At 41.8% G+C, this 57,671-nt stretch carries 56 protein-coding genes and 1 tRNA gene (2 of these 57 cut by a window edge); 44 read left to right on the top strand and 13 right to left on the bottom strand.

Annotated elements, in window-relative coordinates; translation table 11 throughout:
* The 7 genes from DWX96_RS11690 to DWX96_RS11660 form a co-directional block, all read left to right on the top strand.
* Positions 1-1,287 carry the 3' portion of a methyl-accepting chemotaxis protein gene (locus DWX96_RS11690; protein WP_117842272.1) on the top strand. It extends 774 nt beyond the left edge of the window, so 1,287 of the gene's 2,061 nt are visible here — the last part of the coding sequence; the start codon falls outside the window, past its left edge; its stop codon occupies positions 1,285-1,287.
* Between the two features lie 123 nt (positions 1,288-1,410).
* Positions 1,411-2,751: an ABC transporter substrate-binding protein gene (locus DWX96_RS11685; RefSeq protein WP_117697937.1), complete on the top strand. Its 1,341-nt coding sequence runs from the start codon at positions 1,411-1,413 to the stop codon at positions 2,749-2,751.
* 220 nt (positions 2,752-2,971) lie between these two features.
* Positions 2,972-3,868 (top strand): carbohydrate ABC transporter permease, encoded by an 897-nt coding sequence (locus DWX96_RS11680; RefSeq protein WP_117697936.1) that lies wholly within the window; start codon positions 2,972-2,974, stop codon positions 3,866-3,868.
* Between the two features lie 2 nt (positions 3,869-3,870).
* Positions 3,871-4,722: a carbohydrate ABC transporter permease gene (locus DWX96_RS11675; RefSeq protein WP_197420848.1), complete on the top strand. Its 852-nt coding sequence runs from the start codon at positions 3,871-3,873 to the stop codon at positions 4,720-4,722.
* 17 nt (positions 4,723-4,739) lie between these two features.
* Positions 4,740-6,545, top strand: a complete 1,806-nt coding sequence (locus tag DWX96_RS11670; protein ID WP_117697935.1) for a sensor histidine kinase — start codon at positions 4,740-4,742, stop codon at positions 6,543-6,545.
* A complete protein-coding gene (locus DWX96_RS11665; RefSeq protein WP_117697934.1) occupies positions 6,545-7,294 on the top strand; it encodes a response regulator transcription factor in 750 nt (249 codons plus the stop codon). The genes DWX96_RS11670 and DWX96_RS11665 overlap by 1 nt, the downstream gene beginning before the upstream one ends.
* 12 nt (positions 7,295-7,306) lie before the next feature.
* Complete coding sequence (locus DWX96_RS11660; protein WP_117697933.1) at positions 7,307-8,644, top strand: glycoside hydrolase family 30 protein; 1,338 nt, start codon at positions 7,307-7,309, stop codon at positions 8,642-8,644.
* A 1-nt stretch (position 8,645) separates the two neighbouring features.
* Here DWX96_RS11660 and DWX96_RS11655 read toward each other — a convergent pair whose 3' ends face one another.
* Positions 8,646-10,406, bottom strand: coding sequence for a DUF885 domain-containing protein (locus DWX96_RS11655; RefSeq protein WP_117697932.1), 1,761 nt, complete (start codon positions 10,404-10,406; stop codon positions 8,646-8,648).
* A gap of 169 nt (positions 10,407-10,575) precedes the next feature.
* On the opposite strand from DWX96_RS11655, the gene DWX96_RS11650 reads away from it, so the two are divergent.
* The 22 genes from DWX96_RS11650 (at position 10,576) to DWX96_RS11545 (ending at position 28,150) form a co-directional block, all read left to right on the top strand.
* Positions 10,576-11,190 (top strand): nucleoside recognition domain-containing protein, encoded by a 615-nt coding sequence (locus DWX96_RS11650; RefSeq protein ID WP_117842268.1) that lies wholly within the window; start codon positions 10,576-10,578, stop codon positions 11,188-11,190.
* On the top strand, positions 11,190-11,891 hold the full coding sequence (locus DWX96_RS11645) for a response regulator transcription factor (protein WP_118057522.1): 702 nt from the start codon (positions 11,190-11,192) through the stop codon (positions 11,889-11,891). Before DWX96_RS11650 ends, DWX96_RS11645 begins: the two co-directional genes overlap by 1 nt.
* A gap of 65 nt (positions 11,892-11,956) precedes the next feature.
* Positions 11,957-12,481: a spore maturation protein gene (locus tag DWX96_RS11640; RefSeq protein ID WP_022244272.1), complete on the top strand. Its 525-nt coding sequence runs from the start codon at positions 11,957-11,959 to the stop codon at positions 12,479-12,481.
* Positions 12,482-12,670: 189 nt separating this feature from the next.
* A tRNA-Met gene (locus DWX96_RS11635) sits at positions 12,671-12,744 on the top strand.
* Positions 12,745-13,007: 263 nt separating this feature from the next.
* Positions 13,008-13,847, top strand: a complete 840-nt coding sequence (srtB, locus tag DWX96_RS11630; RefSeq protein ID WP_117697929.1) for a class B sortase — start codon at positions 13,008-13,010, stop codon at positions 13,845-13,847.
* Positions 13,848-13,886: 39 nt separating this feature from the next.
* Positions 13,887-14,603 carry an NAD-dependent protein deacylase gene (locus DWX96_RS11625; protein WP_022244270.1) on the top strand — a complete coding sequence of 239 codons (717 nt, stop codon included), beginning with the start codon at positions 13,887-13,889 and terminating at the stop codon, positions 14,601-14,603.
* A gap of 58 nt (positions 14,604-14,661) precedes the next feature.
* Positions 14,662-14,877: a DUF951 domain-containing protein gene (locus tag DWX96_RS11620; protein ID WP_117842265.1), complete on the top strand. Its 216-nt coding sequence runs from the start codon at positions 14,662-14,664 to the stop codon at positions 14,875-14,877.
* Positions 14,878-15,001: 124 nt separating this feature from the next.
* Positions 15,002-15,292 carry a 30S ribosomal protein S6 gene (gene rpsF, locus DWX96_RS11615; protein ID WP_022244268.1) on the top strand — a complete coding sequence of 97 codons (291 nt, stop codon included), beginning with the start codon at positions 15,002-15,004 and terminating at the stop codon, positions 15,290-15,292.
* Positions 15,293-15,315: 23 nt separating this feature from the next.
* Positions 15,316-15,756 carry a single-stranded DNA-binding protein gene (locus tag DWX96_RS11610; protein ID WP_022244267.1) on the top strand — a complete coding sequence of 147 codons (441 nt, stop codon included), beginning with the start codon at positions 15,316-15,318 and terminating at the stop codon, positions 15,754-15,756.
* 20 nt (positions 15,757-15,776) lie between these two features.
* Entirely contained in the window at positions 15,777-16,040 is a 264-nt protein-coding gene (rpsR, locus tag DWX96_RS11605) for a 30S ribosomal protein S18 (RefSeq protein ID WP_022244266.1), read from the top strand.
* Positions 16,041-16,321: 281 nt separating this feature from the next.
* Complete coding sequence (locus DWX96_RS11600; RefSeq protein ID WP_117842264.1) at positions 16,322-16,966, top strand: hypothetical protein; 645 nt, start codon at positions 16,322-16,324, stop codon at positions 16,964-16,966.
* 319 nt (positions 16,967-17,285) lie between these two features.
* Entirely contained in the window at positions 17,286-18,113 is an 828-nt protein-coding gene (locus DWX96_RS11595; RefSeq protein ID WP_118057523.1) for a PD-(D/E)XK nuclease family transposase, read from the top strand.
* Positions 18,114-18,282: 169 nt separating this feature from the next.
* The gene (locus DWX96_RS11590; RefSeq protein WP_118057524.1) at positions 18,283-19,230 is read left to right on the top strand and encodes a substrate-binding domain-containing protein; all 948 of its coding nucleotides are present in this window, start codon (positions 18,283-18,285) and stop codon (positions 19,228-19,230) included.
* A 29-nt stretch (positions 19,231-19,259) separates the two neighbouring features.
* Entirely contained in the window at positions 19,260-20,114 is an 855-nt protein-coding gene (pstC, locus tag DWX96_RS11585) for a phosphate ABC transporter permease subunit PstC (RefSeq protein WP_117947479.1), read from the top strand.
* Positions 20,114-20,980 (top strand): phosphate ABC transporter permease PstA, encoded by an 867-nt coding sequence (gene pstA, locus DWX96_RS11580; RefSeq protein ID WP_117842260.1) that lies wholly within the window; start codon positions 20,114-20,116, stop codon positions 20,978-20,980. The genes pstC and pstA overlap by 1 nt, the downstream gene beginning before the upstream one ends.
* A complete protein-coding gene (gene pstB / locus DWX96_RS11575) occupies positions 20,977-21,735 on the top strand; it encodes a phosphate ABC transporter ATP-binding protein PstB (RefSeq protein WP_117697924.1) in 759 nt (252 codons plus the stop codon). The genes pstA and pstB overlap by 4 nt, the downstream gene beginning before the upstream one ends.
* The gene (gene phoU / locus DWX96_RS11570; protein ID WP_118057525.1) at positions 21,736-22,380 is read left to right on the top strand and encodes a phosphate signaling complex protein PhoU; all 645 of its coding nucleotides are present in this window, start codon (positions 21,736-21,738) and stop codon (positions 22,378-22,380) included. It begins immediately after the preceding gene.
* 180 nt (positions 22,381-22,560) lie between these two features.
* Positions 22,561-24,333, top strand: coding sequence for a Na/Pi cotransporter family protein (locus tag DWX96_RS11565; protein ID WP_118057526.1), 1,773 nt, complete (start codon positions 22,561-22,563; stop codon positions 24,331-24,333).
* A 21-nt stretch (positions 24,334-24,354) separates the two neighbouring features.
* On the top strand, positions 24,355-25,029 hold the full coding sequence (locus DWX96_RS11560) for a response regulator transcription factor (protein ID WP_022244252.1): 675 nt from the start codon (positions 24,355-24,357) through the stop codon (positions 25,027-25,029).
* A gap of 8 nt (positions 25,030-25,037) precedes the next feature.
* The gene (locus DWX96_RS11555; protein ID WP_118057527.1) at positions 25,038-26,360 is read left to right on the top strand and encodes a sensor histidine kinase; all 1,323 of its coding nucleotides are present in this window, start codon (positions 25,038-25,040) and stop codon (positions 26,358-26,360) included.
* Between the two features lie 218 nt (positions 26,361-26,578).
* Positions 26,579-27,163: a manganese efflux pump MntP gene (locus DWX96_RS11550; protein WP_118057528.1), complete on the top strand. Its 585-nt coding sequence runs from the start codon at positions 26,579-26,581 to the stop codon at positions 27,161-27,163.
* Positions 27,164-27,181: 18 nt separating this feature from the next.
* Entirely contained in the window at positions 27,182-28,150 is a 969-nt protein-coding gene (locus DWX96_RS11545; protein ID WP_117697919.1) for a calcium/sodium antiporter, read from the top strand.
* A gap of 110 nt (positions 28,151-28,260) precedes the next feature.
* On the opposite strand, the gene DWX96_RS11540 is transcribed toward DWX96_RS11545, so the two are convergent.
* Entirely contained in the window at positions 28,261-29,502 is a 1,242-nt protein-coding gene (locus DWX96_RS11540) for a hypothetical protein (RefSeq protein WP_118057529.1), read from the bottom strand.
* Between the two features lie 529 nt (positions 29,503-30,031).
* Here DWX96_RS11540 and DWX96_RS11530 point away from each other — a divergent pair.
* From DWX96_RS11530 to metG, 5 genes are all read left to right on the top strand, one after another.
* The gene (locus DWX96_RS11530) at positions 30,032-30,397 is read left to right on the top strand and encodes a zinc ribbon domain-containing protein (RefSeq protein ID WP_118057531.1); all 366 of its coding nucleotides are present in this window, start codon (positions 30,032-30,034) and stop codon (positions 30,395-30,397) included.
* A gap of 126 nt (positions 30,398-30,523) precedes the next feature.
* Positions 30,524-31,726 (top strand): BMP family ABC transporter substrate-binding protein, encoded by a 1,203-nt coding sequence (locus DWX96_RS11525; protein WP_118057532.1) that lies wholly within the window; start codon positions 30,524-30,526, stop codon positions 31,724-31,726.
* A 10-nt stretch (positions 31,727-31,736) separates the two neighbouring features.
* Positions 31,737-33,440 carry a methyl-accepting chemotaxis protein gene (locus DWX96_RS11520; protein ID WP_118057533.1) on the top strand — a complete coding sequence of 568 codons (1,704 nt, stop codon included), beginning with the start codon at positions 31,737-31,739 and terminating at the stop codon, positions 33,438-33,440.
* A gap of 105 nt (positions 33,441-33,545) precedes the next feature.
* Positions 33,546-33,728, top strand: coding sequence for a hypothetical protein (locus DWX96_RS11515; RefSeq protein WP_227701260.1), 183 nt, complete (start codon positions 33,546-33,548; stop codon positions 33,726-33,728).
* Between the two features lie 663 nt (positions 33,729-34,391).
* On the top strand, positions 34,392-36,392 hold the full coding sequence (gene metG, locus DWX96_RS11510; RefSeq protein ID WP_118057534.1) for a methionine--tRNA ligase: 2,001 nt from the start codon (positions 34,392-34,394) through the stop codon (positions 36,390-36,392).
* Between the two features lie 128 nt (positions 36,393-36,520).
* Here the strand turns inward: metG and DWX96_RS11505 are convergent, their stop codons facing one another.
* The 5 genes from DWX96_RS11505 to DWX96_RS11485 all read right to left on the bottom strand — a co-directional run bounded on the left by DWX96_RS11505 (position 36,521) and on the right by DWX96_RS11485 (position 42,067).
* Positions 36,521-37,696: an ABC transporter permease gene (locus DWX96_RS11505; RefSeq protein ID WP_118057535.1), complete on the bottom strand. Its 1,176-nt coding sequence runs from the start codon at positions 37,694-37,696 to the stop codon at positions 36,521-36,523.
* Positions 37,683-38,852: an ABC transporter permease gene (locus DWX96_RS11500; protein WP_117842131.1), complete on the bottom strand. Its 1,170-nt coding sequence runs from the start codon at positions 38,850-38,852 to the stop codon at positions 37,683-37,685. The genes DWX96_RS11505 and DWX96_RS11500 overlap by 14 nt, the downstream gene beginning before the upstream one ends.
* A gap of 12 nt (positions 38,853-38,864) precedes the next feature.
* On the bottom strand, positions 38,865-39,806 hold the full coding sequence (locus DWX96_RS11495) for an ABC transporter ATP-binding protein (RefSeq protein ID WP_118057536.1): 942 nt from the start codon (positions 39,804-39,806) through the stop codon (positions 38,865-38,867).
* 455 nt (positions 39,807-40,261) lie between these two features.
* Entirely contained in the window at positions 40,262-41,152 is an 891-nt protein-coding gene (locus tag DWX96_RS11490) for an ABC transporter permease (RefSeq protein WP_118057537.1), read from the bottom strand.
* Positions 41,153-41,155: 3 nt separating this feature from the next.
* Positions 41,156-42,067 carry an ABC transporter ATP-binding protein gene (locus tag DWX96_RS11485; RefSeq protein ID WP_118057538.1) on the bottom strand — a complete coding sequence of 304 codons (912 nt, stop codon included), beginning with the start codon at positions 42,065-42,067 and terminating at the stop codon, positions 41,156-41,158.
* A gap of 170 nt (positions 42,068-42,237) precedes the next feature.
* Here DWX96_RS11485 and DWX96_RS11480 point away from each other — a divergent pair, with 170 nt between their 5' ends.
* From DWX96_RS11480 to DWX96_RS11465, 4 genes are all read left to right on the top strand, one after another.
* On the top strand, positions 42,238-43,359 hold the full coding sequence (locus tag DWX96_RS11480) for a sensor histidine kinase (protein ID WP_117947492.1): 1,122 nt from the start codon (positions 42,238-42,240) through the stop codon (positions 43,357-43,359).
* Complete coding sequence (locus DWX96_RS11475) at positions 43,356-43,973, top strand: response regulator transcription factor (protein ID WP_117947493.1); 618 nt, start codon at positions 43,356-43,358, stop codon at positions 43,971-43,973. Before DWX96_RS11480 ends, DWX96_RS11475 begins: the two co-directional genes overlap by 4 nt.
* An 18-nt stretch (positions 43,974-43,991) precedes the next feature.
* Complete coding sequence (locus DWX96_RS11470) at positions 43,992-44,768, top strand: TatD family hydrolase (protein ID WP_118057539.1); 777 nt, start codon at positions 43,992-43,994, stop codon at positions 44,766-44,768.
* A gap of 282 nt (positions 44,769-45,050) precedes the next feature.
* Positions 45,051-45,890, top strand: coding sequence for an Rpn family recombination-promoting nuclease/putative transposase (locus tag DWX96_RS11465; protein ID WP_117947495.1), 840 nt, complete (start codon positions 45,051-45,053; stop codon positions 45,888-45,890).
* Between the two features lie 192 nt (positions 45,891-46,082).
* Here DWX96_RS11465 and DWX96_RS14975 read toward each other — a convergent pair whose 3' ends face one another.
* The 4 genes from DWX96_RS14975 to DWX96_RS11445 form a co-directional block, all read right to left on the bottom strand.
* Positions 46,083-46,304: a winged helix-turn-helix domain-containing protein gene (locus DWX96_RS14975; RefSeq protein WP_197420847.1), complete on the bottom strand. Its 222-nt coding sequence runs from the start codon at positions 46,302-46,304 to the stop codon at positions 46,083-46,085.
* Entirely contained in the window at positions 46,246-46,941 is a 696-nt protein-coding gene (locus DWX96_RS11455) for an aminotransferase class III-fold pyridoxal phosphate-dependent enzyme (RefSeq protein ID WP_118057540.1), read from the bottom strand. The genes DWX96_RS14975 and DWX96_RS11455 overlap by 59 nt, the downstream gene beginning before the upstream one ends.
* Positions 46,942-47,019: 78 nt before the next feature.
* Positions 47,020-47,811: a TIGR03915 family putative DNA repair protein gene (locus DWX96_RS11450; RefSeq protein WP_118057541.1), complete on the bottom strand. Its 792-nt coding sequence runs from the start codon at positions 47,809-47,811 to the stop codon at positions 47,020-47,022.
* Between the two features lie 47 nt (positions 47,812-47,858).
* Positions 47,859-49,190 (bottom strand): putative DNA modification/repair radical SAM protein, encoded by a 1,332-nt coding sequence (locus DWX96_RS11445; protein WP_199535177.1) that lies wholly within the window; start codon positions 49,188-49,190, stop codon positions 47,859-47,861.
* 557 nt (positions 49,191-49,747) lie between these two features.
* On the opposite strand from DWX96_RS11445, the gene rsmA reads away from it, so the two are divergent.
* From rsmA to DWX96_RS11410, 6 genes are all read left to right on the top strand, one after another.
* Complete coding sequence (gene rsmA / locus DWX96_RS11435) at positions 49,748-50,620, top strand: 16S rRNA (adenine(1518)-N(6)/adenine(1519)-N(6))-dimethyltransferase RsmA (protein WP_118057543.1); 873 nt, start codon at positions 49,748-49,750, stop codon at positions 50,618-50,620.
* A gap of 61 nt (positions 50,621-50,681) precedes the next feature.
* The gene (locus DWX96_RS11430) at positions 50,682-51,572 is read left to right on the top strand and encodes a SpoIID/LytB domain-containing protein (protein WP_118057544.1); all 891 of its coding nucleotides are present in this window, start codon (positions 50,682-50,684) and stop codon (positions 51,570-51,572) included.
* Between the two features lie 70 nt (positions 51,573-51,642).
* Positions 51,643-52,458 carry a M23 family metallopeptidase gene (locus DWX96_RS11425; RefSeq protein WP_242988788.1) on the top strand — a complete coding sequence of 272 codons (816 nt, stop codon included), beginning with the start codon at positions 51,643-51,645 and terminating at the stop codon, positions 52,456-52,458.
* Positions 52,459-52,537: 79 nt separating this feature from the next.
* The gene (locus tag DWX96_RS11420; RefSeq protein WP_118057546.1) at positions 52,538-54,139 is read left to right on the top strand and encodes a GGDEF domain-containing protein; all 1,602 of its coding nucleotides are present in this window, start codon (positions 52,538-52,540) and stop codon (positions 54,137-54,139) included.
* 165 nt (positions 54,140-54,304) lie between these two features.
* On the top strand, positions 54,305-54,574 hold the full coding sequence (locus DWX96_RS11415; protein WP_117697895.1) for a GIY-YIG nuclease family protein: 270 nt from the start codon (positions 54,305-54,307) through the stop codon (positions 54,572-54,574).
* Positions 54,575-54,687: 113 nt separating this feature from the next.
* On the top strand, positions 54,688-56,274 hold the full coding sequence (locus tag DWX96_RS11410; protein ID WP_117697894.1) for a DEAD/DEAH box helicase: 1,587 nt from the start codon (positions 54,688-54,690) through the stop codon (positions 56,272-56,274).
* A gap of 41 nt (positions 56,275-56,315) precedes the next feature.
* Here the strand turns inward: DWX96_RS11410 and DWX96_RS11405 are convergent, their stop codons facing one another.
* Both DWX96_RS11405 and DWX96_RS14630 read right to left on the bottom strand, forming a co-directional pair.
* Positions 56,316-57,275, bottom strand: coding sequence for a DUF3592 domain-containing protein (locus tag DWX96_RS11405; protein WP_118057547.1), 960 nt, complete (start codon positions 57,273-57,275; stop codon positions 56,316-56,318).
* 19 nt (positions 57,276-57,294) lie between these two features.
* Positions 57,295-57,671, bottom strand: partial view of a response regulator transcription factor gene (locus tag DWX96_RS14630; RefSeq protein ID WP_242988787.1) — the 3' portion only. Its footprint extends 103 nt past the window's final position; the window shows 377 of its 480 coding nt (coding positions 104-480); the start codon falls outside the window, past its right edge — the gene reads right to left on this strand; its stop codon occupies positions 57,295-57,297.

The following is a 57,671-nucleotide window of genomic DNA, read 5'->3' as shown; positions in this document are numbered from 1 at the left end:
ACAGAGGATGAGACATTTAGTACAATGACAGAGATAAATGGAAAGAAGTATCTTTTCCTAAGCAGCCGGATTCCGGAAAAAGATGCACTTTTATGTGCCTTGGTGCCGGAAGAGAATATTATGGCAGAAGCAGCACAGATCCGGACATTGACGGTAATTCTTTCCATCTGTTTTGCCGTTGTTGCACTTATACTTGGCGTAATGATTGCGCAGAATATGTCCGGAACGATACATTATATTCTCCGCAAACTGCGTAAAGTAGCAGACGGAGACCTGACGATACATCTGACTACGAGAAAACAGGATGAATTCGGGCTTTTGTGTGAAGGAATCAATCATACCGTAGAACATGTAAAGGAACTGATTGTCCATGTCAATGAAGTGAGTAACCAGTTAAATGAAGCAGCAGGTTATGTCAATGAAGCGTCCGGCACTTTCTTAAAGACCTCTCAGAACATACAGGAGGCAGTGGAATGTATAGAAACAGGAGTAAATAAACTTGACAATGGAGCAGAAAACTGTCTGACACAGATGGATGCATTATCTGGTAAAATAGCAGATGTAAGTCTGCATGCACAGGAAATAAGTAATCTTACATCTTCTGCAGGAACAACGATTGAATCTGGCATACAATCGGTACAGGGACTGACCAGCAGTGCGGAATCTACGGTAGAGATAACCCGCAGCGTAATTGATGCAATTGAGGAATTGGAAGAACGTTCCAGAGCAATTAATGAGATTGTCGCAGCAATTAACCAGATTGCAGAGCAGACCAACCTGTTATCCCTGAATGCATTTATTGAAGCAGCCCGTGCCCAGGAGGCAGGAAAAGGATTTGCAGTAGTTGCAGAAGAAATCCGTAAATTATCGGATCAGTGTCTGGTATCAGCAGGACAGATATCGGATATTGTAGCAGAAATCGTGGAAAAGACCGGAGAAGTGGCAGAAATTGCACGAAAAGCAGAAGAAATAGTTTCTACACAAAGTGGTGCAGTAGAAGAGACGACGCAGTCCTTCCGGCAGATAGATACGCAGGTAGCCTCTTTGTTAATTGCATTGGATACAATCAGCAATAATGTATCGGAAATGGATAGCTCCCGTTCTGAGACATTAGAAGCAATAGAAGGCATTTCCGAAGTGTCCGGGGAAACGGCAGAATGTTCCGTTAAAGTATATGAGAGTGCAGATTCCCAGCTGGGTGCAGTAAAAGAATTAAAAGAAGCATCTGTAAATTTGAGAGAAAGAGCCAGCCGTTTAATCGAGACTTTGGGTAAATTTATCGTATAAAGAACAAAATTATATTAAAAAATTGCACTTTTTTGAAAGTTTGATGACTGTTTTTCAAAAAAAGTGAATGCTAGAATAGAATCATCAAATGAAGAGAGACATTTGAAAAAAGGAGGTATTATGATGAGGAAAAAAATTGTATCAGTGTTATTAACAACAGCAATGGTAACAGCAATGCTTGCAGGATGCGGCGGAAAAGATACTACAGCAAGTAGTGATGGTTCCGAGAAGAGCCCATCCGCAGAAGCAGGAAGTTCAAGCGGGGATGAAATTACATTGAAGGTATTCTCCAACCTGCCAGACCGTAAAAATGGTCAGGGACTGGTAGAACAGAAAATTATTGATGAGTACATGGAAGAGAATCCAAATGTAAAAATCGAAGTAGAAGCTTTGGATGAAGAAGCTTATAAGACAAAATTCAAAGCATACTCCATGGAAGGACTTCCGGATGTTGTAAGTATCTGGGGACAGCCGGCATTCTTAGACGAAGTGTTGGATGCAGGAGTACTTGCAGAATTAAATGAGTCAGATTATGATGATTATGGATTCGTATCCGGTTCCTTAGAAGGATTCAAGAAAGATGGAAAACTTTATGGACTTCCAAGAAATACAGATGTTGCCGGATTCTATTACAATCAGAAAATGTTTGAAGACAATGGCTGGGAAGTTCCAAAGACATATGATGAACTGTTGGAATTAGCAGGAACAATCAAGGATGCAGGCTATATTCCACTGGCAATGGATGGTGGAGATGGATGGCCAATGGCAGTTTATTTATCTGATTTACTTTACAAAGTAGCAGGAAGTGATTATTCCAGTATTGTAAGCAATGCAGTAGCAACTGGTGATTTTACAGATTCAAGCATTGTAAAAGCAACAGAACTACTGAAAGAAACAGCAGATGCAGGATTATTCCAGAATGGATATGATTCACAGGATTATGCAACTGCACAGAATCTTTTTATCAATGGTCAGGCTGCCATGTATTATATGGGAAGCTGGGATGCATCCATGGCATTGAATGAAGATATTGACGAAGATATCAGAACCAACATCCGTGTATTTACCATGCCGGTAGTAGACGGTGGAAAAGGAACTGCAACAGATATCGCAGCATGGAATGGTGGTGGATATGGAGTATCCGCATCTTCTGAACACAAAGATGAAGCAATCAAATTCTTAAATTATATGTATCAGCCGGATAAACTTTCCAAATATGGCTGGGAAAATGGTGTAGGAATGTCTGCACAGGATCAGTCAGCATATATGACAGGTGATGAAACAGAATTACAGATGCAGTTTGTAGATGCAGTAAATAATGCAACAAGTGTATCCGGAACCCCAATCAATGACTGTGGACCATCTGCATTTAAGACAGGCATTGAAAGTGAGATCCAGAGTGTTTCCAATGGAAGCATGAGCGTAGACGATTTCCTTTCTTCTATCGGAAAAGCCTGCCAGTAAACAAAATTAATTTCATAGCATTCTCCAAATTCTTTTAATTACATACCCTATCAGGAGCCGCAGATCAATCTGCGGTTCCTCTTTTTTTATGCATGCAGGAGAAAAAAACATATATAGGTATGTGAAAATATTACACCTTTTCTAAAGACTGGTATCTGTAAACCACATGGCCCGGTTGCTATAATTTTTATAAAGAAAAAACATAGGGAGGGAAAATATAGTGAAGAAACTTTACAGTAACAAGTGGGTTATTCTGAGTCTGGTACTTCCGGGGTTATTCTTATTTGTATTTGCAATATTAGCTCCAATCTGCCTCAGTGTATATTATGGATTTACCAACTACTCAGGAATGGGCTCTTATCAGTTTGTTGGGTGGGAGAATTACAAAAATCTGTTCCATGATGCAGCCTTTGGAACATCACTTCGGAACTCACTGCTTTTAGCAATCGGATTTATTTTTATCCAGCATCCGCTGGCAATGATCGTAGCAGCAGTCCTCGATAAGCTCGGAGGAAAAGGAGAGAACTTCTTCCGCTGCGTATACTTTATTCCAAATGTAATTTCCGTAGCAGTTATCGCATATCTGTGGAAATTCATTTACAATCCGGATTTTGGATTGCTGAATAACATTATCAAAGCCTTTGGCGGAAAAGGTGATATTAACTGGTTCAATTATGACACAGCAATATGGGCAGTCTTAATCGTCTTAATCTGGCATGGATTTGGATGGGGAATGTTAATTTACTACACCGGAATTAAAAATATTGATCCGGTATTGTATGAAGCAGCAGCAATTGACGGAGCGACACAGATACAGACCTTCTTTAAGATTACATTACCACAGATGAAGCCGGTTATTCAGGTAAATGTAACCATGGCTGTTATTTCTGCATTAAAGCAGATGGAGACGGTATATCTGTTAACCAATGGCGGTCCGGGAAATAGTACACAATTTGCAGCAAACTATCTGTATCAGCAGGCATTTAAAGCATACAAATATGGATATGGAAATGCAATCGGTGTGGTATTCATTATTATCTGTCTGTTAGTAACTGTAATTTTAAATAAGATTTTTGAAGAAAGAGAAGCAAAAATTAAAGTAAAGGAGGTCGCATAATTATGGAAATGATCGGAAGTAAGAAGAAGAAAAAGAAGCTGTCGAAACCAATCCTGTATGTTATACTTATTATAGTTGCGGTAATACAGATATTTCCATTAATCTGGCTATTAGATTTTTCACTGGCGAGCAGTTCAGAAATGTTTACCAACGGACTTCTGGTAATGCCGAAGAAAATCCAGTGGGGCAATTACGTAAAAGCTTTTGTAGATGGTAATTTCCTCTGGTATCTGAAGAATAGTATTTTAATCAATGGATTAGCAGTGCTTCTTGTAATTGTAGTATCTATTATGTCGGCATTTGCATGCCGTAGAATGAAATGGAAATTAAGTACATTCGTAAAAACACTTTTATTAATGGGACTGATGATTCCGATTCATGCGACACTGCTTCCGAATTATAAGATTTACAGCCGCCTGGGAATGACAGATACCATCTGGGCATTGTTGATACCATATGTTGCATTTTCACTTCCACAGGGATTGTTCTTAATGACAAGCTTTATGGAATCCATTCCGGTAGAGTTAGAGGAAGCAGCAGTAATGGATGGTTGTGGAATATATCGTATTTTATTCCAGATTATTACACCAATGTTAAAATCCTCCATTGCAACTGTAGCAATCATGACGTTCTTAAATAACTGGAATGAATTTATGATGGCAAGTACCTATTTAAGCTCTGATAAATGGAAGACACTTCCATTCTCGGTTCTTGAATTTACCGGTGAGTATTCGTCAAATTACGCAGTACAGTTTGCAGTTATGGCATTGACAGCAGCTCCGGCAGTTATTGTATATATTATATTGAATAAACATATCACCAAGGGTGTTGCCATGGGTGCAGTAAAAGGATAAGAGAGGGTACATGAGGGATGCAGAAGATTAGAAAATGGATAAACGGTCTGAGTGTAAAAGCAAAATTAATTATTTATGCATATGCAATCTTTACGCCTGTACTGATTCTCATCTGCGGCATCCTGATGGTACATAATTATAAACAGGCATCCAGTGACCGGTTGGAAGGTAACCGTGCCAACGTGGAATCCTTAGCAGAGAATATAAGTCTGCTACAATCGGATGTAAAAGATTATACAACCTATATCTGTATTAACCAGGAGATAAGGGGATTATTATCGGAACGTGATTCTGCTCCTTATAATGCAGATGCAAGATTGTGGCAGAATAATGGACCAATGGAAGTGGTTCAGGATATGATTTCCATGCGTGGAGAGATTAAGACAATAGCTATCTATCCGGAAAATGGAATAAGACCTTATTTAAGGGGTATGGATGGAAGTGTAAATCTCTCCACAATGGAAGATATACGGCAGACACAGATTTATCAGGAAACGGTGGATACAAAGCTTGGAATGATATGGAAAAGCGTGGATGCAGACGATAGTGGACCGTATCTTGCTAATTTCTCAGATAAAGTAGTGCTCTGCAGGGAAATTTATGATCTGTCACATAAGAAAAGACTTGGATTTATTGTAATAGGTGTTGGAAAAAGTAAATTTGAAGAACTGATGACCAATATGGTGAAAGAAGGCGGAGAAGCCGTAATGGTCGTAGATCCACATACGGGGGAACTGGTAACCGTTGGAGATGTGGATGATAAATTAAAAAAATATCTGACGGCAGAAGAATTCCGTCAGCAGGATTACAGAGAGAGGGAAAAGGATTTCATCTGGGGAGATTATGAAGTCATTTGTACCCAGCTGAATAAAGAAGGAGCAATTACCTGCAAGATTATACCAAGACAGCAGGTGCAGGCTCAGATAAGAAGTGTCGTTTATATGCCACTGGCATTACTGTTTGGACTGTTGATTGGCATGTTTCCGTTTTTTATGATTATTTCAAATCTTGTAACCAATCCGTTGCGAAAAGTAAGCGAAGCCATTTTAAAATTCTCTGCCGGTGATTTTGAGCAGCAGGTAAAAGTAGAAACCAATGACGAAGTCGGACAGGTGGCGGAATGCTTTAATGCAATGGTCGGAGAGATTAAGAAGCTGATTGATGAGAATTATGTGATTACCTTATCGGAAAAAGAAAGTGAGCTGGCCGCACTGCAGGCACAGATAAATCCGCATTTCCTGTATAATACGCTGGATTCTTTGTACTGGCAGGCAACAGAGGCAGGTAATGATGAAATTGCAGAGAGTATCTTATCACTGTCGTCATTGTTTCGGCTGACTTTAAACCAGGGACGCAGCATAATTACGGTAGAAAAAGAATTCGAACTGGTCCGGGAGTACTTAAAGATACAGAAAATGCGTTTCCCAAGAAAGCTGAATTACGAATTACATATTGCAGATGAAATTAAAGATGCAAAGATTCCCAAACTGATTATTCAGCCATTTGTGGAAAATGCAATTGTACATGGTTTTGAAAATGTCAGCAAACCGTGTAAACTTACCATAACAGGAACGCGTACCGGAGACCGTATTCATTTTGAAATAAAAGATACAGGAGTAGGAATGAAGCAGGAACAGATAGATGCTTTATGGGAAAATGAACCGGTCAATTATTCCAAACAGAGAATTGGAAGATATGCAATAAAAAATATCAGGGAAAGACTTCAGTTGAAGTATCATGAGCAATATATTCTGAAAATAGAAAGCACAGTTGGAGAAGGGACAACTGTAATACTTGAGATTCCATTTGAGGAGGGAGATTAATGGGGATTAAATTACTGATCGCAGATGATGAAGATGTTATATGTAAAGGTGTTGCGAAATATCTAAGACTTCATACAGACCGTTTCAGTAAAATTTATGAAGCAGAAAATGGAGAAGAAGCCTTAGATGTTATTTATCAAAAACAGCCAGACATGATGATACTGGATGTGCAGATGCCAATTAAGTCGGGATTGGATGTGATGCGGGAAGCAGCTAAAGCCGGGATAAGACCGATTACGGTCATTCTAAGTGGTTATGATGAATTTACTTATGCTCAGAAAGCAATCAAATTCGGAGCCAAAGAGTACCTTTTAAAGCCGGTCCGTGCAGCAGATATTCTTACATTGCTGAATAATCTGGCAGATGAATATATTGGAAAAGAAGAGACTGTGAAAGAACAGTCTGAGGCAGCCGCCGATAAAGAAAAAGAGAATCCACTAGTGAGTGAAGCCAAAGAATATATGAAAGAAAATTACGCAAGCAGTCTTACGTTGGCAGATGTGGCGGAATATCTGCAGATATCCACAGGCTATCTTTCTACGTTGATGAATCAGAATTTGAAATGTGGATTTACCGATTATCTGAATCAGATCCGTGTGGAAAGAGCGTGCTGTTATCTGGAGCAGAATTTCCTTAAAAATTATGAGATTGCTTATAAAGTGGGGTTTAATGACGAAAAATATTTCTCCAAAGTATTTAAGAAAATCAAAGGAATGTCACCGAAGGAATATCGGATAAAAGAGCGGTAAAGGAGGAAGTTTATGGAACTGACTTATTATACAACTACATATAAAGGCAATAAAAAAGAAACAAAAGAAGAGCATCATGTATTTGTAGATGATAGAGGAGAGGAGAATCAACTAATTAATCTGTATCCGCAGATTACCATGCAGAAAATAGAGGGATTTGGTGGAGCAGTTACGGATTCAGCTGGATATGTCTATTCCCTGTTAGATGACAGCCAGAAGAAAAAGCTGGTAGAGACTTATTTTGGAAAAAATGACATGAAATACAATCTAGTGCGGATTCCAATTGACAGCTGTGATTTTTCAATTGAGCATTATGAAGCAGATTCTGATGAAGAAGATAAAGATTTTGCAGAATTTTCTTTTGCACGGGTTGAAAAATATATTCTTCCATTATTAGATGCAGCAGAAGCATCCTATGGTGCAAAACTTGATATTATGTTATCTCCATGGAGCCCGCCAGCATATATGAAGACTAATGGAGAGAGAAATCACGGTGGAAAATTAAAAGAAGCTTATAAAAGACGGTGGGCAGAATATCTGTGTCGTTATATAGAAGAGTACAGAAACCGTGGCTATCATGTGACGAAAATGACGATGCAGAATGAGCCAAAGGCAGTGCAGCCATGGGATTCCTGCATTTATACCGCACAGGAAGAACGGGATTTTATAAAAGATTATCTTCATCCTGCACTGGTAGAACATCATCTTGATGATATAGAACTTTATATCTGGGATCATAATAAAGAGCGTGCGCTGGAATGGGCAGAGACAATCTTTACCGGAGAGACAGCTGATATGGTGGCAGGTCTGGCATTCCACTGGTACAGTGGAGATCATTTCGAAGCATTGCAGATGATAAAGAAACGTTTTCCGGATAAAAAGCTGCTCTTATCCGAGGCATGTATTGAATACAGTAAATTTGCTGCGAACGATTATCTTAAGAATGCACAGAAATATGCACATGATATGATAGGTAATTTAAACAATGGAATGCAGACATTTTTAGACTGGAATCTGCTTCTGGATGAGCAGGGTGGTCCGAATCATGTGGGAAATTTCTGTGATGCACCGTTTCTCTTTGATACAAAGAAAAAAGTGGTGATGGAAAGTAATATTGCAGGATACATCTGGCATTTCAGTCATTTTATCGAGCCGGGAGCAATCCGGATTGGAATGACACGTTATACAGACGAACTGGAAGTAACAGCATTTCAGAAAGAGGATAAAATCAGTTTTGTAGTATTGAACCGTACAGAGAAGAAGATTCCTTTCTTTTTGAGACTGGATAATACCTGTGTCAGTCTTGAATCAGAGCCGGAATCCATTGCAACAGGTGTAATTGTACAATAGCTCACCAATAGTATTCTAAGTATTTTTGGATAATATCAAAAGGTGCAGGACCGATGGACAACACTGCCTGGTGGAACTGTTTATCGGAATAGGAATCCCCGAAGGTTTCTTTGGCGTAGTCCTTTAGCTGAAGGAATTCCAGGCAGCCAATATAATATTTGAGATAATGAGCCGGCTCCGCTACGATATAGTCGTAGATTTCGGAGACGGCTTCCTTATTGTCGATGCCATAATCACTTAAGAAGTCCTTAAGGTCACTGAGTGTCCAACCCTTTGCATGAATGGATAAATCTGCGGTGGCATAGAGGCTCAAAAGAGCGGACTGGTTGTGCATAAGGAGCGAAGCCTTTTCCTCCGTCAGACCGGCATAAGAGTAAGAGAGCATTTCCACATAAGTTGCCCAGCCCTCTACATAGCCGGGATAGTTGAGAATACTCCGGATGGGTGCACAGCCGGAGGCAGACGTAGTGGTAGTCTGATAGAGATGTCCCGGGAATCCTTCGTGCGCCAGTGTGGTGAAAAGCTCGAAGCCTTCGTAGTGGCTGCGGGGATTGATATAGATGACATTATGGGAAATGTCATCGATAGGGGCCGTCAGATAAAAGGCGGGAGCCATGGAATCCTGCATACAAGGATCCACGGAGCGGACAGAAAAATCCGTTGAGACCGGCGGCAGGAAATCCTTTGCAATAGCGGAAGAAAGACAGGTAAGCATCTCTTCCGGGGTGGCATCCTTCAGCGGAAAATCATCGGTAGTAAGAGAAATGCCGGGATGACTGGCAGCAATCCCGTTGATGGCAAGAAGGTCGGATTTCCGTTGCTTTTCCGTCATTTCTAAAAGTTCATCTATGGAATGGGAAGAGCCGGTGGCATCATAAACCAAAGCAGCATAATAGTCTGAGCCATCCGGAAAATAGCAAAGTCCGGCGGAGTTACTGCCACTACCTTTGTGCTCCACCAGAAAATCCCGCAAAGCTTCATAGGCTGGCAGAACATATTCCCTAAAAGCAGCTTCATTTTCGATACAGTAGGAAGCCTGTTCCTCTGCTGTTAAATCAGGAAGTTCCGCTACTTTATTACGAAAAGTAGTAATCAGATAATGCTCAGAACTGTTATCACAGAAGGTATTTAAGTCTGCAATCAGCGTATCCGCCTGGGTATCCGAAAGAAAAAGTCCCTCATTGATTTTATTCGTTTCATAATCTAAGACAGAATCAAAGCAGGATGGGATCAGTGAAAGCAGAGTCAGATAATCCTCCACATCTTTACGGTCATAGAAATGGTATTCTGATAGCAGAACCGGAAGCTGGGCAGGAAATCCCGTGGAAGGACGCAGGATTTCCGGGTAATAGGTATAGTCCGACTGACTGCGGTTAGAAGAGACATAGTCATTTAAAATATCATAGGTCAGCTTCTGCTCGGTGGTCAGTACCTCATAGTCATAGGACTGTAACCCACAGGAGATATTTTCGATATTTAAGGCAGATTGCTTTCTAGCATCGGCAGAATAATCCGGCAGAGCAATTTTATAATCGGTAATGCCATAGACTTCCGGCTGGCTTAAGGTATAGTGAAGGGTCAGGGTATCGGAGGTTACTTCGCATTGAAATAAAAGACTGGTATATTCCTCAAAGGAAATGGAATCCGGCGCAATATAACCGGAATCAGAAGCCGACTGGTCTTTGCTGCACCCGCTTAGAAGAAATAAGGATAAAGCAAAGCAAATGGTTATCAGAAAAGGAGAAATATATTTGTGCAGCATAGACGGCCTCGGATGAAGAGTGTTCAACAAAGAATATGAAAAAAATCGTATCGATATGACAAAAGAACGTGATATGGCAGAAGAGGGTGTGCTATAATCACCAGAGAAAGTAGTTCCTTCCGGGAAAACTGCATATAGTAGAGTAACGGGAAAGCAAAAGAGGTTCGAAATGAATTATCTGTGGGGATTTATGATTCTTGTGGGAGTGCTCTACGGTGCAATCAACGGAACACTGCCGGAAGTGACCGAGGCAGCAGTAAACTCTGCCAAAGAAGCAGTGGCATTAGCCATTACGATGACAGGAGTCATGGCGTTCTGGATGGGAATGATGAAAATTGCGGAATGCAGCGGCATTGTAAAAGCGGCAGTAAAGAAAATGCGGCCGGTGCTGACATTTCTTTTTCCGGATATACCAGATGACCATCCTGCCAATCATTACATAGCAGTCAACATGATAGCCAATATGTTAGGCCTTGGCTGGGCGGCAACGCCGGCAGGCTTAAAGGCAATGCAGCAATTACAGGAGTTACATATTGCCAGACTTAAGGCAGCCGGAAAAAATATACAGAAGTATTCCGGAAATGCCACAAAGGAAATGTGTACCTTTTTGATTATCAACATATCGTCTCTGCAACTGATTCCCATGAACATTGTGGCATACCGCAGCCAGTACGGCTCGGTGCATCCGGCTGCTGTGGTGGGACCGGGACTTGCAGCGACCATTATCAGCACAGCAACGGCAGTCATTTTCTGCCGGATTGTAAGTCGAAGGAGAACGGATTAATGTATACCATAGGAATCATCGAACAGGATAAAGCATTGGGGGATGCCATGGAGCAGGTACTGGACGAAAAAGGCTATTTTACAGTGCGGGCGGATTCCCTCACAGATGCCGGGGAGTTATTTCAGCAGGTTATTGTGGATATGGTGGTATTAGACCTTGAGCAGAAGGAATTTGCCGGAAAAGAGGATGTAGCAGCAATATGGGAGAATACCTTCCTCGCCCTGGTGCAGGCAAAGCCGCTACTATTGATTCGGCCGGAGAAAACCGGCTCTGTTTTTGAACGGTGTAAAAAATGCATAGAACGGGCAGACGATTATATCAGAAAGCCCTTTGATATACAGGAATTCCGCATCCGGGTGGAAGTACGTCTGAGTAAGATTCCGGCAGAAAAAGAGAAAGTAAGATTTTTCTATTACGAAGAGATAAAGCTGGATATCGAGAAGCGGCTGGCGACCATTGGCGGGCAGACTACGAAGCTTACCAGAACAGAAGCTGCTATTTTAAAATGCCTGATACAGCGGAACGGACGGACAGTGACAAAGACCACGCTGTTAGACGAAATTGCAGAAGATACACCGGACTGTGTGGAAAGTTCCATCAAAGTCCATGCCAGCAACTTACGACGGAAACTGCGGGAATTAAGCGGCAGGGATTACATCGAAACCCGCAAGGGCGTGGGGCTGCGCCTGCGGAAGCAGTAAAAAGAGGCATGATAGTTCTCCTGCCTGCATAGAATGAAAAAGAAGCTCTTAGCAGGAGAATGAGGATGCGCTTTCTTATGTTCCTGTCAGATGCCCTGATTCCGATACTGGTCTTTTACATAGTAGGATTCGGCATTCTGATGAAGAAAAATGTATATGACGATTTCTTAAAGGGAGCAAAAGAGGGCATACAGACAGTGGTCGGAATTCTGCCAACGCTGGTGGGACTTATGGTAGCAGTCGGGATCCTAAGAGCCTCCGGGCTGTTGGACTTCATTTCTACTACCTGCATGGGCTGGACGAAACATATCGGAATCCCTTCCGAGCTTATCCCCATTGCCATTGTCAAAATGTTTTCCTCCTCGGCGGCAACCGGACTGCTGGTGGATTTATACAAGGAAGCCGGATGTGATTCCTTTGTAGGAATGGCAGCCTCTGTCATGTTAAGCTGCACCGAGACCATTTTTTATACCATGTCAATTTATTTTATGTCGGTAAAAGTACGAAAGACCGGCTTTACACTTCCGGGGGCATTGTTTGCTACGCTGGCAGGAATTGCGGCAAGTATCTTTTTGGCGGGACGGGTGTAGACTTTCCATAAATAGTGTGCTACACTTTTTCTGGGTTGACGAAGACTGTACAGGACTTCAGATGATGAAGATACAATTCTTCAAAAATCAGGAATAAAAGTGCTTGTAACTGTATATTATGTAAGGCAGGGACATAGAAATTTGACATTTGCAGAAGGAAGGACTATAATAGCTTTTGCAAATAAATAGCGCGGGATGGAGCAGTCTGGAAGCTCGTCGGGCTCATAACCCGAAGGTCACAGGTTCAAATCCTGTTCCCGCAACTCTTTAACCACTGCCTTATGGGCGGTGGTTTTCTTAGTTTACAGGAAATTGCTTTCCTGTAAAGTAAAAAACGCTCCGCGAGGATGCGCACTGCGGCGTATAAGGTAGATGTCGCAATCGACCGCCGCAGGCGCGAGAATGTGCCAAGGCACATTCTTTTTTACGCGAGTTGCTCGCAGTTACCAACGCATCCGTAAGAAGCTGCCAGTGGCAGATTCTGTAGGTCTATTGCAGCAAATAGAGAAAAATAAGGGGTGTGACAATGACAGGAAAGATTAAAAATGAGCGAAAGAAGAAAAAGCAGCAGAATATCCTGTTTCGGATTTTATTTCTGCTGGCACTGGCAGTATTTTTGTATGCGGCAGTAAGATTGATTCTGTATGGAATTACTTACTGGAAAGGAAGCCATGAATATAAGGGACTGCAGAAATATGTCAGGGAGCAGCCAAAGGATGAAAGCAGTACGGAAGAAAACGGAGAATTTACCGTAGATTTTTCCGGATTAAAGGAGCTGAACCCGGACTGCATCGGCTGGATCCGGTTTGAAAATATTGATATCAGCTATCCGATTATGCAGGGAGAGGATAATGAATATTATCTGAAGCATACCTTTGAGGGACAGGCTGTAACAGCGGCAAGTATTTTCATGGATGCCAACAATCATGCTGATTTTTCTGACCAGAATACTTTCATCTATGGTCATAATATGAAGGACAAGACCATGTTTGGTAAATTAAATGACTATAAGGATGAGGAATTTTATAAAGAAAATCCGTATTTTTATATTTATACACCGGATTATACCTACCGTTATGATATTTTTTCCTGTTATCTGGCAAGAGTGGATAATGAAGTGGATTTCTATACCCAGTTTGCATCCGATGAGCAGTTTCAGGAATTCTTAGATGGTGTAAAGGCGCAGTCAGCGTATGATACCGGCGTAGAGGTAACACCAGAGGATAAAGTAATTACATTGATGACCTGCAACAAGGCAGGCTATGATTACCGTTTCTTGGTACATGCGGTACAGACAGAGGCAGTTCCAAACGGTGACGTGGCACCGGCAGAGGAGAATGCAGGCACAGAAAGCGAAGCGGAATAAAAGAGAAAGACTACTTTTAATGGAACAGGAGGCAGCAGAATGGATGGTATCGAGACATTAAAGCAATGGGTCATGGACTCAGATAATATTGTATTCTTTGGAGGTGCAGGTGTATCTACGGAGAGCGGCATTCCGGATTTCAGGAGTGTGGACGGACTTTATAACCAGAAATACGATTATCCGCCGGAAACCATCTTAAGCCACAGCTTTTATATGCGTAAAAAAGAAGAATTTTACCGATTCTACCGGGATAAAATGCTGTGCCTGGATGCAAAGCCTAATGCAGCGCATAAGAAATTGGCAGAGCTTGAGGCAGCCGGTAAGTTAAAGGCGGTTGTGACGCAGAATATTGATGGACTGCATCAGGCGGCCGGCAGCAAAAAGGTATTAGAGCTTCATGGCAGTGTCCACCGGAACTACTGCCAGAGCTGCGGAAAGCTATTTGATGCCGAATATATTTTAAAGAGTAGTGGAATTCCAACCTGTGATGAATGCGGCGGCAGCATCAAGCCGGATGTGGTTTTATATGAGGAAGGCTTAGACCAGCAGACCTTAGAGGATGCGGTGTATTATATCAGCCATGCAGATATGCTCATCATCGGAGGTACTTCACTGGCAGTATACCCCGCAGCAGGACTTATCGATTATTACCGGGGCAATAAGCTGGTGCTGATTAATAAGTCCACCACGCCATTGGACAACCGGGCAGACTTACTGATACAGGGCAGCATCGGAGCCGTATTGTCAGAGGTCTGAAAGAGGCAGAAGAAATTACCTAATAATATAGAAGATAGTCATAGAAGAAAGGGACGACATGAATAATTATCAATACGAAGTAGGCGATATTGTAAAATTAAAAAAACAGCATCCCTGTGGAAGCCAGGAGTGGGAAATTCTTCGGGTAGGAGCGGATTTCCGGTTGAAATGCATGGGTTGTGACCATCAGATTATGATTGCCAGAAAACTGGTGGAGAAGAATACCAAAGGTCTTCGAAAAAAAAGTGAGCAAAAAAATGAAACAGAATCGTAAGAATAATAAGAAAAACACTTGCGAAACGGGTCGGATTATGCTATCATATAGGCTCGTGATATGTAAAAATTCCTTGCTTCCCGCATAGACAGGAGGCCAGAGACCAAAAGGAGGTAAATCTAGCATGAACAAATATGAATTAGCACTTGTTGTGAATGCCAAGATCGAAGACGATGTCAGAACTGCTACAGTTGAGAGAGCAAAAGAGTATATCACTCGTGCAGGTGGAACTGTAACAGAAGTAGAAGAGTGGGGTAAGAAGAAATTAGCTTACGACATTCAGAAAATGAGCGACGGCTTCTACTATTTCATCCAGTTCGAGGCAGAATCATCTGTTCCGGCAGAAGTAGAGCAGAATGTTCGTATTATGGACAACGTACTTCGTTTCTTATGCGTTAGAAAAGACGAGGCATAAATAGAAGAGAAGGAGAAAGTGGTATGAATAAAGTTATACTTATGGGACGTTTAACAAGAGACCCGGAGGTTCGTTACTCCAGCGGAGATAACCAGATGGCAATCGCAAGATATTCACTGGCTGTAGACCGCAGAGGCAGACGTGAAGGGAATGATGGGCAGACCGCTGATTTTATCAACTGCGTGGCATTTGGAAGAGCAGGAGAGTTTGCTGAGAAATATTTCCATAAAGGAATTAAGGTACTTGTAACAGGTCGTATCCAGACCGGAAGTTACACCAACAAAGACGGTCAGAAAGTATATACCACTGATGTCATAATAGAAGAGCAGGAATTTGCTGAGAGTAAATCAGCATCCGACAATGCAGGCGGTTTTGCACCGGCTGACAGACCTTCACCAAGCAGTGCAGGCGATGGATTTATGAATATCCCTGACGGAATTGATGAGGAATTACCATTTAACTAAATCAATAGGAGGTAATAGCCATGGCTTTCAATAAGACAGACAGAGATGGTGCGCCAATGAGAAGAAGAGGCGGAATGCACAGAAGAAAGAAAGTTTGTGTTTTCTGTGGAAAAGACAACACCATCGATTATAAAGATGTAAATAAGTTAAAAAGATATATCTCTGAGAGAGGAAAAATCCTTCCAAGAAGAATCACAGGAAACTGTGCAAAACATCAGAGAGCATTGACAGTTGCTATCAAGAGAGCACGTCATATCGCAATTATGCCTTACGTTCAGGATTAATCCTGAAACCGGCAGGTACACAGCGTATACAAAAGGATGATTCGAAAGAATCGTCCTTTTTGTACTTTACAGGAAATTGCTTTCCTGTAAAGTACAAACCGCTCCGCGAGGATGTACCTTGGCACATTCTTTGTTCCATGTAGCGAGAAAATCGCATGCTTGCATACAGATTTAAAACCAGAGAAGTAAAATCGGTTGCGAAATAGAATAAGGTATGGTATATTATTCCATGTAACTGTGTTAATGCGCTAAAGAACAATGAATGTAAGGGAGAAATTATCATGAAAACATTGAAGAAAGCATTAGTAACTGGTTTAGTTGCCGTAATGATGGTAGTAAACCTGGCTGGCTGTGGAAAATTTGATGCAGCAGCTTATGTAGAGTCATGCCTTGATCTTTTAACAAAAGGAGAGACAGAGCAGTACATGAAAATGACCGGCCGAAGCAAAGAGCAGGCAGAATCTGATTACGAATCTAACATCGATGCTATGATGACAGAGATGGATCAGTTCAACTTATCCGATGAGTTAAGCAACAGCTATCGTCAGCTTTTTAAAGATGTATATGCAAAAGCAAAATACACCGTAAAAGATGCTGAGAAGATGGACGACAAAGACGGATATTATGTAACTGTTGAAATTGAGCAGATGACAGGTCTTTTCAACGGAATCCAGGAAGAACTTATGACAGAGTTCACAGAGTGGGCAAATTCCTTTGATGCAGATGCTTATCCAACAGAGGATGAAATGTATGAACAGATGTATCAGATGATGTATGATCTTATGAGTGCAAGAGTAGACAGCATCACATATAATGATCCACAGGAAGTTGTTGTAGAAGTGATTGGAGAAGACAACGTATACAGCATTTCTGATGGAAGCATGACAGAGCTTGATGAAGCATTATTAGATGTAGCAACAGAGTAATTAAAATCAGAAATCATTATTAATAAGAAGAAGGCAGGTAATTGCAAAAGCAGTTACCTGCCTTCTTCTTATTAATAATTTTATAAATGTTTTACTTGTTTTCTTTAAGGGCATTTGTTACAATCAACACAAAGCATATATTCTAATTTTCGAATGGCAAAAGCCAATCTAAATTTCTGGTATCAATTCAATGAATTCTATGCTTTTAAATTCTAATTACAATTAATGAACGCATAGTGCATTGGATAGGCGGAATTTCAGAATCGAAAATGAGATATGCAGTCCTGCTTTTCCGTGCATTATGGGAAAAGGAGGAAACATGAAAACTTTAGAAGAACTAAATCTGGTGGATGACTTTCTGGTAAACAGCCTGACCAGCCACAAAATTTATGGGGAACAGTCGGCGAGATACATTTTGGAATGTATTCTGCATCGGCAGATAGGAAAGCTTACGGTAGTGCCACAACGTTTCTTCTGCGGAGAGAATACAGAGACTCACGGCATTCGGCTGGATGTATATCTGGATGAAGAAAACGGAGAAATCTTTGATATAGAACCAGACCAGAATGACGGGAAAGAAGAAATCGTATCACTGCCACGAAGAGTCCGGTTTTACCATGCGAAGATTGACGCAGGCAATCTGACGGCAGGGGATACCTATGGGAGTCTTCGGAATGTCATCGTAATCTTTATTACAACTTATGATCCCTTTGGATTGAATCGTATGGTGTATACAATCAAAAATGGATGTATCGAAGTACCGGAATTAGAATATGAGGATGGCGCACAGACGATATTCTTGTATACAAGGGGAAGGGAAGGAAACCCGCCGGAGGAATTAAAACAGCTACTGCATTACATGGAGCATTCATCCATAGAGAATGCTCCATCTGAAAACTTGAAAAAGTTACATCGGATGGTAACGGCAGTTAAGCGGGATGGAGAGGTAGGTCTTGCATATATGAAGAGTTTTGAGAGAGAAGAGCGGATTCGAAAACAAGGCGAAGCAGAAGGAAAAGCAGAGGAAATCATACGTCTTGGTCGCCGATTTGAAAAATCCAAAGATGAGATAGTGGAATTATTAAAGGAAGAATTAGGCGTAAAAGAAGAAAATGCACTGGAAATTTTAGAAATGTATGATAAATAAAGAAGAACTACATTAAAATATTGAAAGCAGGCATATCATAGTTTTGATATACCTGCTTTTTTACATACAATTTACAAAACCATAGCTTTGTATTTTACGTTCCCCCGTTATGATAACAATTGTCACGAAGACGAGAAAAAAAAGAACAAATCATTTTGGAGGAAAGAAAATGAAGAAGAAATTATTATCCGTAATGCTTGTAGGAGCATTAGCAATCAGCGCATTAACAGGATGTGGAAACAAAGAAACCGCATCAGATGACAGCCAGAAGACAGGCACAACAACAGAGGCAGACAGCAGCAGTGATGCAGCAGATACATCAGATTTTGATAACAGTGAAATGATTAACGTACAGTCCAGAGAAGATGGTTCCGGAACAAGAGGAGCATTTATCGAGCTGTTTGGTATCGAAGAGAAAGATGCCGATGGAAATAAAATTGATAACACAACAGAGGAAGCAAACATCACAAACAGTACAGAAGTAATGCTTACATCCGTAGCTGGTGATGAATATGCAATCGGTTATGTATCACTTGGTTCTTTAAATGATACCGTAAAGGCATTAAAGATTGACGGAGCAGAAGCAACAGCAGAAAACATCAAAGCCGGTACATACAAAATCGCAAGACCATTTAACATTGCAACGAAAGGTGATGCAACAGGACTTGCAGCAGATTTCATCAACTACATCATGAGTGATGAAGGACAGAAAGTAATCGAAGACAATGGTTATATTTCACAGGGAAGCAACGGAGCATTTACATCCGATGGTTCTACCGGAAAAATTGTAGTAGCTGGTTCTTCTTCCGTAACACCAGTAATGGAGAAATTAATTGAAGCATACAAAACAATCAACAAAGATGCAGAAATTGAACTTCAGGAATCTGATTCTACAACAGGTATGACAGCAGCAATGGAAGGAACCTGTGATATCGGAATGGCTTCCAGAGAATTAAAAGACAGCGAAACAGAAGGCGGACTTACCGCACAGGTAATCGCAATGGATGGTATCGCAGTAGTAGTAAATAACAGCAACCCAATGGATGAGATGAGTTCAGATAATGTAAAGGATATCTTCACAGGTGCAGTAACAACCTGGGATGAAGTTGCAAAATAAATCTGCAAGTAGGATAAGGTAAGAACAGTATGAATAATTTCAAAGAAAAAGCAATGAAAATAGTATTCTTACTCACAGCCAGTTTCTCCATACTGGCTGTTGCCTTAATCTGTGTTTTCCTTTTTGCAAATGGAATACCGGCAATCAAAGAAATTGGATTGCCGGATTTTCTGCTAGGTACAAAATGGAAACCGGGAAATAACCTCTACGGGATCTTCCCGATGATTTTAGGCAGTATCTATGTAACCGCCGGAGCAATTGTGGTGGGAGTACCAATTGGAATCTTAATGGCAATCTTTATGGCGAGATTTTGCCCGAAGAAGCTTCACAGCTTCTTAAAGCCGATGATAGATCTGTTAGCAGGAATCCCGTCCATCGTATATGGATTCTTTGGCCTGGTAGTCATAGTACCATTTGTAAGAGAACATTTTAAAGGAAACGGAAACAGTATATTTACCGCATCGATTCTTCTTGGAATCATGATACTTCCAACGATTATCAGTGTATCGGAAGCTGCAATCCGTGCAGTGCCGGAGCATTATTATGAAGGTGCACTGGCACTTGGCGCAACCCATGAGCGGAGTGTTTTTAAAACCGTGGTTCCGGCAGCCAAATCAGGAATTATGGCAGCAGTCATCTTGGGAATCGGCCGTGCCATTGGTGAGACCATGGCGGTTATGATGGTAGTAGGTAACCAGGCGCGTATTCCGAACAGTATATTTAAGGGTGTACGTACCCTGACAACAAATATCGTAATTGAAATGGGTTATGCAACGGACCTGCACCGTGAGGCATTGATTGCAACCGGCGTTGTACTGTTTGTATTTATCCTTATTATCAATCTGGTATTTTCAATTGTAAAAGGAAAGGCGGATAAAGAATAATGACAAAATTCAAAGATAAAATGAATTCTTATAAAAAGCATCCGGGTTCCTTCCTTTTATTACTGCTGGTAGTAGCAGCGGCAATTATAACAGTAGCAGTATTACTTTATCTGGTGGCGTACATATTGATTCACGGTGTGCCATATTTAAAACCAGGTCTTTTCGCACTGGAATATAATTCGGATAACGTATCCATGCTTCCGGCAATGATAAATACACTGGAAATGACACTGTTTTCCCTGCTTTTTGCAGTGCCGCTTGGAATCGGAGCCGCAGTTTATCTGGTGGAATATGCACCGAAGGGAAGTAAACTGGTTAAAGTAGTCAGAATTACGGCAGAGACCTTAACGGGTATCCCTTCTATTATATACGGTCTGTTTGGTATGTTATTTTTCGTAACTTATCTGCACTGGGGTTATTCCATGTTAGCCGGTGCGGCAACCCTTGCCATTATGGTATTGCCGGTTATCATGCGAACCACAGAAGAAGCATTACTCTGTGTACCGGATACCTACCGGGAAGGAAGCTTTGGATTGGGAGCCGGAAGACTTCGTACGGTATTCCGTATCGTACTCCCATCTGCGATGCCTGGAATCTTGTCCGGAATCATTCTGGCAGTAGGACGAATTGTAGGAGAGACCGCAGCACTGATTTATACTGCAGGAACGGTAGCAGACCTTGCACCGAATCTGATGGCATCCGGACGAACTTTGGCCGTTCATATGTATTCCCTTTCCAGAGAGGGCTTACATACCAATGAAGCTTATGCAACCGGCGTAGTCCTTCTGGTCATTGTATTACTGATAAATGGTGTATCAACGTTGATAGCCAGGAAATTCACGAAAGGAGATGGAGAAGTAAAATGAGTGAGCAGGCAAAATTTTCTGTCAAAGGACTTGACTTATATTACGGAGATTTCCACGCATTAAAAGATGTGAATCTTGATATCAATGCAAAAGAGATAACTGCATTTATCGGACCATCCGGTTGTGGAAAGTCAACATTTTTAAAAACATTAAACAGAATGAATGATTTGGTAGAGGGCTGTAAGATTACCGGAGACGTAAGATTAGACGGTGAAAATATATACAGCGGCATGGATGTCAGCCAGCTTAGAAAGCGTGTGGGAATGGTATTCCAGAAGCCAAATCCATTTCCGATGAGTATCTATGACAACATTGCATACGGTCCGAGAACCCACGGTATCCACAACAAAGCCAAATTAAATGAAATCGTGGAGACATCCCTGCGTCAGGCAGCTATCTGGGATGAAGTAAAGGATCGTCTGAATAAGAGTGCATTGGGAATGTCCGGTGGACAGCAGCAGAGACTTTGTATTGCAAGAGCACTGGCAGTACAGCCGGAAGTAATCCTGATGGATGAGCCGACTTCTGCACTGGATCCGATTTCCACTTCCAAAATTGAGGATCTGGTAATCGAATTAAAAAAAGATTATACCATTATTATGGTAACCCACAATATGCAGCAGGCAACCCGAGTATCGGATAAAACCGTATTTTTCTTATTGGGAGAGATTATTGAGAGTGGAGATACCGAAAAATTATTCTCCGTTCCAACAGACAAACGGACAGAAGATTATATTACAGGGAGGTTCGGTTAAATGCGTAATCGTTTTGACAGACAGCTAGAACAGTTAAACAATGAATTAATCCAGATGGGAAGCATGATAGAGCATGCCATTGAAATGGCAGTTTCTGCCCTGGTAAACCAGGATACGGAAAAAGCCAAGGAAGCAATGGCATATGATGTGGAAATCGACCATCAGGAGCGTGATATTGAATCCTTATGCATGAAGCTTTTATTGCAGCAACAGCCGGTGGCAAGAGATTTGCGCCTGATTTCTGCAGCATTAAAAATGATTACCGATATGGAGCGAATCGGTGACCATGCCGGTGATATTTCCGAGATGACACTGCTGATGTCTGATGAACCGTATATCATCAGCCCGGAAGAGATTCAGGGTATGGCAAAGGAAACCACAGACATGGTTATCAAGAGCATTGATGCTTTTGTAAAACGCGATATGGAGCTGGCAAAGAAAGTAATCGCACAGGATGATATTGTGGATGACCTTTTCATGAAAGTAAAACAGGATTTAATCCAGATGATCAATAAAAGTGCAGAAAATGGCGAGCAGGCAGCAGATATTCTTATGGTAGCCAAGTATTTTGAGCGAATCGGAGATCATGCGACCAATATTGCGGAGTGGGTCATCTATTCTATTACGGGAAGTCATATTGACTAAAAATTCTTAGACAAAAGAGAAAAAATAAGTACATTTTTTACACTGCTTATACATAATTCTTACAAACTGATAAAATATCCTTGCAAAAAGTCTCTAAAGTGTATATGGTGTATATGTAAGACGAAAAATATGTAAAAAATTGAAAAGTCTATGCATATTACCATGCATAAGGAGGACAAAATGGATATTTTTGGAATACTGACACTGATTGGAGGATTGGCCCTGTTCCTGTATGGAATGGATGTTATGGGAGCTGGGCTGGAGAAAGTATCAGGAGGCAAGTTAGAACGGATACTGGAGAAATTAACTTCCAATCCGCTGAAAGGTGTATTATTAGGAGCCGGAGTAACTGCTGTTATTCAGTCATCTTCAGCAACTACCGTAATGGTAGTTGGTTTTGTAAATTCCGGAATTATGAAACTTTCCCAGGCAATTGGTATTATCATGGGTGCCAATATCGGTACAACGGTAACATCCTGGCTCTTAAGTCTGACCGGAATAGATAGTGGAAATGTATGGATTAATCTCTTAAAACCATCTTCTTTTACACCGGTTCTTGCGATGATAGGTATTGTTTTAATGATGACCGGAAAGAAAAGCAAGAAAGCTGATGTAGGGGAGATTTTATTAGGCTTTGCAGTATTGATGACCGGAATGGAAAGTATGAGCGGAGCAGTAAAACCGTTGGCTGATGTTCCTGAATTTACCAATATACTGACTATGTTCCATAATCCAATTTTAGGAATTCTGGTAGGAGCACTTCTGACAGCGGTGATTCAGAGCTCGTCCGCATCTGTAGGTATACTGCAGGCACTGTCTGTAACAGGAGCATTTACTTATGGCTCAGTTATTCCGATTATTTTAGGACAGAATATCGGAACCTGTGTTACAGCTATGATTTCTTCTGTTGGAGCAAACCGGAATGCAAAGCGAACTGCTTTTGTGCATCTGTATTTTAATATTATTGGTACCGTATTGTTTCTGACATTATATAGTATTTTGAATGCAGTTATTCATTTTCCGTTTGCAAATGATACAGTTGGTGTAGCAGGAATTGCACTGATTCACAGTATCTTTAATATGTTTGCAACTGTAGTTTTATTCCCGTTTACAAAAGGACTGGAGAAGCTGGCATATCTGACACTTCCGATTACAGAAGAGGAAAAGAGCAAGACGGGAGTACAGGAGTTTCCATTATTAGACGACCGTTTTCTTGCAACACCATCCTTTGCCATTGAGCAGTGCCACAGTATGTCCATTGAGATGGCGAACCTGTCCAAGGATTCCTTCTTAGAAGCAATCGGACTTTTGGAGAATTATACACAGGAAGTAGCAGATGACATTATCGCAAAGGAAAATCTCGTAGATAAATACGAAGACAAGCTGCGTGCTTATCTGACCAAGTTAAGCAGTCAGAATCTGACCTATGCAGACAGCCAGAATGTATCTACGCTGTTACATTGTATTACAGATTTTGAACGTATTTCGGATCATGCAGCGAATATCGTAGATTCCATTATCGAGATGAAAAAGAAGGAGCTGGTTTTCTCTAAGAAAGCAGAGGAAGAAATGCATGTATTTGGAAAAGCAGTAGAAGACATTCTCTGCCGTACCATGACTGCATACACTGCCGATGATGAAGAGCTGGCTAAGACCGTAGAACCGTTAGAGCAGGTTATTGATGAATTAAATAAAGCAATTAAGAAACGACATATCAAACGTCTCCGGAAAGGAAAATGTTCTATCGAGTTAGGACTGGTGCTGGCAGATATCGTTACCAACTATGAGCGTGTATCTGACCATTGTTCCAACATTGCAGTCTGCCTGATCCAGGAACAGGATAAAGATGTAGAAGAGCATGACCTGACGGCACATATGGATGAAGAAGACAATAGAAAATTTGCAGAGCAGATAAAAGAATATACAGAAAAATACGCTTTGCCGGAAAAATAAAAAAGCCGGGAGGAAAATGCAATGGCACTTATTTATATCGTAGAAGATGATATAAACATACGGGAAATCGAACGTTATGCACTAAAAAACAGTGGATTTGAAGTAGAGGAATTTGATAACGGAAAAGATTTCTTCCAGAGAGTGTCAGAGCAGGCACCATCCCTGATGCTGTTAGATATTATGCTGCCGGGAGAGGATGGACTGGAAATTTTAGGCCGTGTCCGGAAAAATCCGGCAACAGAAAAGACTCCTGTGATTATGGTAACGGCAAAGACCACAGAGATTGATAAAGTCCGTGGACTGGATATGGGTGCAGATGATTATATCAGTAAGCCTTTTGGCGTTATGGAGCTGATTTCCAGAGTGAAAGCATTACTCCGCCGCACCGAAAAGGAAGATGATGGTGATACATTAGCCTGTGGAAGCATAGAGATTGATAATAAGCGTCACAGCGTAACCGTTCAGGGAGAAACCTGTGAGCTTACTTTTAAAGAATTTGAACTATTAAAATACCTTATGATAAACCAGGGCATTGTATTATCCCGTGACAAGCTGATGAATCAGGTCTGGGGATTTGAATACGAAGGAGAAAGCCGTACTGTAGATATGCACATAAAGACGCTCCGGCACAAGCTTGGCGATGGCGGACAACAGATTAAAACCGTCCGCAATGTGGGCTATGTGATGGAGCCATAGGAGCATTCATGAAGAAAAAAATAAATATACGATTTATTATGATAGCAGCGCTTGCCATTGTGGTCACAGCGCTGTCTGCTATGTTAGTGTATTATAATATTTTAAAAGAGCAGGTATTTGGAGATTTGAAAGCCTATGCCCATGTGATAGAGCTTTTGAATATAGATGACCTTGCAGCAGGAATAGAAAAAGACCCGTATAATCCCATCGATGATGACCTTCGAATCACATTGATTGGAACAGATGGGGAAGTATTATATGAAAGTCTGTTAAATAAAGACGAGATGGACAATCATAATGAACGCCCGGAAATTATTGAAGCAAGGGAAAAAGGTGAAGGCGAAGCCGTCCGTTACTCGGCCACTTCCGGAACCCATACTTTTTACTATGCGGAGCGTTTACAGAATGGAAATGTGCTTCGAATCGGAAGGGATTCCGTCAGTGTAAACCGTATTATGGTAAATACTTTAGTGATTGTACTGGTAATTGCACTTGGCATTCTCTTTGTCTGTATGGGAATTTCCCATTATCTGACGAAGAAGCTGGTAGAGCCTATCGAGAAGCTGGCAACGAATATTATGCTGGTAGATGAAAATAATGTATATGAAGAAATCCGGCCTTTTGTGAATACTATTAAGGAGCAGCACGTCAATATTATCAATAATGCGCAGCTTCGCCAGGAATTTACCGCGAACGTATCCCATGAATTAAAGACACCGCTGACGGCAATTTCCGGTTATGCGGAGTTAATCGGAAACGGAATGACCGGCAAAGAGGATACCATCCGCTTTTCCAAAGAGATACATTCCAATGCCAACCGTCTGTTAAGCCTGATTAATGATATTATAAAGCTTTCAGAACTGGATGAAGCAGACCACCAGATGGAAATGGAAAGAATCGACCTTTATAAACTGGCAGAGAACTGTGTGCAGATGATGCAGGTGACAGCAGAGAAGCAGGGAATCAGGCTGACGTTGCAGGGAGAAAGCACCATGGCCATGGCAAACAAGGGACTGATGGATGAAGTCTTTTATAATCTTTGCAGCAATGCCATCCGCTATAATAAGCCAGGCGGAAGTGTTACAGTAACGGTAGGAACAAAGGATGAGCGTCCGTTCTTAAGTGTAGCGGATACCGGAATCGGAATTCCAAAGGAATGCCAGGAACGTGTATTTGAGCGGTTTTACCGGGTAGATAAGAGCCGTTCGAAATCCACCGGCGGAACAGGACTTGGACTTGCCATTGTAAAGCATATTGTGGCACAGCATAATGCTGCCCTTCACTTGGACAGTGAGCTGGATGAGGGAACCACCATAGAAATTGTATTTTAGGAAGAACAAGAATGGAAAGAATTGACATAAATTATCATTTAGCGTATATTTGAATAACAATCCGTGAGGGAGTAGTTCGCGTGAATACGTGATTTGTCAACAACCTCGGTCTGATGAAGGCCTGGCAAATCTTAATGAATGAGACTCATGTATGCAGCACAGGATAACTGCATACATGCAGTCTCATTTTAAATATACTATCGGAGGAAATTGTGTTTATGGTAATGTTCTTTACACTCTTACTGATGGGAGCAGGTCTTTCGATGGATGCTTTTGCAGTGTCTATTTGTAAGGGACTTTCCATGCGGAAGGTAAACAAAAAGCAATCTCTTGTAATTGGCTTATTCTTCGGAGGATTCCAGGCACTGATGCCATTTATCGGCTGGCTACTGGGAAGCCGGTTTGAACAGTATATTACAAGCATTGACCACTGGATTGCATTTATCCTGTTAGGATTTATCGGTGGAAAAATGGTAGTTGAGGCAATCCGGGAAAAGGATGAAGCAGTAGAAGTCAGGAAAATGGATCCGCCACTGGATTTAAAAGAGATGTTTATTCTGGCAATCGCAACCAGCATCGATGCCCTTGCCGTTGGAATCACATTTGCATTTTTGCAGGTGCCAATCGTTGAGGCAGTTTCCATCATCGGAATTACGACCTTTGTGATTTCTGTCATTGGTGTATATGTAGGAAACTTCTTTGGAAACAGATATAAGAAGAAGGCGGAATTGGCCGGCGGTATTATTCTTATCTTAATCGGAGTTAAGATTTTACTGGAACATCTTGGAATTTTGGCATTTTAAAAGAAGGAGGAATATAATATGACAACAATCTGGACATATGTATTACTGGTAGTTGGTTTTGTACTGTTAATTAAAGGAGCAGATTTCTTTGTAGAAGGAAGTTCGGGAATTGCAAAGAAATTAAAGGTGCCATCGTTGATTATCGGACTTACGATAGTGGCAATGGGAACGTCCCTGCCGGAATGTGCCGTCAGTGTGGCAGCATCTATTTCCGGAAACAATGCCCTGGCAGTCAGTAATGTAGTTGGCTCAAATATCTTTAACCTGATGGTGGTTTGTGGCTTCTGTGCCGTAATTACACCGCTTGCAGTAGGAAAAAAGACCTTAAAGCAGGAATTTCCGTTTTCTGTGCTTATGGCAGCCCTGCTTTTAGTGCTGGGTTACATTGGAATGAGTGTTGGCAGAATAGATGGTGTGATTTTATTGATTTTCTTTGCTCTCTTCATGTTCTGGATGGTGCGTTCTGCATTAAAGGCAAGAACAGCAGGAATTACAACAGATGCTTCCGAGGAAGCAGATGAGATTGAACGCGCAAAGCCAATCCCGGTATGGCTCTGTCTTGTATACATTGTGGGTGGAGCAGCAGCCATTGCATTTGGTGGCGACATGGTAGTAGACAGTGCGTCTGCTATTGCAGCAGCATTTGGTTTGAGCCAGAATTTAATCGGACTTACGATAGTAGCAATGGGAACGTCATTACCGGAACTGGTAACCTCTATTGTGGCAGCCCGTAAAAATGAAGTAGATATGGCTCTGGGAAATGTCATTGGTTCTAATATTTTCAATATCCTTTTTGTTCTTGGTATTGCCGCAGCCATAAGTCCGGTCGCATTTATCATGGAAAATGTGATTGATATTGTAATTTTAATTGCAATGAGCATAATGGTACTGCTGTTTGCCTGGAGCAGGCAGAAAATAAACCGCATTGAAGGAGCAATTATGCTGCTTTCCTATGCGGGATATATGGTCTATATCTGTATGAGATAATATATTTGATAAGAAATAAGAAGCCCGTTTTTGTGGGCTTCTTATTGTGTTATGCGCGCAGCAAAAATATCTGTAAGAAGCTGCCGGTGGCAGATTCTACAGGATGCTGACTAATTTTCCGATTCTTCTAACTGGGAAAGTACATTATTAAGCTGGAAGGTGGAGCTGTCTATCAGGTCCGGAATGGAACCTAAGTATTCCAGATGAAAGCCGGCATAGCGGAAGAAATAGGTTGTTCTTAATCCATCATCCGGGATGGCAAGCTCGATATATTCATCTGTTGTATCAAGGTCAATGAGATAATATTCATTTGTTATATCGGAGGCAGCACTGCGGGACAGTGTAAAGTCGCCATTATAAAGCATTTCAGAATAATCGGTTCCATCTACCGTCAGGGTAGAAGAAAGCATTCCCGTTTCTTCGTTGTAAGTAGTGTCGTAGTAGACGGCATCCATTTCTCCGTTTCCATCCATATCTGCAGAAACAGCAGACCCCATTAAAGCGTTCAACTGAAAATTACCGGTGTAATGATATTCAGCCTTCAGGGCATTCAGCTGCTGATAAGGAACGGAAAATAAAAGTGTATCGGAATAAGACGGTGTAATAGCACCATGATTGGCGATAAAGGTAATACCGCCTTTGGTAAAATACCAGTTGCCATCCCTCAGTACATGTTCCAAAAGGTTCGAAGATACATCGGAGCCGTCATGTTTGGCAAGCTGGCTTACTTTGCCGTAGTTCGGTAACAAAAGCTGCTGGTTAATAAAAGAAAGTGCACTGTTTATCAGGGCATTGGAATCTGTAGCAATATCAGAAAGAGTAAGTGTTTTGCCATTTTCCAGATCATAATTAAACCCACCATAAGCAGCACTGTGGGTCTCCTCACTGGTAAATTCTTTTCTGGTACTCTCAAAAGAGATAATCCGGCTGTCCTGTCTGGTACAGGAAAAATCCTCATCTAAGTGATAGGCGGAAAAGGAATCCGGTGACGCAGCAAAAGAAATTCTTGCGGAAAGCAGACTTTCTAATCGGGCATCCTGGAAAGCATCCAGTTCTTCGTTTAAAGATTGTGTAATGGTTTTGGAAATCTTCGGATGACCGTCTATGGTCACCGTTGGTTTCTGATAGGAGGTATATAATAAAACAGTAGATAAATCATCGGCATGATAAGTCTCTGTTTTGGAATTAAATGTTATTGTTACCGGGTCATTCCGGGACTGTTCTGTTGACTCTTCTGTAGCGTCCGGCTGTTCACTGCCGGAATCCGTCTGTACAGAAGACTGTTTCTTCCCACCACATCCGCAAAAGACCAGGGTGGCAATACAAATCAGGGCAATAAATCTTTGCTTCATAGATATCTCCTTGTGGTTCGCATTCGTACCTAGAGTATAGCACATTTTATCTGGAAAAATCTTTAAAAAAGAATGAAGTTTTCCGGGGAAAGCGTTAGGGGGTGAAAGAAGCGTAATGTCCGTGCTGTTCAGTGAGTCCGAATGCGACATAAGGGCGGCAAGGGGCACTAAGAATTTCGAAGGGATATGAGATTGACTGGCAACCGGCGTAAATTCACATCCATGTTCATCTGCGCCTCACCGGCACGTCCCTGTGCCGGCGTTGCCTGGCACTATCCGAAATTCCAAGTGCCCCTAGCTGCTCTTATCATGCATCCGCACTTTGCTGAACAACACGGACATTTGGCATTCCAAGTGCCCCTTGCCGCCCTTTTATCGCGTCCGGACCCGGTAAACGGTGCAGACATCCGTTTGACCAAAATTTTATTCTTTTTTAAAATTCGCCCAATTGAAAAGCAATATCAAGAGGTATATAATCAGGTAAAGTGCGGACGCACAGGGGAATATAGTAAGAAAAGGAGGATACACAATGGATTTTTTTGACCGCATGGGAGAGAAACTGGTAACTGCAGGAAAGGATGTCACACAGAAGGCAAAGGATTTATCCGGAACTGCAAAGTTAAACTTTGACATCAAGGCAAAAGAGGATTTTATTGAAAAGCAGTATGCACAGATTGGAAAGCTTTATTATGAAGACCACAAGGAAGAAGCAGATGGTGCATATGGACAGCAGATGCAGGTAATTGCAGAGGCATTTGCAGCAATTGACCATATGAAAGAGGAAGTATTAAAGATTAAAGGAGCGCGTCAGTGCCCGCAGTGTGGCGCTACTGTGCCGGAGGACACAGAGTTCTGTGGAAAATGTGGAGCAAAACTGAATATCTTTGAAGATTAGTGGACAACCTACCCATTTGTTTTGAGAAAATCATACCAATGGGTAGGTTGTTTTATGAAAAAACATAAGATATAATAAATGGTATACCAATAGGGAAGAGAAAGGTATAGGGAGGTGCAGCAATTTATGAAGAAACGAATGATAAAGCTGACCGGTGCTTTATTACTGGTAGCCAGCTTGGTTTTTTCCGGGTGCGGGAAAAGCACGCAGTTAGACGATTATGCTACCAATGAAGGCAGTGACAGCGTAGAAGAAGGCACGGAAGCAGTGGCGGATAACACATCGGGTGATACCGGGGGGATACCGAAGGATGAGATTAAGGTAGGTGTCATTCATCTATCCGATCCGGCAGAGGGAAGTGGTTATACATATACCCATGATCTTGGTATTCAGGGAATGCAGCAGAACTTAAATCTTTCCGATGACCAGATTGTGCGTAAAATTAATATTTCGGATACTGATGCAGATGCAACCAGAGCAGCAATACAGGAATGCATTGACGAAGGCTGTAATATTATTTTCGCCACAAGCTGGGGGTATATGGAGACCACCGCAGAGATGGCAGAAGAATATCCGGATATTTATTTTTCACATGGAACCGGATATATGAGCAACGGAAAGAATTTTAATAATTATTTTGGAAGAATTTATCAGGCACGTTACTTGAGTGGAATCGTAGCGGGCATGAATACCAAGTCCGATAAAATCGGTTATGTGGCAGCGATGGATTCTTCAAATTCAGAGGTAACTGGTGGAATAGATGCATTTGCACTGGGAATATATTCTGTCAATCAGAATGCAAAGGTCTATGTAAAAGTTACAAACAGCTGGTTTGATCCGGACGGAGAGAAGGCGGCAGCAGAGACGCTTCTTAACATGGGCTGTGATGTAATTGCACAGCATTGTGATACAGAATATCCGCAGACATTGGCACAGGAAAGAGGTGTTTATAGTATCGGTTATAATTCTGATATGAGTAAAAATGCACCGGAGGCTTGTCTTTGCAGTGTTATCTGGAACTGGAGTGCCTATTATACATCAGCAGTGCAGAGTGTTATCGACGGAACCTGGGATGGCAGCAATTATTATGGTGGAATGAATGAGAACCTGGTAGGACTTACGTCGCTTGCTGATTTCTGTGCAGATGGAACTGAGGAGAAAGTTGAGGAGGCAAAGGCAGCAATTCTTTCCGGGGAAAATGGCGTGTTTGATGGTGTAATTGAGACCAATACCGGAGAAACCGTAGGAAAAGAAGGAAAAACATTAGATGATGCGACAATTACCGGAGGAATAGACTGGTATTTTAAGACGGTTGAAGTGGTAGAGTAGGGGGATGCAAATGAATCTAAAGAAAAAAATTCTGGCAATTACAATTGGACCGGTATTGATATTAGGAATTATCACCATACTATTTACCGTAACCATGGTAAAGAATTCCATGATGGATGAGATAAAGGATGCATTAAAGGGAACCGCTGCCGCAACGTTGGCAGCATATGACCAGAATACCGGAGATTATCTTGAAACCAGCAATGGGGACATCTGGAAGGGAAGTTACAATATTTCCAAATCAGAGAATCTGGTAGACCGGATTAAAGATAATACCGGAATGGATGTAACTTTTTTCTATGAAGATAAACGAATCATGACTTCAGCAACGGATGAGAATGGAAATCGTATCTTAAAATCCAAAGCAGGAGATGTCATTGTAGAAAAAGTATTAAATGGTGGAGAAGAATATTTCAGTCAGGCAGTATCTATAGAAGGAACTTTAAATTATGGTTATTTTATGCCGGTATATCAGAATGGCTCCGATACAGATATTGTGGGAATGGTATTCGTAGGAACCAATAAGCAGGATAAAGATGCTGTTGTAATGCGGCTTTTAGGATCGATTGTGGCAGCGGTGGTGGCAATTATGCTGGTCTGCCTGATTGTCAGCACGAAGCTGGCAAGCACTATCAGCAGGAATATCAGAACCAGTATTAAAACGGTGGAGAAGATTGCAGCAGGCGATTTGAATGTACAGGTGAATAATAAGCTGCTTAAGAGTAAGGATGAAATCGGAGACCTTTCCAGAGTTACGATTACCCTGCGTGATGCGATGCAGCGGACAACACTTGAAATCAATCAGAATGTGCAGAAGTTGTTAGAGGCATCTTCTCTGCTTGGAACAGCGGCCGATAATACCAATGGAACCATGAATAAGGTGCGCACAGCCGTAAACCGTATTGTAGAAAATTCTACGGAGCAGGCAGAGAATTCAAAGAGTACCTCAGAACATATGCGGCTGATGGGAGATAATATAACAGAGACTTCTGCTGAGGTGGAGGCATTAAACAGCAATGCGGCATTTATGCATGAATCCAGTGAAAAAGCAGCGGAGACACTGGCAAATCTTCAGCGCATCAATGGCGAAGTAGAGCAGATTATCGGAGAAGTACAGGAGCAGACCAACCGTACCAACGATTCTGTCCAGCAGATTTACAAAGCAACCGCATTTATCGCATCGATTGCAGAAGAGACAGATTTACTTAGTCTGAATGCATCCATAGAGGCAGCCAGAGCAGGAGAGAACGGAAAAGGATTTGCCGTAGTTGCAGAACAGATTAAGAAATTATCTGAGCAGTCCAATCAGTCCAGCAACGAAATTGAAGAAACAGCCATGATGCTGAGCGAGGATTCCCAGAAAGCTGTTGAGATTATGCAGAAAATGCAGGAAATCATTATGAGCCAGAGTGAGAGCATGCAGGATACCCAGAAGGTGGTGGAAGAGGTTGTGGCACAGATAGCCAATTCCATGCAGAGTATCCAGCAGATTAAAGAGACCACAGAGCATCTTGCGAATGTGAGAAATGAGGTTCTGCAGGCAGTTGAGACTCTTTCTAATATAGCGCAGGACAGTGTATCCGGAACGAAAAAGACTTACGAAGATACGGAAGAGGTTGTAGATACCTTTAAGCAGGTATACATGAGCGCAGAGCAGCTTCGTGAGATTGCTGACCAGCTGGCAGGAAGCGTACAGTATTTCCATGTGGAATAAATATACAACCATAGCAATTCTAAAATTGTGAAAAAGTGCCTTTGAAATCGCAGACTGAAAAGTTTATCATAAAAAGCGAAAATATGCGGTGTCAGAGGTGAGAAAATGTATCCAATTGGAGCATATATTGTAAAATCAACAAATGGAGTATGCAAAATAAAGGACATTGTAAATCCGGATTTTGTAGCAGATTCCAACAAATTGTATTATAAAGCTAATCTATCAGAGGAAAAAGACGCGCCAGGAGCAGGGAAAGAAAACAACTACAGTAGATGGACGTTATTTTAATCTGGCAGAAAATCTTCTCTATTCTGAACTTGAATTAGTATTGCAGAAAAATAAAGATGAGATTTACCAGATGATAAAGGCAATTTGTGAAGCTTAAGGATATCGGATGGTCCGGTTGCAAAGGTTGACTTTTCAAATAAATTGTGTTAGTTTTACACCTAGATGATAAACGCAAGGAAGAAGAGAGTACATTTATCGGAATTGTACAGAGAGTTCCAATAAACCGCAGGGTTTAGCTGAGATGGAATCAAGGGCGATAGATGGAAGATGGCTTTGGAGTGGCGGGGCTGAATCTTAAGAGACAAAGCTTCGACAGGACCGCCTGTTATAGCGGGAAGTATTGCAGGATACTTCATGAGGCACATATTGTAAGGTATGTGTAAAATAGAAGTGGTAACACGGATAACACCCGTCTTCTTTCATTAGAAGACGGGATTTTTTTTCGCGAGTAGCGATGAAAATGCCGTGCTTGCACGAGCATTTGAGGAGCACCGCGAAAACCTGTGAAACGAAGTTTCTCAGGTCGCGAGTAGCGAAGCAGCTCGCAGGAACGCTTGAGAAATACCGCGAAAACCTGTGAAACGAAGTTTCTCAGGTCGCGAGTAGCGAAGCGGCTCGCAGGAACGCTTGAGGAGCACCAAAAGTATAAAAAGGAGAATGAAGATGAGCAGCAAAGGAAAGTTTTACATGACCACCGCGATTGCCTACACATCAGGTAAACCGCACATTGGAAACACTTATGAGATTGTACTGGCAGACGCAATCGCAAGATACAAGAGACTGGAAGGCTATGATGTATATTTCCAGACCGGTACCGATGAACATGGACAGAAGATTGAATTAAAGGCAGAGGAAAAAGGAATTACACCGAAGCAGTTCGTAGACGAAGTTGCCGGAGAAGTAAAGAGAATCTGGGATTTGATGAATACTTCTTATGATAATTTCGTGCGTACTACCGATGAAGACCATGAGACACAGGTTAAGAAGATTTTTAAGAAACTTTATGATAAAGGTGATATTTATAAGGGTTCCTATGAGGGACTTTATTGTACTCCATGTGAGTCTTTCTGGACAGAATCCCAGCTGGTAGATGGAAAATGTCCGGACTGTGGTCGTGAAGTACAGCCGGCAAAAGAAGAAGCATATTTCTTTAAAATGAGCAAATATGCGGACCGGTTAATCGAATATATCAATGAGCATCCGGAGTTTATCCAGCCGGTATCCCGTAAGAATGAGATGATGAATAACTTCCTGCTTCCGGGACTTCAGGATTTATGTGTATCCAGAACCTCATTTTCCTGGGGAATTCCGGTAGACTTTGATCCAAAGCATGTAGTATATGTATGGCTGGATGCACTGACCAACTACATTACCAAGATTGGCTATGATGCAGATGGCAATTCTTCCGATTTATTCAAGAAGAACTGGCCGGCAGATTTACACTTAATAGGAAAAGATATCATCCGTTTCCATACCATTTACTGGCCGATTTTCTTAATGGCATTAGACCTGCCACTGCCAAAGCAGGTATTTGGACATCCATGGCTCTTACAGGGTGGCGAGAAAATGAGCAAATCCAAGGGAAATGTAATCTATGCTGATGATATGGTAGACCTCTTTGGTGTAGATGCAACCCGTTATTTCGTATTGCATGAGATGCCATTTGAAAATGATGGAATCATTACCTGGGAGCTGGTTGTAGAGCGTTTCAATTCCGACCTTGCCAACATCCTTGGAAACCTGGTAAGCCGTACCATTTCCATGAGCAATAAATATTTTGACGGTGTCGTAAAGAGCACCGGAGTCACAGAAGAAGTAGATAATGACTTGAAGGCAGTCGTAACCGGCGCAAGAGATAAGATTGCAGATAAGATGTCCGGACTTCGTGTGGCAGATGCCATTACAGAAGTATTTAATGTATTCCGCCGCTGCAACAAATATATTGATGAAACAGCCCCTTGGGTACTGGCAAAGGATGAAGCAAAGAAAGACCGCTTAAGCGAAGTGCTTTACAATCTGACCGAGTCCATCACTATCGGCGCAAGCCTTTTAGCAAGCTTTCTGCCGGAGACCGCAGAGAAAATCGCAGCGCAGCTTAATACAGGACTGCGTGGATTTGATGAGCTGAATCAGTTTGGACTTTATCCAAATGATAATAAAGTAACGGAGAAACCGGAGATTCTCTTCGCAAGATTAGACCCGAAGGAAGTAATGCCGAAGGTAGAAGCAATCCGCGCTGCCCAGAAAGCAGAATTCGAAGCAGAGCAGAAAGCATTAGGCAAAGAAGTTGAGACAGAAGCAAAAGCAGATGCCGCTGTCATCGACATTGAGCCAAAGGAAGAAATCACTTATGATGATTTTATGAAAATGCAGTTCCAGGTTGGTGAAATCATCGAGTGTAAGGCAGTAGAGAAATCCAAGAAATTACTGTGTTCACAGGTAAGAATCGGAAGCCAGGTAAAACAGATTGTATCCGGTATCCGCAAACAGTACACACCGGAAGAAATGGTCGGCAAGAAAGTTATGGTATTAGTAAACTTAAAACCGGCAAAACTTGCAGGTGTATTATCTGAAGGAATGTTACTTTGCGCGGAGGATGAAAATGGAGAATTAGCACTTCTGACACCGGAAAAGGATATGCCGGCAGGAGCAGAAATCTGCTAATTATAAGATTTTCAGATTAGCTGCATAAAGAAAGAGCATATAAGGGAATAGCTATAGAAAGAAGCCCCGGAAGAACATTGTAAATTAGTTCTTCCGGGGCTTTCTGTTGCCAAAGCTACTGTAGATAATTATGCGTTGCGGCTGCGTTTCTGGTATTTGCTGGAAACCAGATAAATACAGAATATTGCGACGAAGAAGCCAAACTGGATACCGATAAAGCGCCAGTATTTCGCAGTGGTAAGTATTTCATCCGATATACCGCCCAGCATGGAATTGAGGCGGATATACCAGTAGGTTGGAAGAAAATGCGCCACAGCAAGAACACCTTTTCCCAAAAGGTATTGCGGAACGAAGATTCCGGAGAGGAAACTCAATCCCAGGGAGGCAACATTTGCAATCATACTGAGGGACTGCTGTTTGAGTGCAAAAGTACTTACAAGGAGCGTAAGTGCTATGGAAAACAGCAGAACCATGGCACTGTTTAAAAGAGAGTGGAGTCCGTTTATCGAGAACAGAGTGTCTGGTCCGTAGATAAAAAGTGCAGTCAGGATAAAGAGCAGCCATACAAAGAGACTGAATACGATACATCCTAAAGTAATCTGCGCATTTCTGGACTTTAAGGAAAGAGAGGAGCAGGAAATCCTTGCACCTAAATCTTTCTGGTTAAAGGTCATCAGAATAGGAGTCATACCAAGTAACAGCATATTAATGAGTACATAAGGAAGATACTGGAAGAAATAGGTAAGTCCAATCTGTGCACCATCCGTTTCCTTTTCTTCAAGCTTAAGAACCGTAGTATCGTTTCCTTTGGAAAGTGATTCACTGGATTTTGTTACTGCTTCGGAAAGAGAGAAGCCACCAGCCATAAATAAGCGGACACTGGAAAGATACTCAGTTACCTGCTGGTCTACAAAATAGCCATTGGAGTTGTCCTTTCGCATGGAAACCGGAAGGAAATCTCTGGCATCAGAATCAGTAAGCTGTTCTTCAAAACCTTCCGGGATGGTTAAAATATAGTCAACCTTTTGATAATAAAGGGCATCCTGTAAGGTCATAGTATCCGTATCCTTTAAAGTGACCGGATTGTGCATGGAGGAAAGATAATCACTTAAAGCGTGGCTTGCAGTGCTGTTATCCTCGTCAATAATATAAATGTCTGCCTTTGTGGCAGTAAAAGAAGTTTCATGGTCGGATGCTCCGATTTTACTCATGGCAATTACAACAACGGTAAAAATAATATAGTATAAAAGCACCGAAGGAAATTTCTTCTTTGCAATTTTCAGAAAAGTTTTAAATACTTGCATATCTTTTCCTCCTTGTCAGTAAGAATCCACCCAAACAGAAGAGAGCGGAAATGCCAACCAGTGTCAGAATACATTGGTAATACTGGTTTAGGTTATCCTGAATGCCCAGTGTATAGAAGGCACGGGAAATCAGGGCAGCCGGTGAAATCCGGTTGATAACCGGGCAGGTATTCTCGACAATGATCCACATATTTCCAACCATAAGCCCGCTTAAGAAGCAAAGCAGCAGACTGCCGGAGACAAGAATTCCCTGTTTTGTTCCCTCGGAAAAGGCTCCGATGGAACCTACGAAAAAGCCCATGGTAGTTCCGGTCAGACAGCCGACAAATACCGTCAGGATTGCCAGTGGGAGATGGTAGGTTAAATCAATCTTAAGCACCAGTACAATAAATGCAAAGGAAACCAGATTACAGATAAACTGGAATATCACATTGGAAAAAAGCTCTGCTATAATGACCTTCATTTTATGAACCGGAGAGACATTGCGTCTTGCACCAATGGCGGAGAGATTTCCCTGGTTATTGAGGGAAACATACAGTCCGGAAAGGCTGGTAAAGAGGCATGCCATAGCTATCAGATTGTAAAAGTACTGTGTATAAGTATCGGTATTATGTTTGTTTAAAGAAACTTCTTTGGTATAAGTAACCTGCTCAGAGAGACTTTGAAGCAGTGCTTCTAAGTTCTCCGGGTGATTTTTTGCAGTATCCGCAATGGCAGAAACCGAGGAATTGTACTGCTTTACAAATGCCTGCAAAATACTCTGATTCATGCGGACGGTATCAGAGCTAGAAGAAGAAACCGTAAGGGAAAGTGTGACTGTATCCGATGCAGAATTGTCTGTATACAAAATGCCATCCACCGTCTGGTCCTTTAACAGGGAAACGGCTTTTTCTTCTGTGCAGTAGGTTGGAACAAAGAGGGCAACGCCATCTTTTAATTCCGTTTTTTCTAAAAAGGTCTTGATATTTTTTAATGCATCCGAATTATTTTCTTCTACAACAGCAATGGAAACCGGCTTTTGTATTTCGGAACTGCTGATATTGGAAAATGCTACCTTGAACATAATGCCAAGCAGAATCGGAAAAAGCAGTATCCAGAACATCTGCTCCCTATTTCTAAGGAGAATCCGGAAATGATATTTCATGATTTGAAGCATATCTTTCTCCTCCTAGTCTCTTAATTCTTTGCCGGTAATCTCTAAGAATACATCATTTAAGGTCGGAAGCTCGGAATACACTTTTCCGAAGGTAATCTCATGCTGCTGCAGATAATCCAGCACATGAATGAGATTGTGGCTTCCACCGCTGCATAAAACAGTCAGCATGTGATTTTCGTAAGTCACTTCATAAACATGTTTTAAAGCACGGATTTCATCGATTGCTGTATCCGGCAGGTCTAAGATATCAATGGAAATACTTTCACTCTTCTTAATCATCTGCTTTAATTCATCCTTCGTGCCGATGGCAAGATTTTTTCCTTTGTCCATAATGGCAATCCGGGAACAAATCTGCTCCACCTCTTCCATGTAATGGGAAGTGTAAATGATGGTGGCACCGTTCCGGTTCAGCTCCACGATTCCCTCAAGAATCTTATTCCGGCTCTGCGGGTCAACGGCAACGGTCGGCTCATCCATGATAATCAGCTTTGGTTTATGGGCAATGCCGCAGGCAATATTTAACCGCCTTAAAAGTCCGCCGGATAACTTCTTTGGAAAGAATTTACGGAAATCATCTAAGCCTACAAAAGCAATGGCTTCCTCTACATACTGTTTCCGGAGTGCTTTATCTTTTACATAAAGCCCACAGAAATAATCAATGTTTTCATATACCGTCAGTTCATCCACTACGGCAACGTTCTGCATAACAACGCCGATTTGCCGCTTCAGGTCATAACTATCCGGGTTCATCTTTTTCCCAAATACTTCAATGTTTCCTTTGTCATAGGAAAGCAGGGAAAGAAGGCAGTTGATGGTCGTAGTCTTGCCGGAACCGTTTGGACCGAGCAGACCGAAAATCTCACCTTCTTCAATCTCTAAGTTAAAGTGGTCTAATGCTACAAGCTCTTTGTAGCGTTTCACCAGGTTTTCTATTTTTACAACTGGGGTACTCATAGGTTTCCTCCTTTTTTAGGTTGATTGGTTGTGCAGGCGATTGCGAGAGAAGAAAAGAAATTTATAAAAACTGTTTTGCTGTGTTACATCAAAAGCACTGGAGTGTTCGTCGAAACTGGATACTGCATGATGCTTGAAAAGGGGCACTAAGAATTTCGAAACATGAGTAGTTTTTTCGGCAACCGGCGCAAATTCGCATCCATGTTCATATGCGCCTCGCCGGTACATCCCTGTACCGGCGTTGCCGGATATTGGGCGAAATTCCAAGTGCCCCTAACAAGCCTCATAAGGTATCCGTATTCCGATGAACGCTCCAGCGCTTTTGCCAGACATTGGCAAGCCAGCTTCTTTATGAAATTTTCTCTTCTCGCAATCGCCTATAACTTAAGTATAGGGAAAAGAGCTGCAGAAGGTAAGTGCATTCTGTCAGGAAATAAAATGACATTTGTCATATCTTAACGTTCCTGTTGTCTTTTCCTTGAAAGAATAGCCGTTGCAAGACCAAGGAAGATAAGACCTGAGATAAACATATATAGTATTTTCATATGAGGGGAAAGAGTGGCATTTCTAAAAGAAATGGTAAGTCCCATATAATCCGCATATCCGGTCTTTATTTCGGAGGGGCAATGAAACCATTGCAATTCCTGATTCATCCAGATTTCACGAATGGCGGAAGCCCCCTGAAAGGCTGGAAGAAAGCGGATGATATATTTAAGAGTCTGGGGCATATTGCCGTATGGAACATAAATTGCAGCAAAAAATCCAATCAGAGTACCCAAAAGCGTGGTCAGACCATTGAATGCACTATTGGTATGAATAAAAGAAGCGCATAAAAAGACAAAGGAAGCAGAGGAAAAAATAATTGCAAGAAGTGCAAAGAGAATTTCTAAAGTATCATGGGCAGTTATAAAGGAGCCATTAGCAATACCAAGATAGATGATTCCGATTATCAATGTGAGCAGGCACATGATAAAGGAGACAATAATTGCAGCAATGACATAACCTGCAACATAGTATCCACGTTTTACGGGTGCAACAAAAAATGCAGATATCTTACCGGATTCCTCATCTCTTACCATGGTTCCCACCAGAGTCATGGAAATGCTTACGGCATTGACAACCAGGATACCGGCAATGGTCCAGATAATGATGAGCGAAGATGCATGAACAGCTTCGTATTTCAGACCGGTTCCAAGAACCTGAATTGTGGAATCAATATTTCCCTGTCCGAGAAATGCAATCATAAGGGTTAACACAATAAGAGTAGAAAGAAGAGAAAAGAATACACTGATTCGGTCTCGGAAATAAAGTAAGATATTACGTTTTATAAATGAAATTAGTATCATAGGTTAATCCTCCAGTTTTTTTCCTGTTATTTGAATAAAAGCATCATCCATACTGCCTTGAATAATTTCAATGCCATCATAGGGAGTGGTTATCTGGGGCATGATATGCAAAGCATCTTTGGTAGTAGATAGGGGAATTGCAATTCCGTTAGGGAGGCGGTAAGAAGCCAGTGAAAGAGCAGCCAATTCCCGGTTCAATGGTGTAATTTTGTCAGTATAGATTTTTAAAGTATCGGAAGCATATTTATTTTTTAACTGGGATGGAGAGCCGGAAGCAATGATTTTTCCGGCATCCATAATGCAAAGTTGTTGTGCCATAGAGGCTTCTTCCATATAGTGTGTGGTGAGAAAAATTGTCATATGGCGCTTTAACCGGAGACTTTCCAGACAGTCCCACATAAGTTTTCTGGTCTGCGGGTCAAGCCCGGTAGAAGGCTCATCTAGAAATAATATTTCAGGAGTATTCATGAGTGCCCGGGCAATTTCGCAGCGTCGTTTCTGACCACCGGATAATTTACGAAAAGGTCGTGATAATAAATTTTGAATGTTAAGAATTTCGGCAATCTCATAGAGATTTTTTTGAACCGTCTTTAAATCTTTTTCATATAGAAAGCCTCTCATCAAAAGATTTTCTTTTACTGTCAGATAATCATCTAAAGTATTATTCTGAAAAACAACTCCAATTTTATTGCGGATGGCATTGGCTTCTTTAAAAGCATCGTAATCACATATTTTGACAGTTCCTGCAGTTGCTTTAAGTAACGTGCAAAGAATATGAATCGTAGTGGATTTTCCGGCACCATTTACACCGAGCAGTCCAAATAAATCTCCTTTTTTAACAGAAAAAGAAATATCATCTACTGCTTTTATATCGGAATAATATTTTTTCAAGTGTGAAATCTGTATTGCATCCATGTTATGCCTCCTGTAGATAGAGATAAATAATAGCGGTTTTATAAATGTAGTATAGTAGAGTGAGCGGAGGACTGGTAAGTGCATTCTGTCAGGAAATAAAATGACATTTGTCATATCTTAGGAAAAATGATACAGTAAATGCAGTAGAACCCTAAGGAAGGGGAAGAAGAATGTTAAGAATACTGGATAAGTTACTTCTTTTTGCCATGTGCAGCTGCCTTATTTTCCATTTAGAGGGAGACTACCGCAGAGTTGTAATCTTCATCATTGGTCTGATTGTGGCAGCGTTGACTCTTTATATTGAAAACCGGAAAGTCATTGGTGCATTGCTGATAGCAATGGCAGTACTGTGTCTAATCGAGCCGGGCTTTACTTTTTTGCTGCCGCTGGTATTTTTTGACAGCTTCTGGTTCAGTCTGTGGTGGGGCATGGGATTTGCAGTTTTATTCTTTTATGCACTGCCGGTGTACCAACCGTGGATGACAGCCATCTGGCTGTTCTTATCATTAGTGGCGGTGCTGTTGGCTCATTGCACCAGGCAGGCAACGGAGTTGAAGCGGAATCTGATACGACTCCGGGATACCAGCACAGAGTTAAGCCTTGTGATGCGGGAGAAGAACCGCAAGCTTTTAGAGGAACAGGATACGGAAATCTATATGGCAACGCTAAAGGAGCGGAACCGGATTGCAAGGGAAATCCATGATAATGTGGGGCATATGCTCTCCCGGGCAATCCTTCAGATGGGAGCACTGAGCACCGTATATGAGGAAGAGCCGCTGCATGGTCAGCTTTTAAAGGTAAATGATACCTTAAATCTTGCCATGAATAATATCCGGGAAAGTGTGCATGATCTGCATGATGATTCCGTGGATTTAAAGCAGGCATTATTAGAGGCAACCCGGGAAATGAAGCAGCATTATCATCTGGATTTAGAATACGATATGTCACAGAATGTTCCACGAAAAGTCAAATATTGTTTTATCGCAGCCGTAAAAGAAGCAATGTCAAATATTGTCAAATACAGCAACGGTGACCGGATTGAGATTGTTCTCAGGGAACATCCGGCACTGTATCAGATGACCATCGAGGACAATGGTACGGATGAGGAAAAGCAGAAAAAGGCAACGGAGCAGATGCGGGAAGAAAAGGATGACCTTAAGAGTGCAGCCGGAGGCATGGGACTTTCGAATATGCGGGAACGTGTGGAGTCGCTGGGCGGAAGCATTCATGTAAACTGCGAAAAAGGTTTTAAAATATTTATATCAATTCGAAAGAAAGAGGAGGCAGTATGAGAGTCCTGATAATAGATGATGACGAAGATGTGGTATTTTCCCTGCAGACCATTCTCTGCGCCAAGGGAGTGGAGGTAGTTGGAACAGGCACCGATGGAAGTGAAGCGGTAAAATTATATGAAGAGCTTCAGCCGGACATTTTATTAATGGATATCCAGATGAAGCCAATGAATGGTCTGGATGCGGCAGAGCAGATTCTTGCAGAAGACAAGACGGCAAGGGTGCTGTTTCTGACCACATTTTCCGATGATGAATATATTGTGGAGGCGTTACGAATCGGTGCGAAAGGCTATTGCCTGAAGCAGGATTTTGCAGCAATTGTTCCATCGTTAAATGCAGTCATGAGCGGACAGAGCGTTTTTGGTGGGGAAATTGTGAATAAGCTTCCGGTTCTGATGCAGAATAAGGAAAGCTTTGACTATGCCAGCTATGATATCAGTGAAAAAGAGCAGGAAATCATTCACCAGGTGGCACTTGGATGCAGCAACAAGGAAATCGCGGAAGCATTATTCTTAAGTGAAGGAACTGTCCGCAACTATATCAGCAGCATATTAGAAAAGCTGTCCCTAAGAGACCGGACGCAGCTGGCGGTATTTTATTACCAGCATTTGTAAAATAGAAAGAGGATTTTTATGATTTTTGAGACACATGCACATTATGATGATGAGAAATTCAAAGAGGACAGAGAACAGCTTGTTTCTTCTCTTCCGGAGCAGAACATAAAGCGGGTAATTAACGTAGGCGCAGACTTTGCCGGCTGCGTGGATAGCGTAGCACTGGCAGAGAAATACGATTATATTTATGCAGCAATCGGAATTCATCCAAGCAATATCGAAGATGCAACGGAAGAAAATTTAGCATGGATAAAGGGAAAGGCTTCCTGGGAGAAAACCGTTGCCATCGGAGAAATCGGGCTTGATTATTATTGGGATAAGGAGCCAACAGTGCAGCAGGCACAGCGGGAAATATTCTGCCGCCAGCTTGCACTGGCAAAAGAAATGAGTCTTCCGGTTATCATTCATTCCAGAGATGCCGCAGAGGATACCATGAAAATTATGCAGCAGGCCCATAAGGATGACATTCCGGGTGTCATTCATTGTTATTCTTATTCCAGGGAAATGGCGAAAGAATATGTAAAAATGGGATATTATATTGGTGTCGGCGGTGTAGTTACCTTCAAAAATGCAAAGAAGTTAAAGGAGACCGTGGCAGAAATCGGACTGCCTCACATTGTATTGGAAACTGACTGTCCCTATATGGCACCGGAACCGCATCGTGGCACCCGGAACGATTCAAGGAATCTTATTTATGTAGTAAAAACCATTGCCGAACTGACCGGAACAACACCGGAAGAAGTGGAAACAGTTACCTGGGAAAATGCCAGAAAATTATTTGGAAAAGTGAAGTAGCCTTCCTGTCAGAAGGGAATCGGATTTTATAAATATTTTACTGTCAATAAATATTTTACTTGTATTATAAATATGCATTTGTTACAATCAACACAAAGCATATATTCTGATTTTCGAGTGGAAAAAGCCAATCTAAATTTCTAGTATCAATTCAATGAATTCTATGCTTTTAAATTCTAATTACAATTTACGAACGCATAGTGCATTGAATAAGCGGAATTTCAGAATCGGAACAGGATATGTAATCCTGCTTTTCCTTGCATTATGGGAAAAGGAGGAAATATGAAAACTTTAGAAGAGCTGAATCTGGTGGATGACTTTCTGGTAAATAGCCTGACCAGTCACAAAATTTATGGGGAACAGTCGGCGAGGTATATTTTGGAGTGTATTCTACACCGGCAGATAGGAAAGCTTACGGTAGTGCCGCAGCGTTTCTTCTGCGGAGAAAATTTGGAAACCCACGGCATTCGGCTGGATGTATATCTGGATGAGGAGAACGGAGAAATCTTTGATATAGAACCAGACCAGAATGGTGGAAAAGAAGAAATCATATCATTACCACGGAGAGTCCGGTTTTACCATGCGAAGATTGATGCAAGCAATCTGAATGCAGGTGATACATATGGGAGTCTTCGGAATGTCATCGTAATTTTTATTACAACTTATGACCCCTTTGGACTGAATCGTATGGTGTATACAATCAAGAATGGTTGTATCGAAGTGCCGGAATTAGAGTATGAGGATGGCGCACAGACCATATTCCTGTATACAAGAGGAAGGGAAGGAAACCCGCCGGAGGAATTAAAACAGCTACTACATTACATGGAGCATTCATCCATAGAGAATGCTTCCACCGAGAGTCTGAAAAAGTTACACCGGATGGTAACAGCAGTCAAGCGGGATGGAGAGGTAGGTCTTGCATATATGAAGAGTTTTGAGAGAGAAGAGAGGATTCGAAGACAGGGCGAAGAAGAAGGAAGAAAAGCTGGACTGGAAGAAGGCATTATAAAACTCAGCCGTAAACTAGGAAAAGAAGATACGGAAATTCTGTCATTATTGCAGGAAGAACTGCAGATAGATGAAGAGCAGGCGAAACTTATATTGGAAAAATATCAGCAATAAGTAAATAAAAAGGGGCAGCACTCCTACTGGAGTAGCTGCCTGATTAATTCTAAGTGTAAGTGGATAGCCATTTTATAAGCATCCATATCCCGGTTCTTAAGGGATAATAAAATTTGTTCATGCTCTTGCTGTGCAGTAATTCTTCCATAAGAGGTATTCCCTTCACCATAATAAATCGATTTACTGATCAGGTTATTCAGTGTCATATAGAAGACACGAAGCGGAAGTGTTCAGGGCAGATTCAACCATATCTACAAGATCCGTTTCATTTGGAAGCGTAACATAATTGCCTTTGCCGATTACATTCGTAACCAGTTTTTTCTCGGTAAGAATCTTGATGGCTTCCCGGATGACATTACGGCTGACTCCATATTGTGTTGCAAGAACACGCTCGGAAGGCAGACAGTCCCTCATCGATTTCTTCTTTTTTGACATTTAATGGAGTGGCAAACCGCATACCATTTCCATTTACGCCACAGTTTAAGGTGAGCATATGGCGTTCTAAGCAGCCTTTCTTTACTTTTGCCCAGATGTCTGGTGCCGGGGAGCCATCCTTATGGGAAAATTCAATGGCAACCATAAGACCGATACCACGGACATCGGAGATGCAAGGATTTCCGCCAAAAGTGGTTCCATGGGTACCAACCGGCCATTTATCCATAATTTCCGGGGTGGAAATCACGGCACTCATTGGAAGACCGCCGGCAATGGCTTTACCAACTGTCATAATATCAGGCACAACGTCGAAGTTCTGGCTTGCCCACATTTTGCCGGTACGTCCGTAGCCACACTGGATTTCGTCGAAAATCAGGAGAATTCCATGTTTGTCACAAATCTCGCGGACACTTTGTATGAATTTCCTGGAAGGAACGACATAGCCGCCTTCGCCCATAACCGGCTCCATATAAATACAGGCAACATCTTCCGGATAGACAACATATTTCAATAATTTATTCAGCTCAAACAGTGCATAATCGGTGCGCTCTTCTTCTGTCATACCGGCAGGACACAAATCTTTTCCAGGATATGGCACAAAGTAGACATTATCCAGTTTATGGTTTCATCTGCATGTACTCTGCTGCCGGGTAGAGACTGCCAGGTAAAGTCTGCCAGAAAACAATAGAAACATTTATTTACCGGATGCCAGTTCCACCGTGTCTTTCCAGAAACGTTTTGGAATATTCTGACTTTGCAGCTTCGGATTCTTTCTTGCTTCAATGGCAATGCTGTCAAAGAAACCGCACCAGAGCTTCTGGTATTCCTTCTCGGCAGGGGAAAGCCGTGTGATAACGTCCGGATTTAAATTGGATGCATCCGTAAGGAAGTATCCACTGCCGGCTTTGTGAATGGCGGCAATCTGGTGTGTTGCATCATAAATCATAAAATGTTCCTGTGGAAGGCGGTCAGTAAAATGTTCTGCCAGAACGGAAATCACCTGATTCTTAGGGTGGATGGTAGAAAACAGGACTCCGTTTTCCAGTTCCTGAAAACGTAAAAAACCAAGCAGATGGTGGGCTTCATTTCCGGTGGAACGACTTAGTTCAAAGACTCTTGCAATATAAGGATTGCCAAGAGCCTGTAAAATCCGATGACCATCCGCTAAAGAAAATCCATATAAGAGTGTACGGTAAATGCAGTCGGCTTTGTCCGGATGCTCATTCTTTTTCTTATCATCATGGGCAAGAACCGCCTGAAGAATATCCTGATAGACCTCCATGCCAAGACGGGCAATAATGGTGCGTCCAACCTTTTTGCTCTTTTCGGAATCCGGTGTGACAGTAATATATTCAGAAAAGAGTTCGTAAGTTATCGTATCATTGATACAAAGCTTTATATTTTTGTGCCCATATCTGCTGGCCCAGGCATCATAGATGCCGGTAAAGATGCCATCGATGGAATCTTCACAGAGAAATATATGCATAAGAAAAAGTCCTTTCCTGTTTACTGAAAAATCATGGTTATAGCAGTTTATCCGACGCATAAATCGTTGGTGGTCAGTTTAAAATCACTTAAGGCATCTTCATCGAAGAAGGAAATCTGCTTATAACTGGAATCCCGTATTTCCTTCGGAATCTGAGTTTTATCCTGCATCAGACAGCTGCAGATATAATCTTCATTTTGTGGAATGGAATACATCATACGACCGGAGCAGGTAATAAAGTAGGCAGCCCGTTTTAAGACAACTCCGATTTTCTTTAAATCGGAAAAGTCAAGGCGACTGTGCCGGCGGGCTTTTACAATACGGTTGGCAGATTTCACACCAATGCCCGGAACACGTAGTAAGGTGTTGTAATCTGCCCGGTTAATCTCTACCGGGAAGGCTTCTAAGTGGCGGAGTGCCCAATCGCATTTCGGGTCTAAGAAGATATTAAAATCCGGACGGTCTTCGCTTAATAGCTCTCCGGCAGAAAAACCATAGAAGCGAAGCAGCCAGTCTGCCTGATATAGGCGGTGTTCCCGCAGAAGGGGTGGACCACCGGGAAGGGTTGGCAGATTGGAATTGTGATTTACATTGACAAAGGCTGAGTAGAAGACTCGTTTCAACTGGAAATTCTGGTATAAGCCTTCTGCTACCTTTATAATCTGATAATCGTTTTCCGGGGTGGCACCGATAATCATCTGGGTGCTTTGGCCTGCCGGTACAAATTTCGGGGTCTTATGGTAAACCATCAGCTCATTCTGATTTTCCATAATGCCATTTTGAATCAGACGCATGGGTTTTAAGATGGTTTTGCGGGACTTATTTGGTGCAAGAGCCTTCAGTCCGTCTGCGGTCGGAAGCTCCAGATTAACGCTCATGCGGTCGGCAAGAAAGCCTGCTTTTTCAATAAGAACCGGGTCGGCACCGGGAATGGCTTTTACATGAATATATCCGTTAAAATGATGGCAGACACGGAGTTGGTAAAGTGTCTGATAAATCAGTTCCATAGTATAATTCGGGCTGATGAGAATACCGGAGCTTAAGAAAAGACCTTCAATATAATTTCTGCGGTAAAATTCCATGGTAAGGTTGCAGACTTCGTCCGGTGTAAAGGAAGCCCTTGGTACATCATTGTTGCAGTTATTCTGGCAGTAGGCACAGCGGAAAATGCATTCATTGGTAAAAAGAATCTTAAGCAGGGAAATACAGCGGCCATCGGCAGAGAAGGTATGGCAGATTCCCGGAGCAACGGAATTACCCATGCCACGGCCGTTTCCCTTGCGGTCAACACCGCTGGAGGTACAGGCAACATCATATTTGGCGGCATCCGAAAGGATGGTCAGTTTTTCCATTAAAGACATGTTTTCTGTTATGTTCAAAGCAATCACCTTTTCTTTTTCTATCAAATATATAGAAGCACTTGCAAAGGAAGTAGTGGTGGAAGCCTGTCCTGTTTTAATGATTTATCAGATAAGAGCAGCCTTGTTCATCAAACGTCAGATGCCGCATAATGCCTGCAAAGGGCACTAGGAATTTCTTTGTAGTATGTAGTTTTATCCGGCAACCGGCACAAATTCACATCCCTGTTCATATGTGCCTCGCTGGTACATCCTTGTACCAGCGTTGCCTGCTTTCAGATGAAATTCCAAGTGCCCCTAGCAACCCTTATCAGGCATCTGTCCTTCGATGAACAGTGCCGCTTTTCCATAAGAAAAAGACAAGACAGGCTTCCAGCCATCCATCTTCCATTGTAAGTTTTATGAAAATCCCCAATAATAGTTGCGTAGAACTATTTTCCTCTGTTATCATAAAAAGGACTGGACAAATAAGAACATTTGTTCTAAAATGATTGTAACACAGAAAAATGCAGTTGGCAACAAAAAAACGAACATTTATTCGAAAAAGATAGAAAGAGCGGTTGAATAAAGGAGCAGGCATGGCGGAATTAGGAAATCCACAGAATACAATAGAGGTACTGCAGAAGTACCGGTTTAATTTTCAGAAGAAATTCGGACAGAATTTTTTGATAGATACTCATGTGCTGGATAAGATTATCGATGCATCCGGAGTGACGGAGGATGATTTTGTATTGGAGATTGGTCCGGGAATCGGAACTATGACACAGTATCTTTGCGAGAGGGCAAGAGAAGTGGTTGCGGTGGAGATAGATAAGAATCTGATTCCGATTTTGTCGGACACACTGAAGAATTATTCCAATGTAACAGTAATCAATGAAGATATTTTAAAGCTTGATATCTGTAAGCTGGCAGAAGAGAAGAACCAGGGAAAGCCAATCAAGGTAGTGGCGAATCTGCCTTATTATATTACCACACCGATTATTATGGGACTGTTTGAAAGCCATGTGCCAATTGACAGCATTACGATTATGGTGCAGAAGGAAGTGGCAGAGCGTATGCAGGAGAAACCGGGAAGCAAGGAATATGGAGCACTTTCCCTTGCAGTACAGTATTATGCGAAGCCGGAAATCGTGGCAAATGTACCACCGAACTGTTTTATGCCAAGACCGAATGTAGGCAGTGCGGTCATCCGTCTGACCCGGCATGAGAAGCCGCCGGTAGAAGTGGAAGATGAGAAACTGATGTTCCGTATTATCCGGGCATCCTTTAACCAGCGCAGAAAGACACTGGCAAACGGACTGAATAATTCCCCGGAGATACATTTGCCGAAAGAGGTAATACAGGAAAGTATCGTAAGCCTTGGAGTCCCGGAGAACATTCGTGGAGAGGCACTGTCCTTAGAGCAGTTTGCGGAACTTTCCAATGAGATAGGACAGCGTATGAAACAGTAATATTTTACTGGTATACATCCATTTCTGTTACATATATATGTAGAACAGGAGTGGACAGGATATGAAAGAAAAAATAAAAATGATACTGTGTCTGTGCCTGATTATTGCAGGATTACCGATACTTATGACCCTGGTGTTCCAGGGAGATGAGATATTATTGGATACAGACAGCAATGAAATACAACATAAGAGCAGTCATCCCGATGAAGAAGAGAAGATGGCTGCTCTTGTGTCTATTCTGGCACGGGATATTCCGGTTACCTATGAAGAAGAAGCAATTCGTGCGCAGGCAGTTATTGTGCGGACCAATTATGAATATGCCCTGTCGCAGGGAAAAGCACCGGAGACGGGACTGAGTGTTGCAGAGCAGACCAAATTGTTTGGAAATGAAAATTATAATCGATATTATCAGAAATTAGAAAATTGCCTGATAGATACCGAGGGGGAAGTCTTAACATATCAGGGACAGGAAATTGAGGCTCCCTATTTTGCAGTCAGTGCAGAGAAAACGAGAGGGACAGAGCTTCCTTATCTCAAAAGTGTGGAATCCATATGGGACATTACATCAGAGGATTTTCTTAAGGTGGAATTCTATGATGCAGGAGAACTGGTGGATACCTGCAATCAGGCATTTCCGGAAGCAGGACTTACAGCGGAGGACTGGGTGAATACGCTGGTGGTGACAGAGCGGGAAGAAAGCGGATATGTAAAAACCATACAGGTTGGGAACAGTAGTGTCAGTGGGGAGGAATTCCGCAAGGCATTTTCCCTGAATTCCGGCTGTTTTTATATCAGGGAAATCGATGGCAGGGTACGTATTGTGACCAAAGGGTTAGGACACGGTTATGGACTTAGCATATATGGAGCAAATGAGATGGCAAAAGAGGGAAAAACTTATCAGGAGATTTTAAGCTATTATTATTCCGGAATTGAAATTACAAAAAAAGAATGAAATATAAAGAAGAATAAAATACGAAAAAACTGTCCATACTTATAAAAAATAAGATATGGATGGTGAGAAAATGAAAGGAAGAAGATCATGGATGATTGCCCTGGCTGTCATGGTACTGGCAGCAGGAGCAATGACAGCAGTATATAATTATTCCCAGAAGGAAGAAAAAAAGCAGCAGGAAAATGTTGCAGATAAGAATGCAGGAAAAGACAAAGGCAATAAGAAAGAAGATGGAACTTCGGATGATTTTGTGGCAACGCTTCCAAAGACAGAGGAAGAAGCATCGGAGAAACTGGCAGAAGCAGACAGTATCATAAAACCTTCTGATAACGCAGTTGCTTCAAAGGATTCGGATGGACAGGCACAGTCCGACAGCGGGCAGACAGAAGAAGAAAATGTGGCAAATGCAGCGGCTGAGGCAGAAAATGAGCCAGAGACAAAGGCGGCAGCAGCCACCACAAAAACACTGCATTTTGCGGAAGAAGATGGATTAAACTGGCCATTACAGGGCAATGTAGTCTTAAATTACAGCATGGATCAGACCGTGTATTTTGCAACACTGGATCAGTATAAATATAATCCGGCAGTGATTATTGCCGGAGAAGTAAATGACAGGGTATCCGCAGCCGCAGAAGGAAAGATAACTGATATTTCCAACAGTGCTGTCACAGGATGTACCGTGACTATGGATTTAGGAGATGGTTATAGTGCTATTTACGGGCAGCTTAAGGAAGTGCCGTATGAAGTGGGCGACATTGTCGGCAAAGGAAAACTGGTAGGTTATATTGCAGAACCGACGAAATATTATTCCGTGGAAGGAAGTAATCTTTATTTTGCCTTGCAGAAAGATGGCGAACCGGTAGACCCGGTAAGCTTCTTTGAGTAAAAGAGCCATACTTGAAAAAAGAGCCGCATACCTATATAATAAAAGACATTAAAAAATACGAAAAAGGGTGCGCAAAAAGATGGATTTTAATGCTTACAGCAGCGAAGTATTGGAATGGTTAGAGGGTGTCCGGAAGAATCGGGGAACAGATGCCGAAAAAACATTGATGCTATGTAAAAATATAAGAGATTATGCCAGAGAGCAGGATGATGAGAAACTGTTAGGCTATGCCTATTATTACAGTGGCGAGACATATTATCTTCTGAATGATGTGGATAAACTGTTTCGCAATCTTTCCTGTTCCCTGCCATACCTGGAGCATTCCAGACAGCATGGTTTATTGGCAAGAGCCTATAATATTCTTGCCATTACGTCCATGAATCGTGGAAATGCTCCTTTTGCCATGGATTATTATCTGAATGCCAGAATGTATTGTGAAAAATATAAATTATATGATATTGGTATTATTATCAATATTAATATCGGTATGCTTTATAATAATTTTGGGGAATACCGGCAGGCAGAAAAATATTTAGGGCAGGCATATGATTTATTGCAGAAGAATAAGGAAATACCGGAATATTACAGTTATCTTCTGAATATCTATATAGGACTGGGAAACAGTTGCTTTTATCAGGAAGAGTATATGCAGGCACAGGAATATGCACTGCGGGCAAAAGAGGTGTGCAGTGGACATCTGGAAGAGTTAGAGCAGATTGCCTTTGCCTGCTTTGAAGCAAGACTCTGTAATGCCATGGGAAAGAAAGAAGAATGTGACCGGAATATAGCAATTGTGCAGAAGGTATCAGATACCAGAATGCCGATTCTTGATATTTTTGATGATCTTTATGCTTATTGTGAGATGCTGTTAGATACCAGAAAGGAAGAGGAATTCTGGAAATTAGTAGAACTTTTAGAGAAGATGGCAAGGGAAGCTAAGATTATTTATATGCAGAAGCGGATTCTGACTTTAAAAATCCGTTATTATAAGCGGCAGGAAAAGAATCGTGAATATCTGCAGGCATGCGGTTTGTTTTTTGAATTGTCCGAGATACTGGAAAAAGAGAATAAATATATCATGACCTGCATCTTAGATATGCGTTATGCATTGGAAGAGACGAACCACAGCAGAAAGAAGATGGAAAAAGAAAACAGGATTCTCTTAGAGCAGTCCCAGACCGATGCACTGACCGGAATCCCAAACCGCTATCGGTTAGAACAGCATGCGCAGAAGGTATTCGAACATGCCATAGCAGAGAAAATTCCAGTGGCAGTGGAAATACTGGATATCGATTATTTTAAACAATATAATGATAACTATGGACATCAGAAGGGTGATTTATGTATCTGCCGTGTAGCAAAGGAAATTCAGAAGTTAGCGGAAAAGGATGATATTTTCTGTGCACGGTATGGCGGGGATGAATTCATTTTAATTTATGAGGGATATCCAAGGGAAGCCGTAGTCATTCTTACAGAAAAATTAAAGCGCAGCATCCGTGACCTAGATATGGAGCATGCTTTTTCAGCGGCACAGCACTATGTATCCATTTCCCAGGGAATCTGTTATGATATACCGGATGAGGACAGAACGATGAAGAACTTTTTACAGAAAGCCGATGATTTACTCTATCAGGTAAAAGAAGAAAACCGGGGAGGAATCTGTATTGGAAGCTGCCGGTAAGTGGAACATACATAAGAAAACTGCATAAGATAAAATGTAACGGCCAAAAATCCGCAATCGATACTTTTTTACCAGTTTATGGAATATGAGTAAGATACTTTTTTGGTCGATTGCTTTATATAGAGATAAGACTGGGCGGTGCCCGGTCTACATAGGAAGGATTACATGAAAGAGAAACATAATTACACTTATATGGTGCTCTGTCGGGATGGGAGCCTCTATACCGGCTGGACGACTGATATCGACAAGCGGATTGAAGCACATAACAGTGGAAAAGGAGCAAAGTATACCAGAAACCGGGGACCGGTGGAGCTGCGGTATTTAGAGGAATCCGGGACGAAGGAGGAGGCCATGCAGAAGGAAGCAGCCTATAAAAAGCTGACCAGAAAGCAGAAGGATGCGCTGATTTTGTCGAAGAAAAATCTGTTGCAGTAAATTGACAAGCAAAAAACAGTCTGTTATGATTAGCCGCGGTGGCTTTTTATAAAGTTACTGGAGAACAGGTTACTGACAGATGGGAAAAAGTTCCCACAACAGGAAGGAAAAGAATGAATACAATCAGATTTGATGAATTAGATTTAAATCCGCAGATTTTAAGAGGAATTGCGGACATGGGATTTGAAGAGGCAACACCGATTCAGAGCCAGGCAATCCCGGTGGTTTTATCAGGTGTGGACGTTATCGGACAGGCTCAGACCGGAACCGGCAAGACAGCAGCTTTTGGAATTCCGATTTTACAGAAAGTAGACCCGTCTTTACGGAAAACGCAGGTTTTGATTTTATCTCCCACCAGAGAGCTTGCCATTCAGGTGGCAGACGAAATCCGTAAGCTGGCAAAATATATGCACGGTGTAAAAGTGCTGCCAGTGTATGGTGGACAGGACATTTCCCGCCAGATTAAAGCCCTAAAGGGTGGCGTACAGATTATTATCGGAACACCGGGACGATTGCTGGACCATCTTCGCAGAAAAACCATCCGCCCGGATTTTGTCCATACCATCGTCTTAGATGAAGCGGATGAAATGTTAAATATGGGATTCCGTGAGGACATAGAAACTGTATTAGAATATATTCCGGGAGAGCATCAGACCGTACTGTTTTCTGCAACCATGCCAAAGCCGATTCTTGACATTACAAGAAAATACCAGCATGATGCAGTCAATATCAAGGTTGTAAAAAAGGAACTCACCGTAGCCAACATTGACCAGTACTACTATGATGTAAAGCGCAAGGATAAAGTGGATGTCCTTACGAGACTTTTGGATTATTATAATCCGAAGCTTTCATTGGTATTCTGTAATACCAAGAAAATGGTAGATGAACTGGCAACGGAATTATCCGGCAGAGGCTATAGTGCAGAGGGACTTCATGGAGATATGAAGCAGTCCCAGAGAGACCGGGTCATGAATAATTTCCGGAAAGGAAAGACGGATATTCTTATTGCAACGGATGTGGCAGCAAGAGGAATTGACGTAGATGATGTAGAAGCGGTATTTAATTATGACCTGCCGCAGGATGATGAATATTATGTACATCGAATCGGAAGAACCGGACGTGCAGGCCGTTGTGGTAAGGCGTTTTCTTTTGTAAAAGGCAAGGAAGTCTATAAATTAAAAGATATCCAGCGTTACTGCAAGACAAAGATTTTAGCACAGCCGATTCCATCTACCGATGATGTGGCACAGATAAAGGCTGAAAATATCATGGAACAGATTGGAACTATCATAGAGGAAGAGAATCTTTCTGATATGATAGAGCTGATTGAGAAGCAGGTAAATGAAGCTGATTATACTGCCATGGATATTGCAGCAGCCTTCCTCTATCAGGCAATGGGTGCAGGGGAGAGTTCTTCTGAAAAAGAAGAATACGACTTTGCCAATACCGGTGCAGAAGAGGGAATGGTAAGACTGTTTATCAACATTGGAAAGAAAGATAAGATTAAGCCGGGAGATATTCTTGGCGCCATCGCCGGAGAGTCCGGTATGCCGGGCAGACTGGTGGGGGCCATTGATATGTTTGATAAATATACCTTTGTGGAAGTACCAAGAGAATATGGAAAAGAAGTCTTAAATGCCATGAAGCATGCGAAGATAAAGGGAAAAGCCGTTAATATGGAACCGGCAAATCAGAAATAAACAAAACAAGAGGGACACGATTTACGTGTCCCTCGCAGTTTTTATACTCGTGAAAACATTTTCTTAAGAAGGGGGTTCAAAGGCTGTATATGGGAAGGGTTCAGACCGTTGATGTCAATGGTATAAGAGCCGTTAATCTGTCGTCCCAGACCAAATCCTAAGAGAACCGTCTTGTCAATCTGATACATATCCCCGTAGTTATACTGATTATAAATATCGTCAAGGGAAAACAGTTCATAGGTCGCACCGTTATTTTCCGGCATGGAAAATACCACGGTTTTCACACCGGTCTGTGGATTTACATAAATATCAACAACCTTGAACAGCCGCAGGGATGCAGATACCGCATCGGCTTTCTGGCGTTTCTCCTTTGGAATAAAGAGGTAGCGGAACAGGATAATGCCGCCGAAGATACCAAAGATAGCCAGGAAGAACATTTGAAATTTATGCATAATAGTACCCATTACGATACCATCAAGACCAAAGAGCAGAAGTCCGCTTCCAATCATGACGCCCTGCACCTGGTCATTTTCCAGATTCATCGGAATCAGAAGCAGAACAAATCCCAGCAGAAGAAATGCTGTAAAAAGCCAGACATCGCCTTTGTCACTGAGAGGAATATAGGACTTCGTCAACCAGTCATATTTGACAAGCACATAATTATCAGGGTCACTGTTATTGTAGAAAATCGGAATCTTTTCGCCTTCCATCGGAACATCCTCTTCCGTAAAGACCTCATCGGTAACCGGAGTATAAACCGTTCCGTTCACGTTATAGGTTAAAAAAGCCGAGTAGTGGTAATAAACATTATCATTGCTGTCCTCATGTTTGTATTCCTTCAGAGAGAGAACCTGTGCAGACCAGGTGGTGTAGTTCTTATACTTTGCCCCATAAGTAAAACGATGAACCACTCCAAGATACAGGGCTCCTGCAGTTAAGACCGCCATAACGGCAGCAATAATGTAGATGGTACTCTTTTTCACATATCTTTTTACAATCATAAACCTTCTCCTTCGTATATTATTGATTTACAAAATTTTTAATTTTATCCCGTTTATCGATACCTAACTTTTCCAGAATTCCTGATACATAATGCTTAACTGTGTTTATTGAAAATCCTAAATATTCTGCAATTTCCTGATTGGTCCAGTTCCGGCATGCCAGCATTGCAATGGAAAACTCCAATGGAGACAGGAGATCCGTCACTGTTTTTTGCATCTTAGGATTGTGGATTTTCATCCAGCTACGACTAAATGAGATTATCCCGCCTGCCAACTGCTTATAAATCTCTGGTTCTTTTTTTCGGACACAGACCTCCAATAATCCCTGTAACAGCCCATGATACTCAATAAATGGCTCCCAAAATCTATCCGGTCTGGCCATTTCCCATGCAGAAT

The organism is Roseburia sp. AF22-2LB, assembly GCF_003461125.1.
In the GTDB taxonomy this organism is placed as follows: Bacteria; Bacillota; Clostridia; order Lachnospirales; family Lachnospiraceae; genus Roseburia_C; species Roseburia_C amylophila.
Note: the sequence above shows the minus strand (reverse complement) of the source record. Positions and strands in the feature narration are given on the sequence as shown.

Excerpts from the sequence above, each read along its gene's own strand:
- DWX96_RS11685 (WP_117697937.1), top strand. The coding sequence starts at position 1,411 with ATGAGGAAAAAAATTGTATCAGTGTTATTAACAACAGCAATGGTAACA.
- DWX96_RS11675 (WP_197420848.1), top strand. The coding sequence starts at position 3,871 with ATGGAAATGATCGGAAGTAAGAAGAAGAAAAAGAAGCTGTCGAAACCA.
- DWX96_RS11670 (WP_117697935.1), top strand. The coding sequence starts at position 4,740 with ATGCAGAAGATTAGAAAATGGATAAACGGTCTGAGTGTAAAAGCAAAA.
- DWX96_RS11665 (WP_117697934.1), top strand. The coding sequence starts at position 6,545 with ATGGGGATTAAATTACTGATCGCAGATGATGAAGATGTTATATGTAAA.
- DWX96_RS11660 (WP_117697933.1), top strand. The coding sequence starts at position 7,307 with ATGGAACTGACTTATTATACAACTACATATAAAGGCAATAAAAAAGAA.
- DWX96_RS11655 (WP_117697932.1), bottom strand. The coding sequence starts at position 10,406 with ATGCTGCACAAATATATTTCTCCTTTTCTGATAACCATTTGCTTTGCT.
- DWX96_RS11650 (WP_117842268.1), top strand. The coding sequence starts at position 10,576 with ATGAATTATCTGTGGGGATTTATGATTCTTGTGGGAGTGCTCTACGGT.
- DWX96_RS11645 (WP_118057522.1), top strand. The coding sequence starts at position 11,190 with ATGTATACCATAGGAATCATCGAACAGGATAAAGCATTGGGGGATGCC.
- DWX96_RS11640 (WP_022244272.1), top strand. The coding sequence starts at position 11,957 with ATGCGCTTTCTTATGTTCCTGTCAGATGCCCTGATTCCGATACTGGTC.
- srtB (WP_117697929.1), top strand. The coding sequence starts at position 13,008 with ATGACAGGAAAGATTAAAAATGAGCGAAAGAAGAAAAAGCAGCAGAAT.
- DWX96_RS11625 (WP_022244270.1), top strand. The coding sequence starts at position 13,887 with ATGGATGGTATCGAGACATTAAAGCAATGGGTCATGGACTCAGATAAT.
- DWX96_RS11620 (WP_117842265.1), top strand. The coding sequence starts at position 14,662 with ATGAATAATTATCAATACGAAGTAGGCGATATTGTAAAATTAAAAAAA.
- rpsF (WP_022244268.1), top strand. The coding sequence starts at position 15,002 with ATGAACAAATATGAATTAGCACTTGTTGTGAATGCCAAGATCGAAGAC.
- DWX96_RS11610 (WP_022244267.1), top strand. The coding sequence starts at position 15,316 with ATGAATAAAGTTATACTTATGGGACGTTTAACAAGAGACCCGGAGGTT.
- rpsR (WP_022244266.1), top strand. The coding sequence starts at position 15,777 with ATGGCTTTCAATAAGACAGACAGAGATGGTGCGCCAATGAGAAGAAGA.
- DWX96_RS11600 (WP_117842264.1), top strand. The coding sequence starts at position 16,322 with ATGAAAACATTGAAGAAAGCATTAGTAACTGGTTTAGTTGCCGTAATG.
- DWX96_RS11595 (WP_118057523.1), top strand. The coding sequence starts at position 17,286 with ATGAAAACTTTAGAAGAACTAAATCTGGTGGATGACTTTCTGGTAAAC.
- DWX96_RS11590 (WP_118057524.1), top strand. The coding sequence starts at position 18,283 with ATGAAGAAGAAATTATTATCCGTAATGCTTGTAGGAGCATTAGCAATC.
- pstC (WP_117947479.1), top strand. The coding sequence starts at position 19,260 with ATGAATAATTTCAAAGAAAAAGCAATGAAAATAGTATTCTTACTCACA.
- pstA (WP_117842260.1), top strand. The coding sequence starts at position 20,114 with ATGACAAAATTCAAAGATAAAATGAATTCTTATAAAAAGCATCCGGGT.
- pstB (WP_117697924.1), top strand. The coding sequence starts at position 20,977 with ATGAGTGAGCAGGCAAAATTTTCTGTCAAAGGACTTGACTTATATTAC.
- phoU (WP_118057525.1), top strand. The coding sequence starts at position 21,736 with ATGCGTAATCGTTTTGACAGACAGCTAGAACAGTTAAACAATGAATTA.
- DWX96_RS11565 (WP_118057526.1), top strand. The coding sequence starts at position 22,561 with ATGGATATTTTTGGAATACTGACACTGATTGGAGGATTGGCCCTGTTC.
- DWX96_RS11560 (WP_022244252.1), top strand. The coding sequence starts at position 24,355 with ATGGCACTTATTTATATCGTAGAAGATGATATAAACATACGGGAAATC.
- DWX96_RS11555 (WP_118057527.1), top strand. The coding sequence starts at position 25,038 with ATGAAGAAAAAAATAAATATACGATTTATTATGATAGCAGCGCTTGCC.
- DWX96_RS11550 (WP_118057528.1), top strand. The coding sequence starts at position 26,579 with ATGGTAATGTTCTTTACACTCTTACTGATGGGAGCAGGTCTTTCGATG.
- DWX96_RS11545 (WP_117697919.1), top strand. The coding sequence starts at position 27,182 with ATGACAACAATCTGGACATATGTATTACTGGTAGTTGGTTTTGTACTG.
- DWX96_RS11540 (WP_118057529.1), bottom strand. The coding sequence starts at position 29,502 with ATGAAGCAAAGATTTATTGCCCTGATTTGTATTGCCACCCTGGTCTTT.
- DWX96_RS11530 (WP_118057531.1), top strand. The coding sequence starts at position 30,032 with ATGGATTTTTTTGACCGCATGGGAGAGAAACTGGTAACTGCAGGAAAG.
- DWX96_RS11525 (WP_118057532.1), top strand. The coding sequence starts at position 30,524 with ATGAAGAAACGAATGATAAAGCTGACCGGTGCTTTATTACTGGTAGCC.
- DWX96_RS11520 (WP_118057533.1), top strand. The coding sequence starts at position 31,737 with ATGAATCTAAAGAAAAAAATTCTGGCAATTACAATTGGACCGGTATTG.
- DWX96_RS11515 (WP_227701260.1), top strand. The coding sequence starts at position 33,546 with ATGTATCCAATTGGAGCATATATTGTAAAATCAACAAATGGAGTATGC.
- metG (WP_118057534.1), top strand. The coding sequence starts at position 34,392 with ATGAGCAGCAAAGGAAAGTTTTACATGACCACCGCGATTGCCTACACA.
- DWX96_RS11505 (WP_118057535.1), bottom strand. The coding sequence starts at position 37,696 with ATGCAAGTATTTAAAACTTTTCTGAAAATTGCAAAGAAGAAATTTCCT.
- DWX96_RS11500 (WP_117842131.1), bottom strand. The coding sequence starts at position 38,852 with ATGCTTCAAATCATGAAATATCATTTCCGGATTCTCCTTAGAAATAGG.
- DWX96_RS11495 (WP_118057536.1), bottom strand. The coding sequence starts at position 39,806 with ATGAGTACCCCAGTTGTAAAAATAGAAAACCTGGTGAAACGCTACAAA.
- DWX96_RS11490 (WP_118057537.1), bottom strand. The coding sequence starts at position 41,152 with ATGATACTAATTTCATTTATAAAACGTAATATCTTACTTTATTTCCGA.
- DWX96_RS11485 (WP_118057538.1), bottom strand. The coding sequence starts at position 42,067 with ATGGATGCAATACAGATTTCACACTTGAAAAAATATTATTCCGATATA.
- DWX96_RS11480 (WP_117947492.1), top strand. The coding sequence starts at position 42,238 with ATGTTAAGAATACTGGATAAGTTACTTCTTTTTGCCATGTGCAGCTGC.
- DWX96_RS11475 (WP_117947493.1), top strand. The coding sequence starts at position 43,356 with ATGAGAGTCCTGATAATAGATGATGACGAAGATGTGGTATTTTCCCTG.
- DWX96_RS11470 (WP_118057539.1), top strand. The coding sequence starts at position 43,992 with ATGATTTTTGAGACACATGCACATTATGATGATGAGAAATTCAAAGAG.
- DWX96_RS11465 (WP_117947495.1), top strand. The coding sequence starts at position 45,051 with ATGAAAACTTTAGAAGAGCTGAATCTGGTGGATGACTTTCTGGTAAAT.
- DWX96_RS14975 (WP_197420847.1), bottom strand. The coding sequence starts at position 46,304 with ATGAGGGACTGTCTGCCTTCCGAGCGTGTTCTTGCAACACAATATGGA.
- DWX96_RS11450 (WP_118057541.1), bottom strand. The coding sequence starts at position 47,811 with ATGCATATATTTCTCTGTGAAGATTCCATCGATGGCATCTTTACCGGC.
- rsmA (WP_118057543.1), top strand. The coding sequence starts at position 49,748 with ATGGCGGAATTAGGAAATCCACAGAATACAATAGAGGTACTGCAGAAG.
- DWX96_RS11430 (WP_118057544.1), top strand. The coding sequence starts at position 50,682 with ATGAAAGAAAAAATAAAAATGATACTGTGTCTGTGCCTGATTATTGCA.
- DWX96_RS11425 (WP_242988788.1), top strand. The coding sequence starts at position 51,643 with ATGAAAGGAAGAAGATCATGGATGATTGCCCTGGCTGTCATGGTACTG.
- DWX96_RS11420 (WP_118057546.1), top strand. The coding sequence starts at position 52,538 with ATGGATTTTAATGCTTACAGCAGCGAAGTATTGGAATGGTTAGAGGGT.
- DWX96_RS11415 (WP_117697895.1), top strand. The coding sequence starts at position 54,305 with ATGAAAGAGAAACATAATTACACTTATATGGTGCTCTGTCGGGATGGG.
- DWX96_RS11410 (WP_117697894.1), top strand. The coding sequence starts at position 54,688 with ATGAATACAATCAGATTTGATGAATTAGATTTAAATCCGCAGATTTTA.
- DWX96_RS11405 (WP_118057547.1), bottom strand. The coding sequence starts at position 57,275 with ATGATTGTAAAAAGATATGTGAAAAAGAGTACCATCTACATTATTGCT.